Source organism: Nocardia sp. NPDC057272, assembly GCF_042668615.1.
In the GTDB taxonomy this organism is placed as follows: domain Bacteria; phylum Actinomycetota; class Actinomycetes; order Mycobacteriales; family Mycobacteriaceae; genus Nocardia.
Map to the genome: position 1 here is coordinate 288,358 of NZ_JBHUYK010000001.1, position 57,671 is coordinate 346,028.

The window sequence follows — 57,671 nt, forward strand, 5'->3', positions numbered from 1 at the left end:
GGTGAAGGTGCAGTATCCGGGCGCCGACGACGCGCTGCGCGCCGACCTGAAGACGCTGTCCCGGATGACCGGACTGCTCTCGTCGGTGATCCCCGGCGCCGATGTGAAGCCGCTGCTCGCCGAGATCACCGAACGCACCGAGGAAGAACTCGACTACCGCATCGAGGCCGCCAACCAGCGCCGCTTCGCCGCCGCGTTCGAGGGGCACCCCACCATCGCGATCCCCAAGGTGGTGGCGGGCGCCCCGAAGGTGATCGTCACCGAATGGCTCGACGGCACCCCGGTGTCGGCGCTGATCAAGGCAGGCGCGGAGGACCCCGAGGGCACCCGGGCGCAGCGCAACCGGATCGCCGAGCTGATGGGGACCTTCCACTTCAGCTCGCCCGAACTGGTCGGCCTGCTGCACGGCGACCCGCATCCCGGCAATTTCCTGGTGCGGGCCGACGGCACCCTGGCCGTGCTCGACTTCGGCGCGTGCGCGCCGATGCCGGACGGCTTCCCGGAGATCCTGGGCCGCATGCTGGCCCTCGCTGTCGCCGACGAGCACGCGGCCCTCACCGAATTGCTCTACGAGCACGGCTGGGTCATTCCCGGCCGGGTGGTGACCCACGAGGAGATCGAGGCGTACCTGCGTCCGTTCAGCGACCCGATTCGCACCGACACGTTCCACTTCACCCGGTCGTGGATGCAGCGGGTGGCGGGCAAGGCCTCCGAGTTCTCCAGCCCGGAGATGAAAACCGCTCGCGCCCTGCAACTTCCGGCCGAGTACCTCACCGTCTTCCGGGTGCTCGGTGGCTCGGTCGGCATCCTGGCCCAGCTCGACGCGGAACTCGGCTTCATGAACCTGGTCCGCACCTGGGTGCCGGGCTTCCGCGCCGAACAGGCTTCGTAGGGCACCCCTCTCGCCCGGGGCGTCTCAGTCGGCGGATGCCCCGGACGAGCGTCGGCCCACCGTGCACAGCAGGTGCACCAGGATGCCGACCACAGCGGCCATGGTGACTCCGCTGCCGAGTAGCAGCTTCAGATCGGCGGGGAAGCCGCGATAGAGGGCGGGAACCAGAATCGGCAGCAGGCCCGCGGTGAGGGCCGCGGTGGTGGTGAGCAGGGCGGCGTCGTCGTTCAGGTCGACTTCGCGGAACAGGCCGATCGCGGAAGCGATGATCGTGGCGAACACGATGGCCGCCGTCGCGCCGACGACAGAGCCGGGCAGGGAATTCACGATGCGGCCGACCGGGGCCACGAACGCGGCCAGGATCAACATCAGGCCGGTCAGCGCGGTGACGTATCGACTGCGAACACCGGTGAGCCGGATCAGCCCGATGTTCTCACCACTGGTCACCATGGTCGGTCCACCGAACAGCCCGGAGAACAGGGAGGTGACAGCGTCACCGCGGATCGTGCGCCCGACCGTCGGCGCCGTATCGATCTGCTTGCCGACCACCTGCGCGTTGAGCACCGTCTGTCCGGTGGCCTCGGCCATCGAGCCGATGCTGAACACCAGCAGCGGCACGGCCGCCAGCAGGTCGAAATGCGGTGCGCCGAACAGGAACGGCTCCGGCAGTTGCACCAGCGCGTCACCAGGGACGAGCGTGAACCGGCCGAGCGCGGCCGCCACCGCGGTCCCGACCCCCATCCCGATCAGCACCGACACGCGTCGCCAACCGGAAGGCAGGAAGCGATGTGCCAGCACTGTCGCCACGATGGTCGCCCCGGCGATGATCACCGACCTGACCGGTGTCGGGTCGTCGGCGGAGGTGATCAGATTCGCGCCGACCTTCACCAGGTTCACCCCGATCACCAGGATCATGGCGGCGATCACGACCATCGGCAGGAAGCGCACCAGCTTGCGCGCGATCGGTACCAGCGCGATGCCGGCGACCGCGGTGATCAGTACCGCGCCGGTGGCGGTGGCGGGGTCGTAGGTCTGCGCGGTCTGGATGAACAGCACCACCGCCGCGCCACCGGGCAGCATGACGAACGGCAGTCCGGCCCCGAGGCCGTAACGGCCACCGGACTGCAGGATGGTGCCGATACCGCTGAAAAGCAGGGCGCCACAGAGCAGGGCGCGGGCCGCCTCGTCGTCCAGGTGCAGGCTGCGGCTGATCAGCAACACCGAGGTGAGCGGCATCGCGATCATCACCACCAGGTGCTGTAGCGCACCGGCGAAAGCCCGGCCCGCGGGCGGAATCTCGTCGACCGGCGCCACCACCGGCTCGGTCACCGCAGCCATGGGAGTTCCTCGGCGCGGTAACGGTAGGCACGGAAGATCGCGTTGGAGATACCCGGAAACACCTGGGCGGTATCGGGATCGGGGTATTCGGTGAACGAGGGCACCACGTACTCCCAGCAGATCTGCCGTTGCGGGGTCACCTCGAAGATCCGGCCGAACGCGGCCTCGGTGATCAGCGTGTTGCCGTTGGGCAGCCGCTGCGCGCCGCCCATGAAGGGAGTGAAGAACGCCTCACGCGGGGAGTCCTGATAGGTCCACCCGACTTCGCCGGTAGCAGCGTCTATTTCGACGACGCGGCTGTAGGTGACCGACTCTCCGGTGCGGAAGGTGCCGTTGTCGAACACCAGGATCTTGCCGTCGCCGAGCGGGGTGGCGTGATGCTGTTGAGCGACGGTGTCGCGGTCGGCGAGCTCGGTGACCACGCCGGTGCGCCGATCGATCAGGATCACCGCGGAGACGCTGCGCAGACTGGCCACCACCGTGTGCTCGTCGAGCGGGTACACGCTGTTGATCAGCGGCCAGTGCTCACGCCAATAGTGCGGCTGCAGCGCGAATTCCGCGGGATCGAGATGCTCGACCGCACGCCACTCCCAGATCGGCGCGCCGTCCGGGCCGACCTCGCGGATCACATCGGACCAGACGATCCCGTCGGCTTCGGTGCCGGGCACACCGCCCTGGATCCGTGCCGCGTCGGCGCCGGTGAGCGGCTGCACGGCGGCGTAGAGCACGCGCCCGTCGTCGTAGTGGTGGGCGTCGTGGTGGGCCAGATCGTCGCGGACCTCGGACAGCTGAGTACCGGTGTGGTCGTAGCGGGCCATCGAACCACCGGAGTACTTGCGCCACATGGCGAACAGCGGCGCGCGGGCCAGGGTCGCACCGTTGTAGGCGAGCGTGCCGTCGGCGAGGATGCGGGCGTGCCTGCCCGGGCGGTAGGGCAGGTGCCACTGGTGGACGATCTCGCCGTCGAGGTCGACCAGGTCGACTCGACCGTTGCCCGCCAGCGGCGCGTAGAGCGTGAAGCCGGGCGAAGCCAGCTCGGCATTGCTGCCGATCAGCCCGATGCCCCGGCGCTTGAGGGTGTTCTGTTCCATGCCGCCTCTTCCTGAATATTCGATGCCACTGAATATTCAGTAGAATCACGGGAACAGGAACCGTTCCGATCACGGTGCGCGAAACCCGCTCACCCCCTGGTCGGCCGCCGAAACAGCGGACCAGCACCGGTCGCGGGCACTGAAGATTCACTACAGTCACAGACACAGCCAGGACCGAGGACACGGAGGCGATCAGTGGCCAGTGAGCACATCCGGAATCGGCAGCTCGGCACCGTGATCCGCGATCGGCGACTCGCCGCCGAATACACCCTGGCCCGCCTTGCCGGCGAAACCGGCCTGTCCCAGTCATTTCTGAGCCAACTCGAGAACGGCCGGACCAACACCAGCCTGCGCTCGCTACAGCTGATCGCCGACGCGCTCTCGACCACCGCGACAGCTCTGCTGGCCGCGGCCGACGACACCGCGCCCGCGGCCGTGGTCCGCGCCGCCGACGACACCGCCCTGCCCCAAACCGAGCCCGGCGCGGGTACTGTCCGGTCCCTCGTCCACGGTGACCGCGACCTGCGCGCCCTGGAATTCACCGGCGGTACCGATCGCGGTGACCGCGACTTCGTCCACCGATCCGACGAGATCATCCACGTGATCCGCGGCCGGATCACACTGGTCGCCGACGGCACCGAACACGACCTCGGCACCGGTGACACCTATTACTGCCGCGCGGGTGAGAAGCACCGGTGGTGGGCGCACTCCCCGGACACCACCACGTTGGTCCTCGCCGTCGCCGACGGTCGCACCGTCAAACGCGCATCCCGCACAGAACAAAACGAACCGCTCACCATGACGAGGTGAGCGGTTCGCTTGCGGTACAACCCTTTTCCCGGGTTCATGCCACGATCGCGACCTTGCGCGGGCGACCGCGGGGGCGCTTGCGGGCGATCACGACACCCTGGTCGAAGATCTCACCGCCCCACACGCCCCACGGCTCGGCACGATCGATGGCCGCGGTCAGGCAGCCCTTGCGGATCGGGCAGGCCGCGCACAGTTCCTTGGCCTGCTCGAGATCGGTGGGGCTCTCGGCGAACCACAGATCGGGGTTTCCGCCCCTACAGGGCAGAGTCTTGGTGACCTCACGGACGCGAGGGGTCTGCGCCACGGTTCGGCATGTCACGTCAGCAGTGGCCGTCGGCCAGTCCTGGGCGGTGAACACGTCGTTCTCCTTCAGCTCGTTTGCAGCGGTCGAATGTTCGGTGTGCGAACCCGGTGCCAACGGCTGAGGAGCCGACATAAAGATGGCCACGGATTTCGCTTCTCGCGATCCGTGGCCAGGAGGTCTGGGAGGTGTTCCCTACCTAGTTCGACATCTCTGTCGAGACCTGATCACGGTCGCTGGGTGGACGCGGAGGCGGATTGCGCCGATGAACTCCGGTGCGTAACCGGCTTCATCGGCGATTGCTGCCGGTGCCGCAACGGCGGTCGGCTGCCAACCCACGTTGGGCTTGTCCTGGAGACGAATCGGAGTGTGCTGATGGACGACAGTCATCGGCACAGCTTTGGCATCGACGCCGGACAGGCCGGTCCCCTGCAGAGCGAGGACCCCCCGGGAGGCGGACATGACAAATCCGTTCACCAGGACGCGATTGCTCATCGCATCGAACGTGGTGTTCGTGTTCATGTGTCTGCCTCCCTCCTGAACTCGTGTGTGAACAATTACCGCGCACCGGGATCACTCTCGGTGCGTGTTCTCCACCATAGGCAATGATCGAGAACCGAACAACTTATTTTCTACCTGGGGTTTTGTGCTGTTGCCCGCAAACGTGACGCAACGATGGCGAGCACATCGGCACCGTACTGTTCGATCTTCTTCGCGCCGATACCGGCGATGGCCGCCAGCGCGGCGTCGTCGGCGGGCAGCTGTTCGGCGATGGCGGTGAGGGTGGTGTCGGTGAACACCACGAAGTCACGCCGCTGGAGCGCTTCGGCCTTCTCGGCTCGCCATTCCTTCAGCGCCTCGAGCAGCTGGGGGTCGACCTCGCCCGGGCAGCGCCTGCACCGGCCGAGCATGGTGGCGTAGGTGCCGATCAGCGGCTTGAGGCACACCCGGCACAGCGGACGTGGGGTGTCGGCCTTGACCGGGACTTCCACGGCGATCCGCGAGGCCGCCGAACTGTCCGGAATCAACCCGTTGAGGAACCGCGACCGGGTCACCGGCCGATAGTCACCGCCCGCTTGCAGCCGCCGCTGGGTCCACGACAGGCTCAGATGTTCGCGTGCCCGCGTGACACCGACGTAGAGCAGCCGGCGCTCCTCCTCCAGCCCGGCTTCGTCGACGGGCGCGTTCTTCCGGCCGAGCACATGGAAGATCGGCAGCGTGCCGTCGGTGAGCCCGGCCAGGAACACCGCGTCCCATTCCAGGCCCTTCGCCGCGTGCAGCGAGGCCAGGGTGACACCGTCGACGATCGGCGGATGCTTGGCCTCGGCGCGGGTCGCGAGCTCACGCAACAGCGCGGTGAGATCCATGTCGTCGTCGTGGCTGACCAGTTCCTCGGTGAGCTGCACCAGCGCCAGCAGCGCGGACCAGCGTTCCTTCGCCTGCGCACCGGCCGGTTCCTCCGCGGTGAGCCCGACCGGGGCCAGCGCGGCCCGCACCAGCGTGATCAGCGACGACCCACTGCGCGCCTCGTCGGGCAGATCGTCGCGGGCGTCGACCTGACGCAGCGCCGACACCGCCTGACGTACTTCCTGACGCTGGAAGAACCCCTCGCCGCCGCGCACCTGGAACGGAATCGCCCGCGCGCCGAGCACCTGTTCGAACGGTTCCGACAGTGCGTTGGTCCGATAGAGCACCGCGATCTCGGACGCCGGGGTTCCGGCGGCGATCAGCTTCTCGATCCGCCCGGCGACCGCGACGGCCTCGGCCTGCGCGTCGGCGTACTCGGCGAATTCGGGCTCGGGGCCGTCGGGCCGCTGACCGATCAGGGCAAGGCGGGTGCCCGCGATGCGTCCGCGCGCGGCACCGATGACCTGGTTGGCCAGCGACACCACCTGGGGTGTCGACCGGTAGTCGCGTTCGAGCCGCACCACGGTGGCGTCGGGGAAACGCCGGGAGAAATCGAGCAGGTAGGACGGGGTGGCCCCGGTGAACGAGTAGATGGTCTGGTTCGCGTCGCCGACCACGGTCAGATCGTCGCGCTCACCCAGCCACGCGTCGAGCACGCGCTGCTGGAGCGGCGTCACGTCCTGGTATTCGTCGACGACGAAACTGCGATAGCGACCACGGAATTCGTCGGCGACGGCCGGATAGTCCTCGAGTGCGGCCGCGGTGTGCAGGAGCAGGTCGTCGAAGTCGAGCAGCAGGCCGTCGGCGGAGGCTTTCGCGGATTCGTAGCCCTGGTACACCTCGGCGACCTTGGCGACGTCGACCGGCGCGTCACGATGATGTCTGGCGGCAGCGGCCGGATAGTCCTCCGGGGCGATCAGCGACGCCTTGGCCCATTCGATCTCGCTGAGCAGGTCGCGCACCATTTCGGTGGAGGCACGCAGCCCCGCCCGTTGCGCGGCCTGCGAGACGATGGGGAACTTGCTGTCGATCAACCGCCACGGCACATCCCCCACCACCTGCGGCCAGAAATACCGCAACTGCCGCAGCGCCGCGGCGTGGAAGGTCCGCGCCTGCACCTGCCCGGCATCGCCCCCGAGTCCCATCGTGCGCAGCCGATTGCGCATCTCCCCCGCCGCGCGGGCGGTGAACGTCACCGCCAGCACCTGGTCGGCCTTCACATGCCCACCCGCGATCAGGTGCGCGATCCGATGCGTGATCGTCCTGGTCTTACCGGTCCCCGCACCTGCGAGAACACAGACCGGCCCCCTCGGTGCCCGCACCGCGGCGGCCTGTTCCGGGTCGAGGGCGGTGAGATCGAGTGCTGGCACGCGCACCATCATGACAGCGCCCACCGACAACGTGCCGCGACGCCCGCGGATGCAGGGGCAAGGAACACAGCGCCCCCTCGCGACGTTGCACATCGCGTGACTGAAGCAACCCCAGATCTGACGATGTACTCGACCACGTGGTGCGGCTACTGCCGGCGCCTGCGGACCCAGCTCGACGAGGCGGGCATCACCTACTCGGTGATCGATATCGAGGACGATCCCGCTTCGGCCGAGTTCGTCGGCAGCGTCAACAACGGCAACCACGTCGTGCCGACGATCAAGTACCGCGACGGCTCCACCGCGACCAACCCGTCGCTGGCCGCGGTCAAGCAGGCATTGGCCGCCCAGCAGGCCTGATTCGCCGCGTCACTCCGCCCAGGACTCGATGATCGAGCGCGCGATCGAGATGGACCCGGGGACGAGCAGCCGGGCGCCGGGTTCGCGCGCCGACCAGTCGCCGACCCGCAGTGCCGCGCGGACTTCCTCGCGGGTGAACCAATGCGCCTCGGCGATCTCGCCATCGGAGAACACGAGTTCCTGGGCGGGGTCGCCGACCGCGGCGAAGCCGACCATCAGCGAGCGCGGGAACGGCCACGGCTGGCTGCCGAGATAGTCGATATCGCGCAGGTCGACACCGACCTCTTCGCGGACCTCGCGTTCCACGCAGTGTTCCAGCGATTCACCGGCTTCGACGAACCCTGCGAGCAGGGAGAACATCGTCTCCGGCCAGCTCTGCTGACGGGCCAGCAGCACCTGATCGGCGCCGTCGTGGACCAGGCAGATCACGGCGGGGTCGATCCGCGGGAACTCTTCCTCGCCTGCCGCGGTCAGCCGCGACCAACCGCCGCGCGCCGTCGTGGTCGCCGTGCCGTCGCCGCCGTGATACCCGGCCCGATCGTGCCAGTTGAGCAGCGCGTACGCGGTGGACAGCAGTTCCGCGGTGAAATCGTCGACCGCGCCGAGCGTGCGCAGATCCTTCAGGGTGCCGTCCAGATCGTCGGCTCGCACCGCCCACAGGTGACTGCCGTCGACGGCACCGAGGAAGACCGCGCCTTCACCGGGCTCCTCGGCCACCGAGACGGCCGCGTCGAGGACGATCTTGCCGTCCTCCACCCGCACTTTCCCCCGCGCGTCGATACGCAGAATCTTCGCTTTCCCCCACCCTTCGCGCAGGGCGCCGGGATCGAGCCGGGCGTGCTCGGCCCGGTCGATGGTGGAACGTGACAGCAGCGGAACGTTTTTCAGCCGGAACGACACGTTCCGAGCATAGAGCGACGGCGCAGGTGCGGCTCGGGCGGCCGACTACTTTCCGGCGCGACGGATGTAGAGCAGTTTGTCGCCGGTGTCGAGGGCATCGACTTCGGGTTCGCCGACCCTGATCAGCGCGCCGTTGCGCACCACACCGAGCACGATATCGCTGAGGTGGCGCGGCGATCCGCCCACTTCGCTCGCCTCCACCTCGCGTTCGGCGACGGCGAAGCCCTGCTCGGGTGTGAGCAGGTCCTCCATCATCTCCACGACCGTCGGCGTGGTGGTGGCGATACCGAGCAGCCTGCCCGCGGTCTCCGAGGACACCACCACCGAGTCGGCGCCGGATTGACGGACCAGGTGGGTGTTCTCCGCTTCGCGGATGGCCACCGAGATCTTGGCCGTCTTGTTCAGTTCGCGCGCGGTGAGCGTCACCAGCACGGCGGTGTCGTCGCGATTGGTGGCGACGACGACCGCGGCGGCACGCTGTACCCCGGTCAGTCGCAGCACATCGGACTTGGTCGCCGAACCGTGCACGGTCACCAGGCCCGCGGCGGCAGCGGCCTCGAGCGCGATGGGATCGGTGTCGACCACCACGATGTCGGACACCTGGATCCCGTCACCGACCATCGCATCGATCGCGGTCCGGCCCTTGGTGCCGTAGCCGACGACGACGGTGTGATTACGCACGGTGTGCCTCCATCGCTGAATCTTGAATGCCTGCCGCGACCGTTCGGTCAGCACGCCGAGAGTGGTACCGACCAACACGATGAGGAACAGGACGCGCAGGGGGGTGATGACGATGATGTTCACCAACCGCGCCGACGGGGTCACCGGGGCGATATCGCCGTAGCCGGTGGTCGACAGCGACACCGTGGCGTAGTACATCGCGTCCAGGAACGACAGCTCGTCGCCGGTGTTGTCGCTGTAGCCGTGGCGGCCGACGTAGACCACAGTCGCGGCGGTGAACAGCAGTGCGATCGCGAACAACACGCGACGGGTGAGCGAAACCCACGGACTGGACTGCGCCGCCGGGATCCGCAACAGACCGACCAGGGCGTAGTCGGGACTGCTGCTCAACCCGACCGGGTTGCGCGTGTCACCGAACATGCCTGCTCCTGTATTTCTGGCGGCTGGCGCCGCGTGTTCTCGGCCTGGGTACCTTGATCTTCCCGCCCGCCGGGCACTCCTTCGCCGCACCCTCTGGTCAGGCCAGATCAAGGCGGCCGAAAACCCGGCGGCGACCGCAACACTATCGGCTCAGTGGGTCTCGTGTGGATCGGTGTCGGCGTTTTCCGGTGCCGCGTCGCGGATGAGGCGCTCCAGCTCGGCGGGGCCCGCCAGTTGCGCGGGGGCGATGGTGCGGCCGGAGCGGATGTAATGGAATGCGGCGCCGACACGTTGGAGCATCCGGTCCTCGGTCTCGCCGGTGCGGGCGGCCATCAGGCGGGCCCAGGCGAGGCGGTAGACGGCCAGCTGCATGGCGACGGCGGGCTCGTCGGCGGGGCCGGGTTCGGCGCCGGTCTTCCAGTCGACCACGATCCAGCGGCCGCCGGGTTCGGCGAAGACGGCGTCCATGCGGCCGCGAATCACCGTGCCCGCGATGCTGGTTTCGAAGGGCACTTCCACGTCGACCGGGTTGCGGTGCGCCCATGGTGAACGGCGGAAGGCGGACTGCATGGCGGCGAGTTCCTGGTCGGCGCGTCCCATTTCGGTGGTGCTGTCGGCGGCGCCGGGCAGTTCGTCGAGGCCGAGCAGCTGTTCGGTGCCGAACCAGGATTGCACCCAGGCGTGAAAGGCGGTGCCGCGCCGGGCCATCGGGTTCGGGGGGTACGGGAGCGGGCGGCGCAGGCGGGCGGCCAAGCGGGTCGGGTCGGCGCGAAGTTCGACGAGGGCGGTGGCGGGGAGTTGGCCGGGAAGTTCCACCTGCTGTTCGGCGAGTTCGGCGGCGGTGAATTCGGCGAGGAGGGCGTCGACATCGTTGACCCAGCCCTCGGGGTCGTCGATCTCGGCCTGATCCTCGGCGGTGCTGTCGGCAACCGAGGTGCCGCTGCGCAATTCGTCGAGTGCTTCGCGGACGAGCGCGGCGCCCTGTTCGATGGGATCGCGACGGTGGCCCAGTGGGTCGCGTGGCCACGGGGCGGTCGGTGGGTTGTCGGCGAACGGGTTCACCGCGTCCGGTGGTGGCTTGTCGTCCCAGCGGGCGACGGTGGCGACGCCGTAGGCCTCGCTGTCCGGGTTCTCGTTCGCTTCCTTGAGCTCGAGCAGGAAGTCCGACGGGCCCTTCTGGGAGGTCCCCGTCTCGGGCCAGTAGTAGGCCGAAACCAGCAGCACCCGTTCGGTTCTGGTGAGCGCTACGTAGAACAGGCGCCGTTCCTCGTCGAGCCGGCGGCTCTTGAGCGCGTCCTTGTGATCGGCGATCGCGTGTTCGAGTTCGGAGCGGTCGCCCACGGCGCTCAGGTCGAGGACGGGCACGCCCTCGGACGCGTCCGGCTGGGCGCGGTCGCCGCGCAGCGTGGTGGGGAGTTCGGTGAGCGCGCCGAGCCAGGTGCTCAGCGCGGTGGTCGATGGGAACACCGTGGCGCTCACGTGCGGCACCGCGACGACTTCCCATTCCAGGCCCTTGGCGGCGTGCACGGTGAGCACCTGCACCCGGTCACGCGCGACCTCGACTTCGCCTGGCTCCAAACCGTTTTCGACCGATTCCGCCGCGGTGAAGAAGGCCAGCAAGCCGCTCAGTGACGCCCGGGAATCGGCCGCGTACCCGGCGACCACCTCGGCGAAGGCATCGAGGTGCTCGCGTCCGGCGCCGCCACCGGCGATCGCCCGCCTGGCCTGGGTCTCGACCCCGACGCCGATGGTCCGTTCCACATCGGCGACGAGTTCCACCAGCGGCTGCCCACTGCGTTCGCGCAGTGCGGCCAGCTCCTCGCTCAGGGCCGCGATCCGCGCGAACCCGGCCTCCGAATACTGGTCCGCCGCACCGGGGTCGGCGATGGCGTCGGCGAGACCGGCTTTCTCGGTCGGTTCGGGCGCGACCTCGCGCAACGCCGTCGCGAGTCCGGCCGCGTCGGTGATGGCGTCGGTGGCACCCGACCCGCTGCTGATGGACAGCATCTGCGCCCGCCGCGCCAGCGCGGCCAGGTCCGCCACCCCGATCCGCCACCGGGCCCCGGTGAGAATGCGGACCGCCGCGCTCCCGGTCCCCGGCTCGGCGATCAACCGCAGCGTGGCGACGATATCGGCGACCTCCGGCGTCGCCAGCAACCCACCGAGCCCGACGATCTCCACCGGCAATCCCTGCTCGCGCAACGCCTCTGCCAGCGGCGCCGCATCGGCATTGCGCCGGATGAGCACCGCCGAGGTAGGCGGCGGCCCCTCGTTCTCCCGCGCCGTCGCCCACTCGCGCGCGATCCGCTCGGCGATCCAGTCCCGCTCCTGCGCGATGGTTTCGGTCAGCGCGAACTCGACGACCCCCGCATGCGATTGCGGCTTGGCCCGCAACGCGTCCACCGTCGCCCCACCGCCCGCCCGCGCCACCGCCCGCAACGGATCCGCCACCAGGTTCGCCAGCGCCAGCGCTTCGGGCGGGTTCCGCCAGCTGGTCAGCAGCGGCAGCACCGGCGCGGGCACCCCTGGCGCAGCGGGGAAATCGGTGGCGAACCTCGGCAGGTTGGCCGCCGACGCGCCCCGCCATCCGTAGATGGATTGCATGGGATCACCCACCGCCGTCACCGCGAGCGGGGCGGCTTCCTCTGCCGCCGCGTCCGGCGACCGCGTACCCGAGATGCCGTCCTGCTGTCCACGGTCGCGAACCTGCGGGGATGCCGAATCCTGCTCATCCATCGCGAACAAGGTGTCGGCTTCGCGAGTTCGGGCCGGGGACGCCTCACCCCGGATCAGAACGGGCTGTCGCTGCCGATCCCGTTGTACCGCTTCGGCATTGCCGAACAGCGCCGACAACAGCACCCGTTGCGCGTGCCCGGTGTCCTGGTATTCGTCGAGCAGGACCAGTTTGAACCGCGCGCGTTCGGCGGCCGCGACTTCGGGATGGTCGACGGCCAATTGCGCGGCCAGCGACATCTGGGAGCCGAAATCCAGTGCGCCACGGCGGTTCAGGGCTTCGGCGAGCTGGCGAACCAGTGGGAGCAGGGCAACGCGCTCCCGTTGCGCGGTCACCACGCCGACCAGTGCCTGGCTCGGTCCGCCGCGTTGCCGGGGGCCCGCGGGCAGCGTGTAGACGAGTTTCTCCAGCTCCGCGTGTGCCTCGGCCAATTGCTCCGGTTCCACCAGATGTTCGGCGAGCTGCCCGGACAGGGCGAGCACCGCCTCGGTCACCGAGACCGGCGTGCGATCGGTGTCGAGATCGCCGTCCCAGGACCGCACCACCTCGTGCGCGAGCTGCCACAGCTGGGTCTGGGTGAGCAGCGCCGCCGAGGGTTCCACCGGCAACAGCAGTCCGTGCGCGGTGAGCAGCCTGCCCGCGTACGAGTGGTAGGTGCTGATCTCGGGCTCGGCACCGGCGACGATCGTGCGCAACGCGCCGCTGGGATCGATCTCACGCAGCAGCGGCGCGCCCGCCAACCGGGCGAGGCGGGTCCGGATCCGGGAGGTCAACTGCTGGGCGGCTTTTCGGGTGAAGGTCAACCCGAGTACTTCGTCCGGAGCGACCAGCTGGTTGGCCACCATCCACACCACGCGCGCGGCCATCGTCTCGGTCTTGCCCGCGCCCGCGCCCGCGACGACCAGCGTCGGCTCCGGCGGCGCGGCGATGACCGCCGACTGCTCATCGGTCGGGGGCGGCAGGCCGAGCGCGTCGGCCAGCCGTTGCGGGGTGACGCGCACACCGCTCACTCGTCGGTCACCTGCCGTCCGGTGTCCTGCACCGGGCAACTGCCCGCGACCGGGCAGTGCCGGCACCCGTCGTTGCGCACCGCCAGATAGCCGGGCCCGCGCGTCGCGTCGGCCGCGTCGTGAATGGTGGTGCGCCACTGATCGAGACCGTCGCCGTCGAGCGCGCTCTGTGTCCGTTCGGTCGCACCGGTCTTGCGGTTCGGCTTGGCGACATAGACCAACCGCGCGCCACCGGGGTCGGTCACGGGGGCAGGTTCGTCGGACTCGTCCTCGTCCAGCGCCCCGTGCGCGGCCGCCACCTGGTAGGTCGCCAGCTGCGCGTGATCGGCGACCGCCTTCTCGCTGACCGGCGTCTTGCCCGTCTTCACGTCGACGATGACGAAGCGCCCCTGCGCATCTCGTTCGAGCCGATCGATGCGCCCCCGAATGCGCACGGCCCGTGCGCCTTCCGTGCGCGCGGGCAGCACACAGTCCACCGGCACCTCCACCCCGGCCTGGGTGAGTTCGCCGCGCGTGGTGCGCACCCAGGAGAGGAAGGTCTCCAGCATCGTCTCGGTGCGGCGCAGTTCCTGGCGCGAATGCCAGCCGTCGGCCGGGTCGACCGTTTTCCACGCCTGATCCAGCGCCGCCCGCACCTGCGCCTCGGGGACATCGCCCGCCAGCGCCTGCACGAGCGTGTGCACGAGATTGCCCTTCACGGCGTGCGGGTTGTCACCGTCGGTGCCGCCGTGCCGTTCCAGGGCCCACCGCAGCGGACAGGTGCGCAGCAGTTCGACCGTCGACGGTGACAACCCGATCGGGGAGTCGTCGTCGTCCCAGAGTTCGCGCTGCGAACTGAGTTCGGCGGTGCCGTACCAGTCGCCGGGGTCGGTACCGGGCACACCCGCGTCGGCCAGGCGCGCCAGCTGCCGTGCGGCCCGGTCACGACGCTCGGGGTCGGCACCGGGATCACACACCACCCCGCGCAGTTCGGCGACCAGCGCGTGCATCACCAGCGCCCGCCCGGGATCGGCGACCGGCAGCGCGCCGGGTTCGCCGCTGTCGTCGTCGCCGACGAGTTCGGTGAGAAACCGCGAGGGCACCAGATCCTGGTCTCCCGCGGCGGATTCGACGGCGGTCACCAGCAACGACCGCCGCGCGCGGCTGCACGCCACGAGCAGCAGCCTGCGTTCCTCGGCCAGGATCGGCGCGGCCCGGCTCACGGTCGCGCTCGGGTCGACCCCGGCGACCAGGTCGACGAGGTCCTCGGTGTGCAGCAACGTGCCCCGCGAGCGTGGGTTGGGCCAGATGCCCTCCTGCACGGCGGCCACCGCCACCACGTCCCATTCCCGGCCCGCCGCGGCGTGCGCGCTGAGCAGGGTCACCGCCTCGCCCTCCGCGGTCAGCGGCCTGCCCTGTTGTGCGAGTTGCTGGTGCAGCAGATATTCGACGAACCCGTCGATGCTCGCCTTGGGCAACCGGTCGACGTAAGCGGCTGCGGCATCGAACAATTCGACGGCCGCGTCGAGGTCGCGGTCGGCCTGCATGCCCGACGCCCCGCCACGTCGCGACTGCCGGAACCAGCGGCGTTCCAGCCGCGAATTCGTCCACAACGTCCACAGCACGTCTTCGAGCCCCTGCCCTCTGGCCTGGGTCTCCTTCGCCTTCGCCACCGCGCGCAACACGCGACGCAGCGGCGCCGCCTCGACCTCGGTGAGCCCGTCGAGCAGCCGTTCCTCGCCGATACCGACGATCAGGTCACGCAACACTTCGGCCGAGGACTGATCGATCAGCGGCACCGCGGGCGACTCCGGGCGCACGGTTTCCACGACAGTGCGCGCGGCAGGCGGGTTTTCGGCATCGAGGAGGTCGATATCGTCGGGCAGCCGTTCGGCGACATCCCAGTCCGGTTCCGGTTCCGGGCGCAGCGGATCCTCGGGGTCCGGGGGCGGCAACCATTCGTCGTCGATCGGATCCGGTTCGGGTTCGGCGATTTCCGGCGCGGGCACGGCTTCGTCCCAGAGCAGGAACTGGTCGGCACCATCGACGAAGGGTTCGGCGAGCGCACCCGTGCGTTCCAGGTCGAGCACGCTGCGCCGCACACCGCGCCGCAACCGGCGCAGGGCGATCTGGTCGGCCCCGCCGAGCGGCCCGGACAGCAGATCCATCGCGTCGTCCGACGAGAACATCGCATCGATCGCCCGACGCGAACCCGGCCGCGACGCATCCCCCGCCAGCAACACCCGCAGCGCCAGCACCATCCACGCCGCGCCGCGCCGACGTGCCAACGGCTCGGCTACCGCGGGCCTGCGCACCGGCACCCCGGCCGCCAGCAGGGCCCGCCGCAACGGCGCCAGCGACAACGGCACCGACCGCACGATCACCGCCATCGCCGACCACGGCACACCATCGGTGAGGTGCGCGCGGCGCAGGTGGTCGGCGATCAGCGCCGCCTCCTTCGCCGGAGTCGACAACACCCGCACCCGCACACTCGACTCGTCGGTGGGCGGCAGATCGGCCGGGGGCGTCCACTCGTCATCGGGCGGCGGTTCGTCGGCGGGAGGCAGATCCGCCGGGGGCGCCCATTCGTCATCAGGTGGCGGTTCGTCGGCAGGCGGCAGATCCACTGGCACCGGCCGAAGATCTGGTTCCGCGCTCGGGCCGGCGTGCGCGAACAGATCAACGTCAACTTCGATTCCCGGACCCTGGGCGACAGGCTGACCGATGGGCTCGGGTGGTTCGTTCTCCTGCCCCGGGAGTACCCGGTGCCGTGCGCTCCCCGGCAACCTCGCCGCGATGCGCGCATTCGCCAAGCGGATCGGCGCACCACTGCGATGGTTGTGACGCAGGATGATCCGCCGCTGCGCGACGGTGTCGAGGTCGGTGAGGAAGTGCGAATCCGCGCCGCGGAAGGTGAAGACCGCCTGGTCCGGGTCGCCGGTGACGACGGTGCTCGCGCTGCCGCTGCCGATGGCGCGCACGAGTGTCGCGGCCTGCGGGTCGAGGTGCTGTGCGTCGTCGACGAGCAGGTAGCGGATCCGATCCCGTTCGGCGGCAAGCAGATTCCGGTCTCCGGCGAGGGCATCGAGCGCCGCGCCGACCAGTTCCGCGGCGTCGAGCGCGGGCGCGGTGGCCTCCGGCGCGGCGACACCGACCGACCACCGCAGCATCGACGCCTGTTCGTACCGCTGGAAGAAGCGCCCGGCCGCCACCCACGCGTCGTTGTCGTGCTCGCGACCGAGCGCCATCAGGTCTTCCGGGCCGAGCCCGCGCTCGGTCGCGCGCAGCATCAGGTCACGCAGTTGCTCGGCGAACCCGCCCAGTGCCAGTGCGGGCTGTAATCGCGGCGGCCACAAACCGCCCGCCCCCGCTTCGATGTCGGCGAGATCTCCGCGCAGCATCTCCCGCAGCACCGCGTCCTGTTCGGCGCCGGTGAGCAGCCGCGGCGGCGGATTGCCGTGCAGGTCCGCGTGCCGGCGCAGCACCGAGAACGCGTAGGAGTGCAACGTGCGCACCATCGGTTCCCGGCTCGCGCCCGGGATACCACCCGCGGCAGGTCCCAGCTGGTGGGTGATCGCATCCCGCAACGCCGCGGCCGCGTGCTTGGTGTGCGTGAGGACCAGGACCGACGCCGGGTCGGCACCGTCGGCGATCCGCGCGGTCACCAGATCCACCAGCAGCGCGGTCTTGCCCGTCCCCGGCCCGCCCATCACCTGCCACGGTCGCCACCCGGGACGCGGCGGCGCGGGCTGGGCCTGCTCGGCGAACAGCGCGCGAACGGACGCACCCCAGGCCCGCGGCCGGGGCGCCCGCGTTGTCCGGCGCACGAGTCGCACCGAGCTATCCGATCGCACCACATCGGCTATTGCAACAGACCAGTCCGACACACCGGCGCACCCCTACCGGAGGGACACGCTGCGAGACCTCGCGCGACCGGCCAGAATGGCAGTCGTGTCGTCGCTTCATGTGCACCGATTCGGCCCCGCCGACGGTCCCGTCGTCCTCGCCCTGCACGGTCTCACCGGCCATGGCAACCGGTGGGAAACCCTCGCCACCGAGCATCTGCCCCAGGCCAGGATCATCGCCCCCGACCTGCGCGGACACGGTCGTTCCACCTCGCTGCCGCCCTGGGATCTGGAAACGATCGTCGCCGATCTCGCGCAGCTGCTGCACGCCGAGACCGACGGCCCGGTCGTCGTGGTCGGCCACTCCTTCGGCGGCGCCGCCGGCATCCATCTGGCCCGGCAGCACCCCGACCTCGTGCGGGCGCTGGTCCTGCTCGATCCCGCCATCGGCATCGACGCGAAGCTGATCGAGCAGGTCGCCCTCGCCAACCTGGCCTCCCCCGATTACACCGATCTTGCCGAAGCCCGCTCCGACAAGCAGGTCAGCGCGTGGGGACCCGACGAGGTCGATCCCGAGGTGCTGGAACGGGAGTTGGCCGAGCACCTCGTGCCGACCGAGGGCGGCCGGGTCGGCTGGCGCATCTTCCAACCGGCGATCACCTCGTACTGGGGTCAGCTGGCGCGACCGTTCGTGCTGCCGCCCGCCGACCTGCCGACGGTGCTGGTGCGCGCCGCCAAGGTGCAGCCGCCGTATGTCACCGCGGAGTTCCTCGACGCCCTCACCGCCCACCTCGACACGTTCACCGCCGAGGTCTGGGACTGCGACCACATGGTCGCCCAGGCCCGCCCCGCCGACACGGCCGCGCTGATCGCCGCGGTGCTGTAGCCCGATGGCCGTCACGACGGAGGAACAGGTGGAGAAGGTCCGCGAACTGGTCGCCGCGATTCCGCCCGGCCGGGTCGCCACCTACGGCGATATCGCGGCCGCGGCCGGGCTGTCCTCGGCCCGTACGGTCGGCTGGATCATGCGCACCGATTCCGCCGACCTCCCGTGGCACCGCGTCATCGGCGCGTCCGGACGTCCCGCCGCCCACCTGGCCGCTCGTCAGCTCCGGCTTCTCGGCGAGGAGGGCGTCCCGATCGTCGACGGCCGGGTCGTTCTGCGGACGGCGCGACTCTGAGCACGCCGATCGTTGCTCCGCATCCGCCACGGACTTCCCGGCGGGAGCGGCACGCTCGGCTGCGGGGGCTCTAGCATCCGGGCCGCGCCTACTAGCATGACTTTCGTGCCGATCACCCGATTCCGAGTCAGCCGATGACCGCCGATGCGATCGTGCTCGCCGGTGGGCGAGCCAGTCGGATGGGTGGCGTCGACAAACCGGCGATCATGATCGGTGGGCGGTCGATGCTCGATGCCGCGCTGGATGCGGTGCGCGACTGCGCCGAGGTCGTCGTGGTCGGTCCGCATCGTCCCGAACTCGACGCGCGGTTCGGGCAGGTTCGTGAGGTGCCACCGGGTTCCGGCCCGGTCGCGGCGATCGGCACCGGTCTCACCGCACTCGGCTCCACCGCGCCCTTGGTCGTCGTACTCGCGGCCGACATGCCCTTCCTGACCGACGTGACCGTCCACGAACTGCTGCGCAGCGCAACCGAGTCCACCGCTGATGCCGTTTTCGCGATCGATGCTTCCGGTCGCCCGCAGTACCTGGTCGGTGTCTGGCGACGCAGCGCGCTGGTGGCGGCGCTGGCCGAACTGGATTCACTGGTGAACCAGCCGATGAAAGCCATCGTGCCCGCCGAGACCGTCCTGGTCGAGCTGCCCGACATCGCCGACTGCGATACCGAGGAAGAGGTCCGCCGCGCGCGCGAATCCTTGGCCACCGACCGCGCGTCGGCCCGCCTCGATCTCACCGAAGCGCGCGAGCGGATCGGTTCCGGCCTGACACCCCTGATCACCTACGAGGCCGCGCTGGGCGAAGTCTCCGGTGCCGCGCTGGCCGCCGCGATCACCGCCGCGGGGCCACTCCCCCGCTTCGATGTCTCGGCGATGGACGGTTACGCCGTATGTGGCGACGGCCCGTGGCAGTTGCGCCGCGACGTCGGATTCGCGGGTGGTGCGCGACCGGCGGGCCTGCTGCCCGGCGAGGCGGTGCGCATCGCCACCGGCGCCCACGTTCCGGACGGCACCACGTCGGTGGTGCGCGACGAATTCGCCGCCATCACCGGCGACGAGCTGGCCCGCCTGCCCGACAGCCCGATCCGCGGCGACGTCCGAAAGAGCGGTGAGGACAGGAAGATCGGCGACCTCGTCGCACCGGCGGGCACCCGGGTCACCGCCGCCCTGCGCTCGGCAGCGGCCTCGGTGGAGGTCACCACCGGCACGGTTCGCGGACCGGTGCGTGCGCGAATTGTCATGACCGGCGACGAGATTCGCAGCACCGGCCCGCTCCAGACCGGCCAGACCCGCGATTCGATCGGGCCCGTCCTGCCAGATCTGCTCGCGGGCTGCGGCGTTCGCGTCACCGACCGAGTCCATCTGCGCGACACCGCCCACGGATTCGACGACATGCTCACCGGCACCTCGGATTTCGACCTGATGGTCGTGGTCGGCGCCACCGGCGGCGGCGCGGCCGATCAACTCCGTACCGCCATCGCCCGAGCCGAAGCCCGCGTCCTGGTTCCCCGACTCGCCCTGCGCCCAGGCGGTTCCACCGTGGTCGCCGAACTGCCCACCGGCCAGACCGTCCTCGGCCTTCCCGGCAACCCTTTCGCCGCCATCGCCGTCCTCCTCGCCCTCACCCCCGCGATCGTCGCCGCCCGCACCGGCTCCCCCCTCCCCCGAAAAATCCTCGGCCCGCTCCACAACGCCGCCGACATCACCGCCCCGGTCCAGCGCATCACCCCCGCCCGCTACGCCCCCGACGGCGGCTGGCTCGGCGACCCCACAGTCCGCACCGCCCACCTCGCCGGCCTGATCGACCGTGACGGCCTGGTCATCGTCCCCCCGAATGCCACCGACGGATCAATCGTCGAATTCATCCCCCTCCTCTCCTGACAATGATCGAGATCGAATCTCGCGCACTCGCCGCAATTCTCGCATTGTCACAGAACGGCGAAGTCCGGATTAATTGGCCGCAGCACGCCGAAGTGCGCTTGACACGCCGCATTCGCACAGGTCAGAAACCTATTTTCGCCGCAGGTCTACCCTAGTGCCGTAATGGTGCTTATTGTTGGACGGGTCAGGCGTGGGACGCCCCGCACGCGAGGTGGATTGCGTCGGACAGTGCGTTGAAGGCTTAATCACTTATCCCTCGGAAAGGACCGTGTGGAGATGGCTGACAAGTCTAAAAAAGCACCGAAGAAAATGCCCAAGCAGATGCCGCGCCAGCAGCAGGAGCAGCGGCAGGAGCAGGGGCAGGACTCGCAAGGGATGACGCGAGCAGGCCAGGACGATCGGCGTGAACAGCGCCGCCCCGGCCATCACTGAAATACGTGTGTCGACGAGCCGCCGGTATCGCTACCGGCGGCTCGTCCACGTCATGCCCCGATGCTCAGCAGCGCGCCTGCCCCGGATCCGTCCCGCCCACGCCGAGCCGTCGACGGATCGGGAACGGGTACCGCGTCGACCAGGCGGCGGGTGTACTCCTGAGCCGGTGCGGCGAATACCGCGCGCGCCTCGCCGGTTTCGACGATCCGGCCCTGCCGCAGCACCACAACCCGGTCGGCGACCTGGTGCACCACGGCCAGATCGTGACTGATGAACAAGCTGGCGAAGCCGTACTCGGCCCGGAGGTCGGCGAACAGGTCCAGCACCTGCGCCTGCACCGACACATCGAGCGCGCTGGTCGGCTCATCGGCCACCAGCAGGCGCGGCGCCAAGGCCAGCGCGCGAGCCAGCGCCACCCGCTGACGCTGCCCGCCGGACAACTCCCCCGGCCTGCGCTGCGCGTAATCCCTCGGCAGCCGCACCGATTCGAGCAGGTTCTCGACCTTGGCCTGCAACAGAGTCCCCGATGCGGCCCGATGCACCTGCAACGGTTCGCCGATCGAGTCGGCGACAGTGCGTCGCGGATCGAGTGAGGCACTCACGTCCTGATGCACCAGTGCGACATGCTTGCGTAGTCCGCGCAGCTCGCGCCGCGACAACCCCGCCAGCGCGACACCTTGCAGCTCTACTCGTCCCGTGGTGGCGGGCACGAGTCCGAGCGCGGTGCGCCCCAGTGTGCTCTTGCCCGACCCGGATTCACCGACCAGCCCGAGGACCTCACGTGGACCGAGGGTGAGCGAAATGTCCTGCAGGGCGGGGAAGGACGCGCCACCGTGGCGTCCCGGGTACACCACCGACAGGTCGTCGATCCGCAGCACGTCGCGGTACTCGGACTCGCCACGCCCACCGCCCTTCTCGGCGACCACCGCGGGCCCACGCACGACGACCCGCCGCAGAATCCTGCGAACACTGCCCTCCGACGGCGCATCGGCCGGCTCGTCGGCCAGGTCCGCCGGCTCGTCGTCGTGGTCGGACGCACCGACCGCACCGGTTTCGCTGTCGTCGGCCTGCACCGTGGAACTGTCACCACCCGGCGCACCGGCGTCGACCGAAGCCTCGATGATCTCGGCAGCATCCGGGGCGGCACTGTCCGCCGCGGCATCGGTGGCAGGTTCTGGATCTCCACCCCGCGACGACACCGCGGGCAACCGCGGCACCGCCGCCAGCAGCGTCCGCGTGTAGTCCTCGCCCGGTTCGGCGAACAACCCGAACACCGTCTGCTCTTCGACCACCCGCCCCTCGCGCATCACCACGACCCGGTCGGCGATCTCCGCGACCACCCCGAGGTTGTGGGTGATGAACAGGATCGCCGTCCCGCGCTGACGTTGCAGGGTGCGCAGCAGCGCGAGGATCTCGGCCTGCACGGTGACATCGAGTGCGGTGGTCGGTTCGTCGGCGATGAGCAGTGCCGGCTCGCCGGACAGGGCGAGTGCGATGACCACGCGCTGTTTCTGCCCGCCGGAGAGCTGATGCGGATACCAGTCGAGGCGCTTGTCCGGCTCCGGAATGTCCACTGCCGTGAGCAGTTCGATCGCGCGGGTTCGCGCGGTGGCCTTGTCGGTCACGCCGTGCGCGCGCAGCGCCTGCGCGATCTGGGTGCCGATCTTCTGCACCGGGTTCAGCGCGGTCTGCGGTTCTTGGAAGACCATGGCGGCCTTGGTTCCACGCAGGTCCCGCAACGCCGATTCGGCGGCACCGACGACCTGCGTCCCCGCGAGCCGGATCGACCCGCCTGCCCGCGCGGTCTCCGGCAGCAGCCCGAGCACCGATCGCGCGGTGAGCGACTTGCCCGAGCCGGATTCCCCGACGAGGGCGACGACTTCACCCCGGCGAACCCGCAAGCTCACCCGGTCGACGACCGTCCGGTCGCCGAAACTCACCGTCAACTCGTCGATGTCGAGCACGGGGTCGAGCTGGTCGGATGGTGTGCTCATGCCAATCTCCTCGCCCGGCCCAATGCTTGGGCGATCAACAGGAATCCCAGGGTCAACGCGGCCACCACGACCAGCGGTCCGATCGCGATCCACGGGTTGGCGTCGAGGTTGGCGATCGAGCCTGCGATCAGCGAACCCAGCGACGGCTGCGGCGGCAGCACGCCGATCCCGATGAAACTCATCGCGCCTTCGATGAACACCGCCACCGACAGCGACAGCGCGAACTGGACGCCGAGCGGTTCGATCACATTGGGCAGCACATGCTTTCGCAAGGTCCACCAGGTATCGGCGCCGATCACCTCCGAGGCTTCCACGAACGGTTGTTCGCGCACGGCCAGTACCGCCGTGCGGATCTGCCTGCCGAAGATCGGGATCTCGGCGGCGATGATCACGATGACCACCGCGTGCCAGCCGGGCCCGGTGATCGCGGCGAGCGTGATCCCCAAGATCAGTGTGGGGAAGGCCAGGATCAGATCGAACACCCGCTGGACGGTCACGTCCGCGATCGGATGGGCGGTGGCGGCCAGCCCGACCAGCGCACCGACCAGGGCCCCGATCGGCACGGCGAGCAGCGCGATCAGCAGGTCGATCCGGATACCGGCCAGCACCCTGGCGGCCACGTCACGGTTGAGGTGGTCGGTGCCGAGCCAGTGCTGCGCGCTGGGGCCCAGCAGGTTGGCGCCGGGGATCTGGGTGAGCGGATCGTAGGAGCTGAGCAGCCCGGCGAACACCCCGGCCAGTGCCACCACAGCGACCAGCAGTACCCCGGCCAGCCCCTGCCCACGACGCAGCGCGCGCAAGGACCCCTCGTGCCGTGGTGATCGATCCACAGCCACCGTGGTTTTCGCGACAGTCACGAGCGTCCTCCGATGCGAATCCGCGGGTCCAGCCACGCGTGCGCGACATCGGTGATCAGCTGGATCACCACGAACACCGCCACCGACAGCAGCAACAGCACCTGCACGAGCGGATAGTCACGACGACTGATCCCCTGCTCGATGAGCTGCCCGATCCCCGGCCACACGAAGGCCGCCTCCACGAGCACCGCACCACCGAGCAGCTGCCCGGTCTGGATGCCGAGCACGGTGAGCATGGTCGGCAGCGCGTTGCGCAGTGCGCCACGGGTGACGATCTCGCGATATCCGACGCCGAGTGAACGTGCTGTCAGCACATACTGTTTCGCGAGTTCGGTGCGCAGCGCTTCGGTGAGGAACCGGGTGAGCGCCGCCGACACCGGCAACGCGAGGCAGATCGCGGGCAGCAGCAGGTACTGCACGGCGATATCGGGCCGGGCGATGAATCCGTCCGGCGGCACCCCGCCCGCGGGCAGCACCGGAATCGCGACGGCGAACACCAGCACCAGCAGCGGTCCCACCACGAATGTCGGCAGCGCGACCGCGATCGTATTAGCGGCGGCGACCACAGTATTCAGCCAGCGGCTCGGCCACAGCACCGACGCCACCGACACGACCAGGCTCACCACCACGGCCAGCAGCAGTGCGGTCACCGTGAGCACCAGCGTGTTGGTGAGCCCGCGGCCGACCAGGTCGGTGATCTCGCCGCCGATGATGTAGGAGCGACCGAGATCGAGGGTGAACACGTCGCCGAGCCACTGCAGATACTGCACGGGGATCGATCGGTCGAGGCCGAGCTGGTGGCGGATCACCTCGATGGTCTGCGGGGTCGCGTCGTTGCCCGCCAGGATGGTGGCGGGGTCACCCGGAACGAGCCGCAGCAGCAGGAAGATCAGCACCGAGGCGCCGAACAGCACCAGCAGCGCCGAGGGGAGCCGGTGCAGCAGGTAGCGCGTCATGACAGGAAGGTGTCGGTGAGGACGGGCTCGCGCCGCTTGGTCCAGGCGAAACCGTGCACCTTGCTGACGGTGGAGTACTGCTGGAAACGCACACCGATCTCGATCAGGAACAGCCCCTCGAGCAGCTGGTCGGTGACCGCCTGGTAGGCGCGGACCGCTTCGGGCCCGGTGCCCTGCGCCAGCTGCCACGCGGTGTCGGCGGCCGCGGTGTAGGCGGGCGATTCGTAGCGTGAGGCATTGCGGCGGGCGTTGAACGGGTAGGCGCTCACCGTCAGAGTCGACGGGACGAACTGCGCCCACGAATGGTCGGTGACCCACAGACCGCGGAACTGCTGGCCGGTGAGCTGCTTGACGAAGGTGGCGGCGTCGACCGGGTCGAGTTCGACCTCGATGCCCACGTCGGCGAGGTTGGCCTGCACGATCTGGGCGACCTCGCCGTAACCGGGGGCGAAGGTCAGCGGCAGCTTCGGCGGCTTGGCCGTCTGGCCGAGGAGCTGCTTGGCCTTGTCGATGTCACGCTTGTACTTGGTGTTGCGGGATTCGTCGAAGGCGGGCGAGTTCTTCGGCCACGGCACGTTCAGCGGATATCCCGCGCCCCGGAACACCTCGTTGATGATGCGGTCGCGGTCGAGGGAGAAGGCGATGGCCTGGCGGACCCGGACATCGGCCAGCGACGGCTCGGTCACATTGACGCCGACATAGGCTTGCAGCTCGGCGCCTTCGAGATCGTGCACCGTGAATCCGCCGCTCTTGCCGAGATTTTCGGCATCGCGGTAGCCGAGTTCGCGCGCCGCGGCGATCTGACCGGACTTCAACGCGTTGAGCAGCGCGTTCGGGTCGGGGATGATCGAGACCTCGACCCGGTCGAGGTATGGGCGCTCGGGCACCCAGTAGTTCGGGTTCTTCTCGAAGATCAACTGCGAGTTCGGCACCCGCTCGACATATTTGAACGGGCCGGTACCGATGTAGGTGTCGCCGGTGCCGAGTTTGTCCGCGGTTTCGCTGTCCAGGATCGGCACGGTGTCGAGCAGGTCGTAGATGTTGCTCAGCGGATGGGCGAGCTGCAACACGATCCGCGTCGGCGAGACGATGTCGAAACCGGTGACGGCAGCGGCCGAGCTACGCAGCTGCGCCGACCATTTGGCGTCGGCGTAGGTGCGCAGCGAGAACTCCACATCCTTGGCGGTGAAGGGACGCCCGCTGTGGAACTTCACGTCGTCGCGCAGGTCCAGGCTCAGCGAACGACCGTCGGCGGCGAGCTGCCACGACTTGGCCAGTAACGGCTGCGGTTCCAGGGTGTCGTTCGGGTAGCGGATCAGCGATTCGTAGACCAGGCCGATCACGACCGGGGTCGCCGCGGTGTTGGTGAGCAGGTTCGCCGGCACCAGGTCCTCACGGATGCCGACCTTCAGGGTGCCGCCGCGCACCGGTGTCGCGTCGTCCCCGCCCGCCCTCTGTTCCGAGACCGCCGAGGTGCAGGCCGCCAGTGCGGCACCGCCGAAGATGGCCGCGGCGGCGATGCCGCTGGTGCGCAAGAAATTTCGGCGGCCGAAGCCACTCGCCGTTGAACTCATCGTGAAGATCCTCGAAGACGCATCGGCCCGCGCTGCGGGCCGAGGAGGGTGCGCACAGCGCACCGCAGGAAAGGGAACACATCGGCTCGGCCGCGAACGTCGTGGGCGTTCGTCAGCCGCGCAGGACGCGACACGAACAGCAGCAGGGTGGCTGATTCGTGGGCACGGCAGTGACGCTAACAAGTTGCGGCAGACCGGTCACCGATTCCACGCACACTGCACATAACCCTGGCGACCAGCGGATACGTCGCCTTTACTGCCAGAATGCCTGTCCCACCCCATGCTCGCGGTTACGCATCCTTCGGCGGCTCGGCCGGTCGCACGTCGGCGGAGTCGACCCCCGATTGGACGTATCCACCCACCGCGCCTGCCGGTTCGCCGAACATCGTCGTCGTGCTCGTGGACGACATGGGTTACAGCGATATCGGCCCGTTCGGTTCCGAGATCGAGACACCGACCCTGGACCGCCTCGCGGCCCGGGGTGTTCGACTCTCGAACTACCACACGACGCCACTGTGCTCGCCCTCGCGCGCGGCGCTGCTCACCGGCATCAATTCCCACCGAGCGGGTTTCGGCTTCGTGGCCAATGCCGACCCCGGCTACCCCGGCCTGCGCCTGGAACTGGCCGACGATGTGCTCACGCTCCCGGAGATACTGCGCGGCAACGGCTACGCCACCTACGCGGTGGGCAAATGGCATCTGGTGCGCGACGCCACGATGAATCCGTCGGCGCATCGGGACTCCTGGCCGACCCAGCGCGGATTCGACCGCTACTACGGGTCTTTGGAGGGTCTGAACTCCTTCTACTATCCCAACCAGCTGGTCTCGGACAGCTCGGTGGTCGACGTGGAGGAGTACCCGGAGGGTTATTACCTCACCGACGATCTCACCGACAAGGCGCTGTCCTATATCAAGGACCTGCGCGCGCACGACGCGGAGAAGCCGTTCTTCCTGTACTTCGCGCACGTGGCGATGCACGGGCCGTTGCAGGCCAAGGCCGAGGATCAGGCCAAGTACCGGGGTCGCTACGACCAGGGCTGGGACGAACTGCGCAGGCGACGCTTCGCCGAACAGCTGGCCCAGGGCTTGTTCCCGCCGGGCACCGAGCAGAAGCCGCGCAACACCGAGCCGGGTTACGAAGCGGCGGAGTGGGATTCGCTCTCGGCCGACGAGCAGCGGCGCTACGCCAAGTACATGGAGGTGTACGCGGGCATGGTCGACAGCATCGACCAGAGCCTGGGTCGTATCGTCGACCTGCTCGACGACCTCGGCGAACTGGACAACACCATCATCGTGTTCACCTCCGACAACGGCGGCACCGCCGAGGGCGGACCGGAGGGCACGCGCTCCTATTTCGCCGAGTTCGCCCACATCGATGATCCCGACTGGGTGGGCGATGTCCCGCACGACGAGGACCTGATCGGCACCGCGAAGCTGGGCGTGCACTACCCGCGCGGCTGGGGTCAGGCGTCCAACACGCCGTTCCGGTTCTACAAGGGCCAGACCTTCGCCGGCGGCGTGCGAGTGCCGCTAGTGGTGTCGTGGCCGAAGGGGTTGCCGCGCACCGGCACCGATTCCGGTATTCGCCATGAGTACGCCTACGTCACCGATCTCGCGCCGACCCTGCTCGACCTGGCGGGTCTGGACCGTCCTTCTGTGCGTAACGGGCTGCCCGCCAAAGACTTCGACGGAATCTCGGCGGCCGAGCTGCTGCGCGATCCGGCAGCCCCGACCCGCCACACCGAGCAGTACTCGGAGATGACCGGTCATCGTGGCTTCTACCGCGACGGCTGGAAGCTGCTGTCGCTGCACGATGCCGACGCCGACATCGACGCGCCGAACTGGCAACTGTTCGACGTGCGCGCCGACCCCACAGAGCTGCACGATCTTTCGGCGCAGTACCCGGACAAGGCCGCCGAACTCGCCACCGCATGGGACGAATCGGCCTGGGCCAACACCGTTTTCCCGCTGCTGACGCGCGCCGACCTGTTCCGCCGCCGCCCCGAAGAAGCCCGATTCGCCGCGCCGGCCCGCCTCCTCCCCGGCACCCCCACCCTCGAGCGCTACCGCTCCCAGCGCCTCATCGCCTACCGCGACTTCACCATCACCGCCGACCTGACGGGGGCCCGACCGCCCGCCGCCGCGACGGCGCCCGCGACATCGCGTGCTTCGGACGCAGCACCCGATGTCGCGGAGCGGGCCGAGGTGGCCGGATTCCAGCTCGATGACGAGGGTGTGCTCGTGGCGCACGGTGACCCGCTCGGCGGGTACCTGCTCTACATCGAGGACGGCGAAGTAGTGCTCGGCGTGAACAGCTATGGGCGGTATGCGTCGGTGGGCGTGCCGCTGCCCATCGGGACGCGCGAGATCACCGTCCGAGCCACCATCGAGCCGCGTCTGCGCTGGGACTTCACCATCCAGGTCGACGGCACGCCGCTCGCGGAACTCACCGACCAGGTACAACTGGTCGGCATGGCGCCGTGGACCGGGATCTCCGTCGGCGTCGACGCGCGCGGCCCGGTCTCGTGGGATCTGCGCGAACGCCGCGGACCGTTCCGCTACAGCGGGAGCCTGCGCGCGATCACCTACACGCCCGGCCCCGTGCAGGTCCCGCAGCGCACGATCGACGCGGTGGAACGGGAGGCCGAGTACGCCGCGGAATGACGGACCGCCGCTCATTCGACGGGCGCCGCTCAGCGCGGGCCCCGAGGATCGAGTCGCGACCAGGTCGGATACCGTTTACCAGCCGGAAATGCCACGCAGACAGGACGACGGAGATGGACGACAGTTCCCTGATCTGGGACGACGGTGCGCTTGTCACCATCGACCAGCGCGGACTGCCACACGAGGTGCGGGAACTGCGCCTGCGCACCGTCGACGAGATCATCGAGGCGATCACCACGCTCGCCATTCGCGGCGCTCCGGCGATCGGGATCGCGGGCGCGTTCGGCGTGGTCATCGCCACCAGGGCGCACACTCGCGGCGGCTCGGGGGACGCGCCGAGTCACTCGCCCGGCGAGGCAGGTTGTCGAGCCGGTGACGTGGTCGACGTGGCCGCTGTGCAGGCCGAGGCCGACAGGATCGCCGCGGCCCGGCCGACCGCTGTCAACCTGGCATGGGCGGTCGACCGGGTGCGAGCCCGGATCGCCGAGGGCGCCGACGCGGTGCTGGCCGAGACTCTCGACATGCTCGCCGAGGACGGGCGGGTCAACCTGGCCGCCGCCACCCACGCCGCCGATCTGGTGCAACGCCTGTGCGGTGCGCAGCCGCTGCGCCTGCTCACCCACTGCAATACCGGGCGCCTGGCCACCAGCGCGGTGGGGACCGCGATCGGCGCGTTGCGGGTGCTGCACGAGCGCGGCGCCGTCGCGGACGTGATCGTCGACGAGACCCGCCCGCTGCTGCAGGGCGCGCGGCTCACCACGTGGGAACTGGCCGAGGCGGGCATTCCGCATCGCCTGACCATCGACTCCGCCGCCGCCTGGGCGATGGCGACCGGTCAGGTCGACGCCGTGCTGGTCGGCGCCGACCGGATCACCGCCAACGGCGATGTCGCCAACAAGATCGGCACCTTCACCCTGGCTCTGGCCGCCCGCCACCACGGCATTCCGTTCATCGTGGTCGCGCCGGAGTCCACCCGCGATACCGCGATGGCGACCGGCGCGCAGATCGTGGTGGAACAGCGGGCCGCGGCCGAGGTGACCGGGTTCGGCGGGGTCGCGACGGCACCGGTCGACACCGCGGCGTTCAATCCGGCTTTCGACGTGACGCCCACCGACCTCGTCACCGCGGTCGTCACCGAACACGGTGTCGTCTACCGCAATTCGGATTCGTTCGATGACCGGGGCCGGGCGATTCCCGCCGGCGCGGGCAGCGCGCCGGGTCCGGCAGCGGACCCGGCTTTCGCCGACCCAGGTCTGGCGATCGCCACCACCGCGCGTCAGCTCTACCAGCGGGGGTGGATGCCGGGCACGGCGGGCAATATCTCGGTGCGGATCGCCCCGGCCCAACCGGGCGGGGGCGAGGACGCGCTCATCACCGCCAGCGGTTTGTCCAAAGGTGAACTGGGTGCGGACGACACGGTGCTCGTCGCGATCGCCGACACCACCCCGCGCCCTGGCCAGCGCCGGAAACCCTCCGCGGAGACCAGCATTCACACCGCCGTCTACCGCACCCGCGCTGCCGGCGCGGTCGTGCACGTGCACTCCCCGTTCGCCACCGCGCTGGCTACCACCGCCGCACGCCCCGGTGACGCGGTAACCCCTGTCCGGATCAGCGGTTTCGAACTGCTCAAAGGCTTCGGACTGGCAGACCCGTCGACGGTCGTCGTCCCAGTGTTCCCGAACTGGCCGGATGTGGCGCGGATCGGCGCCGACATCGACACCTACCTGCGCGAAAACCCTGCCGCACCACCGATTCTGTTCATCACCGGGCACGGGATCACCACCTGGGGTGACACTCTTGCCCAGGCGCGTGATCGCGCCGAATGCCTGGAAGCCCTGTGCGAGTTGATCGCCCGCACCGGACGAACCGACGCCACGCCCCTCGAGATCGGACCGACATGACCCTGCTGCAAGTGATGGCCGCCGACAACGCCGCCGACGTCCGGGTGCGCACCACCGACCCCACCGAGATCGGCGCCGAGCTGGCCCAGCACGGCATCGCGTACTCACACTGGGAGGTGCTCGCCGACGCCGCCGCGACCGACTCCGACACCCTGCTCGCCCACTACGGCCCGCAGATCGCCGAACTCAACGCCTCGGGCCGCTACGAGCACATCGACGTCGCCCGTATCCACCCCGACGCCGACAACCCGGAGTGGCCCGCCGTCGCCGCCGGTGCGCGCGCGAAGTTCCTCGACGAGCACCGCCACGCCGAGGACGAAGTGCGCTTCTTCGCCGCCGGCCGCGGCTGCTTCTACCTGCACGTGGGCGACGCCGTGCTGGCGACGGTCTGCGAAGCGGGCGACCTGCTCTCCGTCCCCGCGGGCACCCTGCACTGGTTCGACATGGGTACCACCCCCGACTTCATCGCCATCCGCTTCTTCGAGGAGGCCGACGGCTGGGTGGGCGACTTCACCGGCGACAAGATCAGCGCGGGCTTCCCGACGCTCGATGAACTGCTCGCGTGACCCGCGCGATCGTCCTCGACATCGAGGGCACCACCAGCCCCACCGACGCGGTCCGCACCGACCTCTACGGCTACACGTCCGCCCACCTGCCCACCTGGCTGTCCGAGAACACCGATGGCACAGCCGATTCGGTGCTCACCGCGACCCGCGAGCTCGCCGGTGAACCCGATGCGGGACCCGAGCGCGTCGCCGAGATCCTGCGCGGCTGGCTGGAATCCGACGTCAAAGCCGAGCCGCTCAAGACAGCACAGGGCGCGATCTGCGCCCAGGGCTTTCGCACGGGCGCACTGCGCGGCCGCTTCTTCGACGACGTGGCACCCACCTTGAAAGCATGGCACGCCGACGGCTTCCAGCTTTTCGTCTACTCCTCGGGGTCCGAACGCAACCAACGCGATTGGTTCACCTTCGCCGACGCGGGCGACCTGTCCGGCCTCATCACCGACCACTTCGACCTGGTGACCGCGGGCCCCAAACGCGAACCCGCCTCCTACGAATCCATCGCCGACCGCATCGGCGTCTCCCCACCGGACATCCTGTTCCTCTCCGACCACCCGGACGAACTCGACGCTGCCGTCGCCGCGGGCTGGCAAGTCGTCGGCGTACACCGCCCCGACGAACCCAATCCCCCACGCCCACCCCACCGCTGGGTGAGTTCCTTCGCTGACATAGATCCGCAGTTACCGGCCCACTAGTCTGCTTCCATGAACGACCAGGGGGCAAGCCTCGAACCCGCCCCGCAGCAGACAGATCCACCGGCACCAGCGTTCATCCAGACGATGCCGCCGACCGACGTCGACCCGTTCACCCAGCTCGCACCCGAGATCCCGGGACTGGACGCCCCCGACGCCACCTTCGTGCTGACACCCGGCACAGCCGCGCAGCTCGCCCGGCACAATGCGCTGCGGGCGGCGCCACGGTACATCGGGATCCTCCTCGCGATCGCGGTACCGACGAGCACGATCATGCTGCTCTGGCTCGGTCTCCCCTTCGAATCGATACTGGTGTTCCAGGGTGTGATCGTCGCGTATGTGCTGGTCGCCGTGTACTTCTCGCTCCGTCGCCAGTTCCGGAGCTTGTCCCGGTCCGATGTCACGACCGGCAGTTGCGCCATCACCCTCGGTGCCGACGCGCTCGACCTGGCCGAGGGTTCGTCGCGTACCCGGATCGGCTACGACCGTCTTCGCTCGGTCAGCGCCACCCGCCGCATCGTCACGCTGGGTTTCGACAATCGGCACGTCGCCCTGCCCCGAGAGCTGTTCCCCGACCCGCTGTTCACGCGACTGCGCGAGCTCGTCGGCGCCGACCCCACAGCGCGCCTTGCCTCGCTGCCACCGCTTCCTCGGCTCCCACACCCCCAGGTGCACACGGTGATCGCCGCCGATACCGCGCACCGACTCACCGTCGCGCGCCGCCTCGAGCCGTGGCGCCGGCCGGTCTGGGGTCCGCTCGCCATCGTATTCCTGCTGACCGAGGCCTGTGCGTTCGGCGCACTGGGATACGCAGTCCCCGGTGCGCTGTCGGCGCTGATCCTCGCATCACTTCTTGCGCTGACGATTCGGTTCTGGATGCGTCGGCCATCGGAGAACGCCCTGCGCCAGTATCAGGGCATGCTGCCGGTCGCGAGTGGCCTCGCGGCGCAGTTCGGCACCGACGCGGTCGTACTGGCGGGCGCCACCTTCATGCTGCGCGCACCGTTTTCGATCGTCACCGAAGTCATCGTTCGCGCGGACTGCGCGGTCCTGAAATATGGCACCACACCACTGATCCTTCCGAGAGCGCTGTTTGCCCCGGAAGTCCTTCCCCGGTTACGCGAACTCGGCGTCAGGGTCGTAGAGCGCTGACTCCCAGCGCCTCTCAGCCGACCTGAGCCCGGACCGGGCCTAACGACCCCCGCTGCACCGCCCCGAACACCCGTCGCGCGTGAACCGCGACCGGGCTGATCGACCAGGGTGCCAGCGTGGTGGTGAACATCAGTTCGCACCAGGACAGGGCGGGGATCTCACCGGCGGCGAGAGTGGCGATGAGGGAGAGTTCGGTGTCGTGGCCGAGCCAGGCCGCGACCAGCCAGGAGGCGTCGAGGCGGCCGAGGAATTCCTCGGCGTCCTCGGGCGGGCCATGGGGAGTGTCGACGGCGAGGTGGACGACGGCGGCGATCGCGTGGCGCATCTTGGCGTCCATGCCGATAGCGTCGTGCAGCAGCAGACTTTCCAGTGCCGAGCGCAGTTCCATCGAGGGATCGAGTGCTAGTTCGTGCATGACGAGCCTTTCCTGTGGTTCGGTCTGCTGGTCGAGGCCGCCGGTGATCGCCCGGAGTACCGGAATCGTCTGTGGCATTTCCGGATCGACCAGACCGGTCAACGGCCCCGACGACCAGTCGAGCCTGCCGAACGCCTGGCACCAGTCCAGTGCCGGATTGTCGTCGGTGACAACCAGATCCAGTGCGAGCCCGGCCATCGACGCGGTGCAGGCCAGGGTGATGGCGTCGAGCCCCTCTTCGCTGACCGCCAGGTGCAATGTCACCTTCTCGACCCCGGTATCCTCGCGTGCTCGGCCCGCGAGCCAGATCGCGCGGCCCGCGGCCCCCATCGTGGCCGCGAGTTGGTCGCCGCGCGGATGGTCGGCGTCGGCGTCGATGAACGGGCCGTACCAGATCGCCCTGCCCTCCGCGTCGCAGACCGCGAATGTCGCCGAGACACTGTCGCCCGCGGCGGCCAGACTTATATGGGCGTCCAGCCCCTGCTCCGTCACCCTCATCAAAATCCCCATTTTCCGATTCGAGCCGAATATCGGTACGCCCCCTATCCAATCGGTCATGAACACACATGTCCACAGGGCGCGCACAAATATTTGTCCCCGGTGAGGTACATACACTCGCCAGTGAATTCACAGGACCGGCAGTACCCCAGACGGGAGTACCGCATTCAGTCCGCAACCGGGCGAAATCGACCGGATGGCTTGTATGTTTCGACAATGCCCTTCGTACACTCCGATTCTGTGAACGTCCATTTCCGCACCGATGCCGTCCACGGTCCGACGCTGCTGCTGGCCCATGGATTCCTCATGGACGAATCCATGTTCGACCCGATCCGGAAAGTCTTGGCGCACACCGATATCAATGTCGTGGCCTGGGATGCCCGGGGTCACGGCCGCACCGGATACGGCGCCAACCCGCGGTTCGACTACTGGGATCTGGCCACCGACGGCCTGCGGGTTCTCGACGCGCTCGGCATCGAGCACGCGATTGTCGGCGGCATGAGCCAGGGCGGATACACGGCATTGCGAATGGCATTGCTCGCTCCCGAACGCGTGACCGGACTGGCACTGCTCGACACCGAGGCCGACGCGTGCACCAGAGACGAGGAAACCTATTACGAGAACTTCTTCGACGAATGGTGCGGCGCGGGCGCATTGCGGCCGCTGGCCGAAGACCTCGCACCACGATTGATCGGCGGCACCGACCCGCAGATCTGGCAGACCTGGATCACCCGCTGGCTGGCCGGCGATCGCAGCGCCATCCGCCCGGCGGCCGACTGCCTGATCGGCCGCGATTCGGTCGATGGGCGGCTCAACGAGATCACCGTGCCCGCGCTCGTGCTGCGCGGCGAACACGACCACAGCAGCACCGCGGACAAGTGCGCGCGGTTGGCCGCCGGGCTGCCGGGGGCGGGCGAGGTACGCACGGTGGCAGGCGCGGGACACGGCTGCGCGCTGACCCATCCCGAGCAGATCGCCGCGGCGCTGGCCGGACTGGTCACGGCCTGCACCCCGTACGCGGTCGAGCCGGTCGCGGTCGCCGGGATCTAACGGTCGGGACCGCGAACACCCAGGTAGTACTGGATGCGGCCGGGGTAGGCGACGGAGTCGAGCCGGAACAGCTGGACGTCGACGGTGTAGTTCTCGCCGGTGTGCAGATCGCACAGCCGCATGGCGGTGTGCTCGCGGCCGTAGACGGTGTCGCCGTCGTCCCAGATGCGGCGGAAGTCGCGGTACTGCGCCAATTCGTCGAGCAGTTCGGTGGCCCAGTCGCCGCCGCCCTGCTGGCCGATCAGACCGCGCAGCCAGTGCACGGTGAGCGTGGACTCCGTCTCCCATTCGACCATTACTTTGCGCGACAACGGGTTGCCGAAGAACCAGCGCAGAATATTGACGTCCTCGACCAGTCCGGGAAACGCGCGATCATAGGATTCGTTGACCGCCAGCACGTTCCAGCGCGTGTCGACGTAAGCCGCGAGATCGGGTTCCTGGAGCGCCAATGTGCGGCGCATCTCGGTGCTGATCTCGGCTCGCAGATCCTCGACGGTCGGGTTGTCGACCGGGGCGAGCCCGGCAAGATCGAAAAGATGTCTGCGCTCGATATCGGTCACCGGCGCGATCCGGTCGAGGTAGCGCACGAGCGCCTCGATCACCGCGTGCGTGGGCCGGTCGCGGTCCCCACTCTCCAAATGCGTGATGTAACTGGAGCTGACCCCCGCCGCGAAGGCGAGCTTTTCCCTCGAAATCCGTCGATCGTCGCGAAGTCGCCGCAGCAACCCGCCGAGCGTCGGCGGTTTCGGCGGCCCGTCAGGCCCGTCGAACGATGGCTTCGGTATCACCCCAACCCTCCCTGTCTGCACGGGCTCATCCTGGATGACTATTCAACCTCGAGCCAACCGCCGACCGGAAAAGATGCCGTTTCTTTATATTGGCGTCCCGTCATTTGGGTAGTTACCGGTGGGCAACTGTGTGCGTGGTCACGAAATGCGGTGTGCCGAACCAAATTAAAAGGATTCTGATTCGTTCCGTTCAGCAGTGCTATAGGATTCCGCACCGCTCCACCACGACCGTCGCGATCCACAACCCCCGCCGGACATCGCCGCCGACGACCGGTCGGCTCCGGTTCACCGCGGATCGACCCGGAAACGCCTCCCGCCGAGCGCGGCGCCCGTCGGGCACCAGTCGACCCAGCCCGCCACCGTCGACCGCCTCGAGCACCGCGTCGAGGCGGGCCCGACCCGACCATAGTTGTGTGTGGCGTCACATCAGCGCTGTTCAGCGGGCACACCGGGTGTGTAAACAAATGTAAACCGCGGGAGAACCAGTCGTTTCCGAAGCATCACCGCCGACCTGTCGACGCACCCCCCGATCACCGCGTTCGGCCAGCTCGCGGCTCGTTCACCCTGGTGAGCCCCCGATAGCGGGCGGCGTCGCGAACCTCCCCCGTGACCACGACATTGCGCCGACCTCACAGCTCACCGAGGCCCGAATCCGGATGTGAAAAGTTCGTTTTGCCGAAGGAGTCCGCCTCCTTACAGTTTCCCCCAACAGCCCGATTTCACAGCTCGAAGGGGGCGTCGTGGTTAATTCGCGCACGCAAGGTCCGTCGCCCGCCGATTTCGGCGACACATTGCTGAACCTCGGTAAGTATTTCCAGCGGGGCGAGGTATCGCCCGACAACCGGTCCGTCTACAAGGTCGGTGGTCGCGATGCCGACGAGTTCTACCGCGACCGCTGGTCGCACGACAAGGTGGTGCGCTCCACCCACGGCGTGAACTGCACCGGCTCGTGCTCCTGGAAGATCTACGTCAAGGACGGCGTGATCACCTGGGAGTCCCAGCAGACCGACTACCCGTCGGTGGGTTCGGACAAGCCCGAGTACGAGCCGCGCGGCTGCCCCCGTGGCGCGTCCTTCTCCTGGTACACCTACTCCCCGGCCCGCGTGCGCTACCCGTATGTGCGTGGCACGCTGCTCGACCTGTACCGCAAGGCCAAGGCCGAGCTCAAGGACCCGGTGCTGGCGTGGGAGTCCATCGTCGAGGACCCGGCCAAGGCCAAGGCCTACAAGACCGCGCGCGGCAAGGGCGGATTCGTCCGCGCCGAATGGTGGGAAGCCGCCGAAATCGCCGCCGCCGCGCATGTTTACACGATCAAGCAGTACGGCCCCGACCGGGTGGCCGGCTTCTCGCCGATCCCCGCGATGTCGATGGTCAGCCACGCCACCGGCGCCCGCTTCGTCTCGCTGATCGGCGGCTACATGCTGTCGTTCTACGACTGGTACGCCGACCTGCCGGTGGCCTCGCCGCAGGTATTCGGTGACCAGACCGACGTGCCGGAGTCGGCGGACTGGTTCGACGCGGGCTACCTCATCATGTGGGGCTCCAACGTCCCGGTGACCCGTACCCCCGACGCGCACTACATGACCGAGGCGCGCTACCGCGGCCAGAAGGTCGTGGTGGTCTCCCCCGACTACGCCGACAACACCAAGTTCGCCGACGAATGGGTGGCCGCGCGGCCCGGCACCGATGCCGCGCTGGCGATGTCGATGGGGCACGTCGTGCTCAAGGAGTTCTTCATCGAGAAGCAGACTCCGATGTTCACCGATTACATCAAGACCTACACCGATCTGCCGTACCTGATCTGCCTCGACGAGGCGGCAGATCAGGACGGCGCCCTTCCCGGCAAGTTCCTCACCGCCGCCGATCTCGGGCATACCGGCGAAGGCGTCGAACACAAGCCGGTCCTGCTCGACCAGGCGGGCAACCCGGTGGTGCCCAACGGCTCGCTGGGGCACCGCTTCGGCGAGGGCGACGCGGGTAAGTGGAACCTCGACCTCGAGGGTGTCGACCCGCTGCTCACCCTGCTCGGCCACTCCGACGACGCACCGGCCACGATCGCGCTGCCGCGTTTCGACACCGACGTCGCCGGGTCGATCATCCGTGGTGTGCCGACGAAAATCGTCGCGGGCAAGCGGGTCACCACCGTGTTCGACCTGCTGCTGGCCCAGTACGGTGTCGGCCGCGACGGTCTTCCGGGCGAGTGGGCGACGGGGTATGACGACGCCGAGTCGCCGTACACCCCGGCCTGGCAGGAAGCCATCACCGGAGTGCCCGCCGTGCAGGCGGCGCGCATCGGACGCGAATTCGCCGACAACGCGGAACGTTCCGGCGGTCGCTCGATGATCCTGATGGGCGCGGGCACCAACCACTGGTTCCACTCCGATCAGATCTACCGTGCCTTCTTCACCCTCACGCTGCTCACCGGCTGTCAGGGCAAGAACGGTGGTGGCTGGGCCCACTACGTCGGCCAGGAGAAGTGCCGTCCCGTCACCGGTTGGGCCACCTTGGCGTCGGCGAGCGACTGGCAGCGCCCGCCGCGTCAGATGCAGGGCACCGTGTTCTGGTACCTCACCAATGATCAGTGGCGCTACGACCCGTTCACCTCGGACTCGTTCGCCTCGCCGCTGGGCAAGGGCAAGTTCGCCGGGCGCACCGCCGCCGACAACATCGCGCTGGCGAGTCGTCTCGGCTGGATGCCCAGCTACCCGACGTTCAACCGCAACCCCCTGGACCTGGCCGACGAGGCCGCCGAAGCCGGCAAGACCCCCGCCGAGCACGTCGTCGACGGGTTGAAGTCCGGCGACCTGCGCTTCGCCTGCGAGGACCCCGACGCCCCCGAGAACTTCCCGCGCGTGCTCACCGTGTGGCGCGCGAACCTGCTCGGCTCCTCGGGCAAGGGCAACGAGTACTTCCAGAAGCATCTGCTCGGCTGCGGCTCCAACCTCCAGACCACCGACGCGACCGGGGTGCGCCCACAGGAACTGGAATGGCGCGAGGAAGGTGCCGAGGGCAAGCTGGATCTGCTGCTCGCACTGGACTTCCGGATGACGAGCACCACGCTGTTCGCCGACATCGTGCTCCCCGCCGCCACCTGGTACGAGAAGCACGACCTGTCCTCGACCGACATGCACCCGTTCGTGCACGCGTTCTCCCCCGCCATCTCCCCGCCGTGGGAGGCCAAGACCGACTTCGAGGCGTTCCACCGGATCGCACGCGGTTTCTCCTGGCTGGCCGAAAAGCATCTGGGCACCCGCAAGGACATCGTCGCGGTGCCGTTGCAGCACGATTCGCCCGATGCGCTGGCGCAAGCGGGCGGCAAGGTGCTGGACTGGAAAGCCGGTGAGTGCGAGCCGATCCCGGGCAAGACCATGCCCAAGATCGTGGAGATCGAACGCGACTACACCAAGATCGCGGAGAAACTGGCCGCGCTCGGGCCGCTGGTGGAGAAGCTCGGCCTGACGACCAAGGGCGTCACCACCTTCCCCGAGGAAGAAGTGGCGTACCTGGCCGGGCAGAACGGCACCATCGTCTCCGGCATCGCCGCGGGCCGGCCCTCGCTGGCCAAGGACACCCACGCCGCCGAGGCCATCCTGTCGCTGTCGGGCACCACCAACGGCCGCCTGGCGGTCGAGGGGTTCGAGGCGCTCGAGCGGCGTACCGGCACCGAGCTGGTCGACCTCGCGAAAGAGGCCGAGGGCAAGCGGATCACCTTCGCCGACACCCAGGCTCGCCCGGTGCCGGTGATCACCTCGGCGGAATGGTCGGGCTCGGAATCCGGCGGACGCCGGTACTCGCCGTTCACCATCAACGTCGAGCGGCTCAAGCCGTGGCACACCCTCACCGGCCGCCAGCACTTCTACCTCGACCACGACTGGATGATCGAACTCGGCGAGCAACTGCCGATCTTCCGTCCACCGCTCGACATGTCGGCATTGTTCGCGGAGCCGAGCATCGGCAATGTGAGCGGCAACGGTCTCACCGTGCGCTACCTGACCCCGCACTCCAAGTGGTCGATCCACTCGGCGTACCAGGACAACCTGCACATGCTCACGCTCTCGCGCGGCGGTCAGACGATCTGGATGTCGGATGTCGACGCCAAGAAGATCGGGGTGGCGGACAACGACTGGATCGAGGCGATCAACCGCAACGGCGTGGTCGTGGCCCGCGCGATCGTCTCACACCGCATGCCCGAGGGCACGGTCTTCATGTACCACGCCCAGGACCGCGCGGTCGACGTGCCGCGCATCGAAGGCGCCGAGGACACCACCAAGGAAGCCAAGGGCAAGCGCGGCGGTATCCACAATGCGCTCACCCGGGTGCTGATCAAGCCCTCGCACCTGATCGGCGGCTACGCCCAGCAGTCCTTCGCCCTCAACTACCACGGCCCGACCGGTAACCAGCGTGACGAAGTCACCACCATTCGCCGCCGCAACCAGAACGTGGAGTACTGACATGCGCGTAATGGCACAGCTCGCCATGGTCATGAACCTGGACAAGTGCATCGGCTGCCACACCTGCTCGGTCACCTGTAAGCAGGCCTGGACCAACCGTGGCGGCACCGAGTACGTCTGGTTCAACAATGTGGAAACCCGTCCGGGACAGGGTTATCCGCGCCAGTACGAGGACCAGGAGAAGTGGAAGGGTGGCTGGACGCTCAACAAGCGCGGCAAGCTGACCCTGAAGTCGGGCTCGCGATTCAAGCGCCTGATGAACATCTTCGCCAACCCCGACCTGCCCACGGTCGACGACTACTACGAGCCGTGGAGCTACGACTACGACAACCTGCTGTCGTCGCCGCCCATGGACACCACCCCGGTGGCGCGGCCCAAGTCGCTGATCACCGGGGAGGACACCAAGGTCACCTGGGGCGCGAACTGGGACGACGACCTGGGTTCGGGTCCCGAGCAGGTCGGCAAGGACCCCATCCTCGGCAAGCTCGAGACCAAGGTGAAACTGGAGTTCGAAGAGACCTTCATGTTCTACCTGCCGCGCATCTGCGAGCACTGCCTGAACCCCTCGTGCGCCGCGTCGTGCCCCTCCGGCGCGATCTACAAGCGCGAGGAAGACGGCATCGTGCTCGTCGACCAGGACAAGTGCCGTGGTTGGCGCCAGTGCATCACCGGCTGCCCGTACAAGAAGATCTACTTCAACCACAAGACGGGCAAGGCGGAGAAGTGCACCTTCTGCTACCCGCGCGTGGAAGTCGGCATCCCGACCGTGTGCTCGGAAACCTGTGTCGGGCGGCTGCGCTACATCGGCGTGATGCTCTACGACGCCGACGCGGTGCTCGAAGCGGCCCAGGTCACCGATCCACAGGACCTCTACACCTCGCAGCTCGGGGTGTTCCTCAACCCGCATGACGAGCGCGTGATCGCCGAGGCCGAGAAGGCGGGCATCTCGCCGGAATGGATTCAGGCCGCCCAGGATTCGCCGGTCTACAAGCTGATCGTCGACTACCAGCTGGCGCTGCCGCTGCACCCGGAATACCGCACGATGCCGATGGTCTGGTACGTGCCGCCGCTGTCGCCGGTGGTGGATGTACTCGCCGAGACCGGTCACGACGGCGAGGACGTGCGCAACCTGTTCGGCGCCATCGACGCACTGCGCATCCCGCTCGAATACCTCGCCGAGCTGTTCACCGCCGGGGAGATCGGGCCGGTGCGGTCCTCGTTGCAGCGGCTGGCCGGGATGCGGGCGTTCATGCGTTCGGTCAACCTGGGCGAGGAGCCCGAGGCCCACATCGCGCCGTCGATCGGGCTGGAGCCCGAGGAGATCGAGGCCATGTACCGGCTGCTCGCCATCGCCAAGTACGAGCACCGGTACGTGATCCCGATGGGCGCGACGTCCAAGGCGCACGAACTGGATTCGCTGGCCACCGGGTGCAGTCTCGACACCGACGGCGGACCGGGAATGACCGCGTTCGATCAGGTCGTCGAGAAGTTCTCGCTCTCCGATGTCAATCAGGCCGCGCCGGAGGAGAAGTCGGGCCGGATCAACCTGCTCAACTGGGACGGTCGCAGCACCAGCGGACTCCTGCCGAGCGCGAACGGCGGCACCGCTGGTAACGGGAAGACCGGCAACGGCGCCGGTAACGGCAACGGCAGCAACGGCGCTGCCGTCGCCGACAACCCCGTGAGTGGTGTCGCACCATGAGCCTGCTGTCGATTCGTAAACGGCCTCAACCGGTCACCGAGATGGCCGAGCACGACCGCCTGGTCGTGTGGCGGCTGGCGGCGTTGCTGCTCGACTATCCCGGCGAGCAGATGCTGGCCATGCTCGACCAGCTGTCCGAAGCCGCAGCGCAATTGCCCGACGAGGTACAGGCGCACTTCGCCGAGGTATTCGCCTATCTGCGCGATACCCCGGCGATCGAGGTGGCGCAGGGCTACGTCGAGACCTTCGACATGCGCCGCCGCGCCAGCCTGCACCTGACGTTCTACGCCTTCGGCGACACCCGCAAGCGCGGCATGGCACTGCTGCGGTTCAAGCACGCCTACCGGCAGGCCGGGGTGGAACTCGGCGACGAGGAATTGCCCGACCACCTGCCGGTGCTGCTGGAATTCGCCGCGACCATCGACCCGATCGGCGGCGAACGCCTGCTCGGTGAGCACGTACCGGTGATGGAGCTGCTGCGACTGTCGCTGGGCGACAACAACTCTCCCTACAGCGGCGTCCTCGGCGCGGTGCTCACCACGTTGCCGCCGGTGACCACCGCCGACCGCAGGCGCATCGCCGAACTCGCCGCCCAGGGTCCGCCCGAGGAAGAGGTCGGCCTCGAGCCGTACGCCATGGACCCCGCCCTCTTCGAAGCAACAGAAGGCCGCCGATGAACGCAACCATCCCCCTGCCCGAAGGCCTGTGGCTGATCCTGCCCTACATCGCGGCGACGTCCTTTGTGCTGGGCCATGTCTGGCGCTACCGGTTCGACCAGTTCGGCTGGACCACCCGGTCCTCGCAGATCTATGAGTCCAAGCTGCTGCAACTGGGCAGCCCGCTGTTCCACTTCGGCATGCTCGGGGTGTTCGGCGGGCATGTGATGGGTCTGCTGATTCCCGAGTCCTGGACCTCGGCGATCGGCATCTCCGAGCACGCGTACCACATCGTCGCGGTCGGCGCGGGGTCCATCGCGGGCCTGATGGTCGTGGCCGGCGTGGCCATCCTGTGCTATCGCCGCATCGTCATTCCCGCCGTGCGCAAGAACACCAGCCGCAACGACGTCATGATGTACACGCTGCTGACCCTGGCCCTGGTCACCGGTCTGCTCAACACCTGGGGTTCCAACCTGCTGTGGGGCACCTACAACTACCGCACCACAGTGTCGCCGTGGTTCCGCAGTCTGTTCTCGATCAACCCCGAACCCGGCCTGATGGTCGGCGTCCCCTGGACCTTCCAGCTGCACGGTCTGGTCGTTCTCGTTCTGGTGGCCGCCTGGCCCTACACCCGGCTGGTCCACATGTTCAGCGCCCCGATCGGCTACCTCACCCGCCCCTACATCGTCTACCGCCGCAAGGAAGTGGACACCAAGGACAAGACCCGCTTCGCGAAGGCTTGGGACGCCCCGGTCACGCCCGACCGCTGGTAGTTCGCAGTGCCCGTTCGACCGGCCCGCCCGCTCTCCACGCAGGCGGGCCGTTGTCGTTTCGGCCCACTCAGCGGGAGATCCCCCATTGCCCGCAGGACTGTAACGTGTTTCACTTTTGCACATGAGCGATGTCCTCGCACCCGCCACTCTCGGTCCGCTCACCCTGCGTAATCGGGTGATCAAGGCTGCCACGTTCGAGGGGCGCACACCGGACGCACTCGTCACCGACGACCTGGTGGAGTTCCACCGGGAGGTCGCCGAAGGCGGGGTGGGGATGACGACGGTCGCCTACTGCGCGGTCGCGCCGGGCGGGCGCACCGACCGGCATCAGATCTGGATGCGCGACGAGGCGGTACCCGGCCTGCGCAGGCTCACCGACGCGGTGCACGCCGAGGGCGCGGCGGTGAGCGCGCAGCTGGGGCACGCCGGACCGGTCGCGAACGCCAAGTCGAATCAGGCGCCCGCGCTGGCGCCGAGCCGGATGTTCAATCCACTCGGCATGCGCTTCACCAAGGTGCCGGACGCGCTCGGGATCGCCGAAGTCGTCGCGGCGCACGCGCGGGCGGCGCGATTCGCGCGCGAGTCCGGGTTCGACGCCGTCGAGGTGCATCTCGGGCACAACTATCTGGCGAGCTCGTTCCTGAGCCCGATGCTCAATCGGCGCAAGGACGATTACGGAGGGTCGCTGGTCAACCGGGCGCGGGTGGCCAGGGAACTGGTCAAGGCCGTGCGCGACGCCGTCGGCGACACGATGGCCGTGACGGCCAAGCTCACCATGGAAGACGGTGTGCGAGGCGGGTTCTCGATCGAGGAGTCGCTACAGGTGGCGACCTGGTTGCAGGACGACGGCGCGATCGACGCCCTCGAACTCACCGCGGGCAGCTCCCTGCTCAATCCGATGGCGATCTTCCGCGGTGACGCGCCGCGCAAGAACTTCGCGAAGACGCTGCCGGTGCCGACCCGGTGGGGATTCCAGCTCGTCGGCAAGGGCTTCCTGCGCGAATACCCTTACCGCCCGGCCTATCTCGCCGACAAGGCGCGCCGGTTCCGCGAGGAGCTGACGCTGCCGATCATCCTGCTCGGTGGCATCACCGACCGCCCGACCGCACAGCAGGCCATCGACGACGGTTTCGATTTCGTCGCCATGGGCCGCGCTTTGCTGCGCGAACCGGACCTGATCAGCCGCTGGCACACCGACGCGACGACCCGTTCCCTGTGCACGCACTGCAACGAATGCGTGCCGACCATCTACTCACGCACGGAATGCGTGCTCCGCACCTAGCCCACCTGGTCGGCCGATCGCCGACCAGGTGATCACGACGCCGGGTTACCGAGGGCTTTGCGCACCGCGTCGAACCAGGCCTGGGTGCCGACGAGGCCCTTCTCGTTGTCCTTGCGGCCGCCGACGAAGCCGAACAGGTCGGCGGCGTAGCGGCTCAGGACGGTGCTCTCGTTCTCCTCGAGTTCGGCGAGGACTTCGGCGTCGCCCAGCACATAGGCGACCACAGCCACCTGACCGGCGGGCCATTCGGCGCGGTGGTCGGCCCAGCCGTCGCCGCGCACGGCGCGTGCCTTGGCGAGCAGGTCCTCGCGGAGGGCGTCGCGGTCGGCGTCGGTGGGATGACGCGGTTTGCCCCAGGCGATCCGTTTCGCGTCCGACATATCGAGTCCTCTCGCTGATGTGAGGTAGGCCGGCGGCGACGACCGGGTTCGGGTCGACCGCCGCCCGGTCATCAGGTGAGGGTCGCAGATCGGGGCTGGGCCGTCGCGCACCGGGTCAGGGTGCGCGACGACCCAGCAGCGAGTACCCGGACGCGGCGAGCGCCGGGCGGCGGTCCTACTCCGCGCGCAGGAAGGCTCCCACTCGTTCGGTGCCGAGCACGGGATCCGCTTCACCCTCGCCGAAGACGTAGCGGCCGTTGACGAAGACCGCGGTGACGGTGTCGTCGTTGCGGTTGACCATGCGCGACAGGTTGCCGAAGATCGCGAGGGGACTCTCCGCGTAGGCGTCCAGGGTTTCGTCCAGGTGGGCGGGGTCGATCACGACGGCGTCGGCGCGATCACCCACGCGCAGGTGGCCGGTGTCCAGGCCGTACCAGTCGGCCAGTTCGCCGGTGAGGCGGTGCACCGCGTGCTCGACCGTCATGAACGGCTTGTCGCTGGTCGCGGCGTCGTTGACGCGACGAAGCAGGCGCAGACCGAAGTTGTAGAAGGCCATATTGCGCAGGTGCGCGCCCGCGTCGGAGAAGCCGAGCTGGACCGACGGGTCGGCGGCCAGGACGTCGGCCACCTCGGGTCGGTGGTTGGAGATGGTGGTGCGCCAGCGCAGTTTGTCACCGTGTTCGACGACGAGGTCGAGGAACGCGTCGACCGGATGCAGGCCCCCACGGTCGACACCGACCTCACCGAAGGTCTTGCCGATGACGGTCTCGTCGGGGCATTCGACAATGTCAGCGTCGAAGAAGTCGCGGTGCCACGCGCGCGGGCCGTACTTGTTGTCGTAGTCCTTACGGAAGGTGCGGCGATACTGCTCGTCCTGCATGAGGTGACGCTGCTCGTCGATGTGGTCGGACAGGTGCAGAGCCGCCGCGCCGGAACCGAACTCCTCGAACACCGGCAGCGAGATGCCGTCGGAGTACACCTCGAACGGCACCGGCAGATGCTGCCAGCGGAAGTTGCCGTCGAGCCCGTTGATGATCTTGCCGACGGCCGGGAACATCTTGGACGCGCCCGGCACCGCCTTCACATCGGCCGCCGACAGCAGGCTCACCTTGAGCGCGTTACGCCACAGACCGATGCTCGACACCGCCATCGACACCAGGCTCTTGGGGTTGGTGATGTCGGGTCCGCCCTGCAACGCGCGACCGCGCTTGCGCAGGATCGTGTTGAGCCGGTGGCGTTCCTTGCTCTTGGCGTAGGTGGACGGCAGCGTGCGCGAACGGCAGGTCTCGCCGTCGAGCTTGTCGAAAAGCAGCTGCTGCGAGGACATTCCGACGAAGCCGACGTCGAGCGCGTCGGCGAGCATGCGCTCGATCTCGGCCAGCTCCTGCGCGGACGGTTTCACGTCCTTGCGGGTGGAGCGGTCCAGCCCCATCACCGCGGCCCGGATATCGGAGTGGCCGATGAAGCCGGCCAGGTTGGGCCCGAGCGGCAGCTGTTCGAGCGCGTCGACGTATTCGCCTGCGGTACTCCAGGTCTGGACGTCGTTCATCGCGCCGACCACGTACTGACGCGGGATGGCCTCGACCCTGCCGAACAGATCGCCCGCGGTCTCGCCGTCGACGTGCACGGTCGAGAGCGAACACGAACCGAGCAGCACGGTGGTGACGCCGTGCCGCACCGACTCCGACAGCGACGGGTCGAGCAGGACTTCGATGTCGTAGTGGGTGTGGATGTCGATGATGCCGGGGATCACCCATTTGCCGGTCGCGTCCACGACGCGGGAGCAGCCGGTCTCGTCGAGCGGGGTCTCCGAGATCTCGGCGATCCTGCCGTCGGTGATACCGAGGTGACGAACCGCGGACGGGGCGCCGGTGCCGTCGAACCAACGGGCACCCTTGATGATGCTGTCGAACATGGTGTGACCCCTCTTAGATCGCGAGCTCGCGCCTGGTGACTTTACCGGTCGCGTTGCGCGGCAGCGCGTCCGAAGTGATCCGCCACCGGGCGGGCACCTTGAAATAGGCGAGGCGATCGGCGACGAAAGCGCGCAGGTCCTCCGGGTCCACCGCCCCTGGTTCGGCGACGACGATCGCCGCCACTTCCTGGCCGAGATCGGGGTGGGCGACGCCGAAGACCGCGCAGTCGCTGACGGCCGGATGCTGGACGAGCACGTTCTCGATCTCGGTGGGATACACGTTCTCACCGCCGCGCAGGATCAGGTCGGTGCGCCTGCCCGACACGGTGAGCCTGCCGTTGTCCATCGTGCCGAAATCGCCGGAGCGCAACCAGCGTTGGTCGTCGATCGCGGCCGCGGTGGCCGCGTCGTCGTTCCAGTAGCCGAGCATCACGTAGGGACTGCGGATACAGATCTCGCCCTCTTCACCCTCGGCGACCGCGTTGCCCTCGGCGTCGCGGATCTCCACCGCCACCCCGATGATCGGCCTGCCGACCGAGGCGTCGTCCGCGGCCAGGTCCAGCGGGGTGGCGACCGTCGCCGCGGTGCCGCTCTCGGTGAGGCCGTAGCTGGTGGTCAACGAGAACTGCAGGGCCGGGATCTTCTCGCGCAGGCTGGCGAGCAGCGCGGGCGAGGACGGCGCGGAGTTCAGCGAGAGCGCGCTCAGCGACGACAGATCGTGCTGGGCCACATCGTGTTCCAGCAGACGCGAGGCCATGGTCGGCACCGCCGCCCAGTTGGTGACCTTCTCGCGCTCGACCAGGCTCAGTACCCGGCCGACTTCGAAGGCGCCGTGCGGGAACACCGCCGCCGCACCGGTCAGCAGACGCGGGATGACGAGATTGTGCAGGCTGGCGATGTGGAACAGCGGCGCGGTGACCAGGTAGCGGCGATCGCTGGGGGCGTCGCCGGGCTCCTGCCCCATGAACGCGGCCAGCATGGCGTCGGTGAAACGGTGATAGTCACTGATCGCCACCATGTTTCGCTGCGAGTGGACAACCCCCTTCGGCCTGCCGCTGGTCCCGCTGGTGTAGAGGATCACGGCCGGATCGTCCTCGGCGACCGGCGTACCGGGGATCTCGCCGCCGCCGAACTCGGCGATCAGGGCGGGCAGATCCTCGTCCATGGTCAAGACGGGCAGGTCGGTGCCGGTCTCGGCGAGCAGCGCAGCCCTTTTCGCGTCGGCGATGACGACAGTCGGGGTGGTGTGGCCCAGCCCGTAGGCGATCTCCGGCGGCGCCCACCAGGCGTTGTAGCCGACCGGGATCGCGCCGAGGCACTGCGCGGCCCAGAACGCGATCACCCAGTCCGGGCCGTTGGCGGCCAGGATGCCCACGCGATCGCCCTTGCCGACGCCGTACCTGGCGGCCAGCGCGGTGGCCAGCGCACCCGCGGCCGCGGCGTGCTCGGTGAAGGAGATCCGGCGGTCCTCGGTGACGAGGTAGTCGCGCTCGCCCCACTTGCGCGAGTGCTCCAGTAGTTCGCGCAGGTTGGCACGGCGATGGGCGAGGACCGGAATCGGCACGCCGAGAACGGGTTCGACGGTCATCTCGAACGGCGCGCCCGGCGCGGTCAGGCCCGCCGCCACCTTGGCCACGAATTCCTGTGGGTCTACAGCATCGGTCATGTTCTTCTCCATCAGGGAATCAGGACGGCGCGGCCGCGGATCGCGCCGGAGTCGAGTCGGTCGAAGGCGGTGCGGGCGTCGGCCAGGTCGAACCGCTCGACCTGGGCGCGGAGCTTGCCCGCGGCGGCCAGAGCCACGGCATCGATGAGGTCGGACCTGGTGCCGCCGTAGGACTTTCGCACCGTGGCGCCCCAGGGCAGTCCGGGTCCGCCCGCCGGTCCCGCGTCGATGCCGGTGGCGCCGCCGCCGAGACCGACCAGCCGGACAGCGCCGTTGGGGGCGACGGATTCGACGGCGACCTTGACGGTGGGGTCGGCGCCGACGAAGTCGAACACCGCCTCCGCACCGCGTCCGCCGGTGAGCTCCAAGATCGTTGCCGCGGTGTTCTCGTCGGCCTTGAGCACGATGTCGGCGCCGCATTCGGTGGCCAGGGCGAGCTTGTCGGCGTCCACGTCGACCGCGATCACGGTGGTCTGGGTGAGGGTCTTCAACAGCTGGATCGCGACGTGGCCGAGTCCGCCGATGCCGATGGCGACCGCGGTGGCGCCGGGCCACAGCTGGTCCATGGCGCCGCGAATGGCGTGCATCGGGGTCAGGGCGGCGTCAGCGAGCGGCGCGGCGTGGGCGAAGTCGAGTTCGTCGGCGATCGGTACGAACGAGCGCACCGGAATGCGGACGTACTCGGCCATGCCGCCGTCGGGGCCGAGGCCAGGGCACGGTGGCATCGCGGTGCGACCGGCGGCCAGGCAGACATTCTCGTTGCCGCGCAGGCACTCCCGGCATTCGCCGCACGACCAGCACAGGTACACGATCCCGCGTTCGCCGACGCTGCGACCTTGCACCCCCGAGCCGATCGCCTCGATGGTGCCGGCGATCTCGTGGCCCAACGTCAAGGGCTTCTCGCTCATCGGGAACGGCAGGCTCAGCACGAACGAATCCGAATGGCAGATTCCGGCCGCGCCGACCCGCAGCAGCAGATCGCCGGGGCCGAGTTCGGGTACCGGCACCGTACGGAGTTCGAGGGTGCCCGGGGCCGTCAACTGCATCGCGCGCATGGTCATCGGGTGTCTCCTACCGCGTCGAACGTGGCCTTCAGATAGCTGTCGCACCGATCGGAACCGATCAGTCCGGTGGCCATGCGATTCATGGTGTAGGCGAAGGTGATTCGGCGATCCAGGTCGTTGACGACCATCGAGCCGCCGTACCCGGCCCACCAGCAGACCCGCCCGTCGGGGATGTGCGGGAACGTCTCCGGTCGTGGCAGCCCGTAGCCGATGCCGAAACGTAGCGGAGCCAGCAGCGCGAGGTCGATGCCGTCGGCCTGCTCGCGGAAGATCAGCTCGATCGTCGCCGGCGAGAGGAACTGCCTGCCGCTCAGCTCGCCGCCGTTGGCGATCAGCGACTGGATGCGGGCCACCGAGCGCGCGTTGCCGTGCCCGTTGGTGCCGCCGATCTCGGCCTCGCGCCAGGCCGGCGTCGCGGTTTCGGAGACCTCCAGCCAGGGACTGGTGAGCGTCTTGATCAGCACGCTGTCCTGATCGAGGGTCGACAGGTCGAAGTCCGGCATCTCCGGCGGCACCAGGGTGGCGATCCGGTCCGCGTGCTCGGGACCGGTGCCGATGTGGAAATCGGCGCCGAGGGGCCCGGCCAGTTCGCCGGCGAAGAACGTGCCCAGTGAACGACCGGTGATGCGGCGCACGAGTTCGCCGACGAGATGGCCGTAGTTGATGGCGTGATAGCCCGAGGCGGTGCCCGGCTCCCACCAAGGTGCCTGTGTCGCCAGCCGGGCGGCGGCGGCATCGGTGTCGTAGATGTCGGACAGCACGATCGGCTTGTCCCAGCCCGAGACACCCGAGGTGTGTGAGAGCAGGTGCCGAACTTCGATGTCGGCCTTGCCGTTCGCCGCGAATTCGGGCCAGTAGTGGGCAACCCGCTGGTCGACGTCGAGTTCACCACGGTCGACCAGCAGCAGGGCACACAGCGCCGTCATCGTCTTGGTGACCGAGAAGACGTTCACCAGGGTGTCGGCCGCCCACGCGGTGCTCTGCTCCGGGTCGGCGTAGCCACCCCACAGGTCGAGCACCGGGTCGCCGTCGACGGTGACGCACAGGGCGGCGCCCAGTTCGGCGCCGGAGGCGAGGTGCTCGTCGAAGGCCGCACGCACACCGGCGAATTCGTCACGGCAGAAGCCCGAGGAGGTGCTCATCGCGCCACCTCGGCCCTCACCCGAGCGGGCACCGGCAACGTATTGCCGGCGGCGGCGGCACGTTTCGCGCCGCGCTCCAGCTCCTTGGTCATCGAGCGCACGTACGGCTCGAATTCGGTCTGGATGGTGTGGCGGGGCGAATCGTAATAGCGTCCGGCGCGTTTGGCCTCCTGCGCGCCGAGCACCTCGTCGATCTGCTCGCGCGGGGGCAGGTGATAGCGGCCGGTCAGGTAAGCCGCCACCAGCTTGCTCTGCTGCTCGGCGAAGTTCACCAGCGTCGGCATCGGCTGGGCCAGGCCGAGATAGAACAGGTTGTCCACGCCGGGCTTCATCATCATCTGGAACAGCGGGAACCGATTGGCCGCATCGGGCACCAACTCGGCGTCGGCGAAGAACGGGAAGCTGATGTGGTAGCCGGTGGCGCACACGATCACGTCGACCTGCTCGCTGGTGCCGTCGGCGAAATGCACGGTGTCGCCGTCCAATCGGGTGATCGCGGGCTTGCACTCCACGTCACCGCAGCCGGCCCGGTGCAGGAATTCCTCACTCGCCGACGGATGCGCCTCGAACGGCTCGTGATCGGGCGTCGGCAGTCCGTAGGTCGACATCTCGCCGCGGTTCTTGCGCACGAAGCGCTGTTTGAGCTTGAGCGCGATCTTGTCGGGAATCCACGCGGGCATCGACGCCCGGTCGCCCACTTGCCCGTTGACGTACTTGGGCAGCACCCACACGCCGCGACGGGCGGAGACGAACAGCTTCGAGGCGATGAACCGCTGGGACAGTTCCGAGGCGATATCGAGCCCGGAGTTGCCCATGCCCACCACGACGATCCGCTTGCCGCGCATGTCGATCGGGTCGAACGGGTCGTTGTAGGCGTGGCTGTGCATGAGCACGCCGTCGAATTCGCCGGGGTAGTCCGGGAATCGGGGATTCCAGTGGTGGCCGTTGCACACGATCAGCGCGTCGTAGACCTCGGTGTCACCCGCCGCTGTCGTGACCCGCCACAGGCCCGCGTCGTCGCGCTCGGCCGAGGTGACCAGGCTGTTGAACCGAATACTGTCGCGCAGGCCGAAGTGGTCGACGTAGTCCTTGAAGTACTGCAGCAGCTGTGAGTGGTGCGGGAAGTGCGGCCAATCCGCCGGGGCCGGGAAGTCCTCGAACTGCAGGCGGTACTTCGAGGTATCGATGTGCAGGCTCTGATAGCAAGCCGACATGCCGTTGGGGTTCTTGAAGTACCAGTTGCCGCCGACCTCGTCGGACGCCTCGTAACAGTCGAACGGAATTCCGTTCTCGGCAAGCCGTTTGGCGGCGGTGATACCCGAAGGTCCGGCGCCGATGACGCAGACCTTGGGTAATTCGCGTGTATCCATGCACAACTCCTGAGCGGCCTCGGTCATCGATGACCATGCCGGTGACGTGGACCACAGGATAACGTCTCGCTAGACATCGTGTCCAGTGAATGGGCTGATCGTCTAAGATGGCCGCATGACGACCGAACCCGCCCGCCGTGGATCGCTCCGCGAGGAACAGAAGCGCCTGACGAAGGCCCGGATCGTCGAGACCGCACGCACCCTGTTCGAAACGCAGGGCTACTCCGATGTCCGCGTCGACGACATCGCCGCCGCCGTCGGTTGCAGCCGGGCGACCTTCTACCTGCACTTCACGAGCAAAGGCGAGGTGCTGCGCGCCATCGCCCAGGAAGGCACCCTCGCCAGCGTCCGGGATTTCTACGCCGACCTGGACCGGGTACTCACCATCGGCTCCCGAGAGTCGTTCGCGGACTGGATGACTCGCGCGATCGACTGGTTCTTCACGAACAAGGACATGCTCCCGGCATGGGACGAGGCCACCGCGCTCGAACCGGAATTCCGCGCGGTGGCGCGCGAGGGCATCATGACCTTGGCCGACACCATGCCCGCCTATCTCGCCCGCTGGCCCGAGCACCGCCGCGACGAGGCCCGCCTGCGGATCGAACTGCTCGTCGCCCAGCTCGAGCGGTTCTTCACCCGCTGGGCGATGCAGGGCACCATCGACGTCTCGGCCGCTCAGGCCGCGGCGGTGCTCACCGATGTCTGGTTTCCGGCCCTGCAGGCGCCGGACTGAGATCAGAGCAGGCCGAGCACGCGAGCCTGGGCGATCGCTTCGGCGCGCGCGTTCACCGCGAGCTTCTGGTAGATGCCGCGCAGGTGCGTTTTGACGGTGTTCACCGAGACGCCGAGGTCGGTGGCGATATTGCCCGCGGTCATGCCCGAGGGAAGTTGGCGTAGCACCACCAGTTCGGTGTCGGTGAGTTGCGGTGCGCCCGCGGTGGCGCCGCGGTGGGCACGGATACGGTCGACCAGCGCCGCGTACTGGCCGAAGCGCGAGCCGATGCGGGCGAGCAGTTCGGCAGCCTCCGGCACGTCGAGGAACGGGCGCGTCAGCTGTTCGGTCGACGCCTGCGCGAGAGCCTGTTCGCAGGCGTCGTCGACCTTGCGGGGACGATCGAGGCGGTCGGCGGCGACCGCGACCAGCAGCCACGCCGCGACCAGCGAGCGCGAGGAACAGCGCGGGGTGGCGAGCAGCGGTTCCAGCACCGTCAGCACGACGGCCGGGCGATGGGCGTAGAGCGCCAGTCCCGCTTCGGCGACAGCCATCTCGGGGGTCCGGCCGAGCACGCGCGTGGCGTGATCGATCAACTGCTGCGCGTCGGCCCTGGCCTGCACACGCAGCAGCAGCCACAGCACGTCGGTGACCAGTTCACCGGTGCCGTACAGCGTCGGCGATTCGTCGAGCAGGCGGTGCAGCTGCTTGGCGAGTGCGACCGCGGCGGCCGACCGATCCGCGGCGTCGGCGAACATCAGCACCCCGGTCATGATCGCCACCTGACGCACCGGCGCGGGCACCACGGTCTCGTCGGCCGCGACCCAGGGCAGACCCGACGGCGGCCACTCGAAATCCGCGCCCTGCTGATAGGCGCCATAGGCCGCGAGCACCCTGGCCGGAGCGGCTTCGGCCGAGCCGGCCAGTTGGTAGCGTTCGGCGCAGTCGATCGCCTGGACCGCCAGCGCGCGCAACTCACCGAGCCGGCCCGCCATCCCGGCTGCCCCGGCCGTCGCGGTTCTGGCACGGACCGCGACGCGACCCAGTCCGGTCTGCTCGGAGTGCACGATCGCGTGGCGCACAGACGCCGCGCCGCTGTCGATCTCGCCCCCGTAGATCTCGGCGATGCCGCAGTGCAGTGCGGCATAGCAGTCGAGGTCGGGCTGGCCGGTCACCGGCGGCAGTGGCCAGCGCATCGAGGACGAATCACCCACCAGGACAGCCACTCCCGCGCTCACAGCGCGATCGAGAGCGGCCACCCACTCGGCGGGCACCACCGGCGCGGCCGATTCGGGGCCCACATGGGCGGCTTCGAGATAGACCTCTGCGGCGGCGATATCGCCCGACTCCACCGCGACGGCCGCGCGCAGCAGGCGAACGAAAGTGTCGTGTTCGGACAGATTTTCGAGGGCGGCGAGCAGGGCGTGGCCCGTGCCGTCCAGGACCATGCGCAACCCCCAGTCGCGCAGGAAGGGCACCAGCCCGGGGGTGCCGGGCTCGGCCAGAACATGCCCGAGCGCGGGCCCCGGCATCGCGGCCGCGGTGAACCAGGCCGCCACCCGGCGATGACAGTCGGGCAGGTGCTCCGGCCTGGTGTACGCGGCCTCGGCGAGCAGGTAGGCGCGCAGGAGCGGATGGTAGGTGTGCCAGAGTTCGCCCGCGTGGGCGACGGTGTGCAGCGGGAAGTTCGCGCGCAGCAGTTCGTCGAGGATGCGGGCGGCGTCGCCGCCGACCAGATCCTCGGCCATCGGCAGGCAGAATTGCTCGGGAACCGCTGTGGCGAGCAGGAATTCAAGCGTGGGTGCGGGCAGCGCGGCGAGCAGTTCGGCGACCAGGAAGTCGGCGACGGCGTGCGAGGGGCGGGCCAGCGCCGCGAGGGCGGTGTCGCGGTCGGTGCCGCCGGCCGACAGGCAGATCGCCGCGATGCGGACCAGCGCGGCCCAGCCACGGGTCAAATTCTGGACCACGGCGAGTTCGGCGTCGTCGAGTCGGCACCCGTGCTGGGCCAGCAGTTGAGCGACCCGATCCGGCGACAACGCGAGTTCGGGCACTCCGATCCGGGTGAGCCTGCCCGCCAGATCGAGGGCGTGCCAACGCAGCGGCGGGTCGAATCGGCTCGCGATCACCGCGGTGACCTGGCCGGGCAGGTGTGTGAGCAGGTATTCGAGGCCGGCGAGTTGCAGCGGGTCGGTGAGCAGGTGGGCGTTGTCGATCACCAGCACGGTCGGCTCGACGTCGGCCAGCGCGGCGACGAGGTCCACGGCGCGGTCCATCGGCGTGTGCAGCATCCCGGTCGGGACGAAATCCGGGATCGGCTCGAGTGTTCGGGCGATGTCGGCCAGCAGATCGGATCCGTGCTGTTCGGCGACGGTCGACCACGCGACGCGGGCCGAGCACCGGCGGCGCACCCAGTCGACCAGCACGACGGTCTTCCCGCTGCCCGCGGGGCCGCACAGCAGCACCGTCTGCCCGACGCCTGCCTGCGCCCGATCCAGGCGGGCGAACGCCTCGTTGCATCGAACCGGGGCGAAGGACAGCTCGGGAAGACCGGCGGGCCGACCCGCCACAGCTATCACCGAGCCGCCACCGTGAAAGTCCAGAGAACCCGACGACGAAGCCATCTTCACCCTCCTGAACACGCTGTTCACCGCGTGGCGGCCGACCTCCGCCGAGATCGACGGTAGGCGAATCAGCGGCTGTACGGTTGCTGGCGAGGGAAAGTGAGATCGCTCGTTATCAGATCGACGTCGACTCGTCGGCGAATGCTCAGTCGGGCAACTGGGACATACTCAGCAGCGTGAGGCCGAGGGTGTCGATGCGGGCCATCACGCCACGCATGGCCGTACTGTCGGCGACCAGACCGAACAGGGTGGTGGTTCCGGTGGGCGAATGCGAGCTGGGGCGCAGCTCGGGAAAGGCCGCGAGGACACGCTCGGACAGCTCGCCCTCGATGACGAACTGATAGCGCAGCGGGCCGGACGTCGACATGGTTCCAGTGTCGCGGCCGGTCGCCGAGGGTGCCTCATCCGCTCCGGGTGAATTCGCTTGCCACCTGCGACGTCACCGGCCGAAACATTTTTAAACATGGTTATTTCAGTTTCCGGGACGCGGTGGCGCTCCGGTGGCTAATGTCGCGCTCATCATCAGCGCGAACAGGAGAACATCATGAAGATCTACCAGGCGCGGCGTGCCGGTTTCGGACTCACGGCTTTCACCGCGGTGGCCGCGGCCGCCGTGCTGGCAGCACCCCAGGCATCCGCGCTCGTGCAGGGGATCGCGGTGAGCGGCAGCACGCACTACGTGGATACCGCCTACACCGTGACCGCCGATGTCACCGCCACCTCGTTCCTGTTCAAGGTGACCTTCACCGACAACGGCACCCAGATCGGCGAGCCGGTCTCGGTCGCCGACGGCAAGGCCACCATCACCTGGACGCCCAAGACCACCGGCGCGCACGAGATCAAGGCGGTGCAGGAGCTCATCAGCTCGAAGACCGTCACGATCACCGTCGCCCCGAAGCCGACCAACCCCGGCGGTGGCACGAGTACCGGTTCCGCTGATCTGGGTGGGCTGCTGTCGGGCTCGGCCGGCTAGCCCCACCCGCGACGACGGCCGCCGCGAACCTCTCCCCGCGGCGGCCGTTCGCGCGTTCAGGCCTGGTCGTAGGCCTGTTGCAGGGCGGCGATGTCGAGCTTGGACATCGAGCGCAGCGCCGTGCCGACGGCGATGACGCGATCGGTCTCGCCACCCATCAGCTTGGGCAGCACAGCCGGGACGACCTGCCAGGACACCCCGAAGCGGTCGGTGAGCCACCCGCACGGACCGGGCGCGCCGCCGCCACTCGTCAACGCCTCCCACAGCCGATCGATCTCGTCCTGGGTATCCACGATCACCTGCAGCGAGGCGGCATCACTGTGCGGGTGACCCGGGCCGCCGTTCATCAGCGTGACAGCCTGGCCGTCGAGGTCGAGGGTGACGATGAAGGCCGAACCGTCGCCCTGGCGGGTGACCTCGACGACGCGCGAGTTCGGGACGGTCGCGGCATAGAGTTGGCCCGCCGCTTCGGCGTCGGCATCGAACCAGAGGAATGTGTTGACGGACATGATGTGCTCCTTGGGGTGAGTGGCTTGCTTCACCCACTGGTCGGAGCCGCGCACCGCCCTTCGACACATCCACCGAACTTTATTTTCGCGGCAGGGTCTGCGCGAACCCCACCCCGCGTTCGACCCATTCCCGCAGTGCGGTGTCGTCGTCGACCGTTTCGGGGGCCACGCGCAGCCAGCCGTGCAGCTCGCGTCCGCCCATCACCATCGGCGTGATCGTCGATCCGTCGAGCAGGGCATCGCCTTCGGCCGGGGCGACCCGCACCAGCAGCCCGCCCTTGCCACTGGCGGCCACGGCCATGTTGCCGCCGATCAGGAAGGCGAGACCGCCGAACATCTTCCGCTCGTCGAGATCGGGCCGTGGGTAGACGATCTCCCGGATCCGCTCGGCGAGTTCCTCGTCGTATGCCATCGGCTCAGTGTGCGCCGAGCCACCGACAAGAAGGCTCAGATGCCGAGGGCGGCGGCGAACATCGGCCAGGAATCGTGGACGTCGTCCTGCCAGTACGGCCAGGCATGGGTGCCCCCGGCGCGGAAGCGGACGTCCGCGGGGATGCCGAGCTGGGCCAGGCGTCCCGCGAGTGGGCTCGAGCAGCTGCCGACCACGGCTTCCATGGTGCCGCCGACCAGCAGCCGGTCGAGCAGGACGCCGACGTTGCCCGCGATGCTCGGATCGTTGAAGGCCTCGTGCGGGCCGGGAGCGCCGTTGCCCGAGGACAGGTAGATGGC

At 68.7% G+C, this 57,671-nt stretch carries 46 protein-coding genes (2 of these 46 only partly in view); 20 read left to right on the plus strand and 26 right to left on the minus strand.

From position 1 onward, the window contains the following. A protein-coding gene (locus ACFULV_RS01300) for an ABC1 kinase family protein (RefSeq protein ID WP_378633455.1) crosses the window boundary here: on the plus strand, nucleotides 1-892 show its 3' portion. The gene continues 458 nt to the left of window position 1, outside the view; only the last 892 of its 1,350 coding nucleotides appear in the window; the start codon falls outside the window, past its left edge; its stop codon occupies nucleotides 890-892. Between the two features lie 24 nt (nucleotides 893-916). Here ACFULV_RS01300 and ACFULV_RS01305 read toward each other — a convergent pair whose 3' ends face one another. After that, a complete protein-coding gene (locus tag ACFULV_RS01305) occupies nucleotides 917-2,230 on the minus strand; it encodes a uracil-xanthine permease family protein (protein WP_378651885.1) in 1,314 nt (437 codons plus the stop codon). Continuing rightward, complete coding sequence (locus tag ACFULV_RS01310) at nucleotides 2,218-3,321, minus strand: aryl-sulfate sulfotransferase (protein ID WP_378651888.1); 1,104 nt, start codon at nucleotides 3,319-3,321, stop codon at nucleotides 2,218-2,220. The genes ACFULV_RS01305 and ACFULV_RS01310 overlap by 13 nt, the downstream gene beginning before the upstream one ends. Nucleotides 3,322-3,516: 195 nt before the next feature. On the opposite strand from ACFULV_RS01310, the gene ACFULV_RS01315 reads away from it, so the two are divergent. Beyond that, nucleotides 3,517-4,131 carry a helix-turn-helix domain-containing protein gene (locus tag ACFULV_RS01315; RefSeq protein WP_378651889.1) on the plus strand — a complete coding sequence of 205 codons (615 nt, stop codon included), beginning with the start codon at nucleotides 3,517-3,519 and terminating at the stop codon, nucleotides 4,129-4,131. A gap of 34 nt (nucleotides 4,132-4,165) precedes the next feature. Here the strand turns inward: ACFULV_RS01315 and ACFULV_RS01320 are convergent, their stop codons facing one another. The 3 genes from ACFULV_RS01320 to ACFULV_RS01330 form a co-directional block, all read right to left on the minus strand. Continuing rightward, nucleotides 4,166-4,489, minus strand: a complete 324-nt coding sequence (locus tag ACFULV_RS01320; RefSeq protein WP_378651891.1) for a WhiB family transcriptional regulator — start codon at nucleotides 4,487-4,489, stop codon at nucleotides 4,166-4,168. Nucleotides 4,490-4,627: 138 nt separating this feature from the next. Further along, a complete protein-coding gene (locus ACFULV_RS01325) occupies nucleotides 4,628-4,954 on the minus strand; it encodes a hypothetical protein (RefSeq protein WP_378651892.1) in 327 nt (108 codons plus the stop codon). 110 nt (nucleotides 4,955-5,064) lie between these two features. Further along, a complete protein-coding gene (locus ACFULV_RS01330) occupies nucleotides 5,065-7,221 on the minus strand; it encodes an ATP-dependent DNA helicase UvrD2 (RefSeq protein WP_378632849.1) in 2,157 nt (718 codons plus the stop codon). A gap of 111 nt (nucleotides 7,222-7,332) precedes the next feature. On the opposite strand from ACFULV_RS01330, the gene ACFULV_RS01335 reads away from it, so the two are divergent. Next, nucleotides 7,333-7,566 (plus strand): mycoredoxin, encoded by a 234-nt coding sequence (locus tag ACFULV_RS01335; protein WP_143876199.1) that lies wholly within the window; start codon nucleotides 7,333-7,335, stop codon nucleotides 7,564-7,566. A gap of 9 nt (nucleotides 7,567-7,575) precedes the next feature. Here ACFULV_RS01335 and nudC read toward each other — a convergent pair whose 3' ends face one another. From nudC to ACFULV_RS01355, 4 genes are all read right to left on the minus strand, one after another. Then, nucleotides 7,576-8,466 (minus strand): NAD(+) diphosphatase, encoded by an 891-nt coding sequence (gene nudC, locus ACFULV_RS01340; protein ID WP_378651893.1) that lies wholly within the window; start codon nucleotides 8,464-8,466, stop codon nucleotides 7,576-7,578. Between the two features lie 45 nt (nucleotides 8,467-8,511). Then, the gene (locus ACFULV_RS01345; protein ID WP_378632844.1) at nucleotides 8,512-9,567 is read right to left on the minus strand and encodes a potassium channel family protein; all 1,056 of its coding nucleotides are present in this window, start codon (nucleotides 9,565-9,567) and stop codon (nucleotides 8,512-8,514) included. Between the two features lie 150 nt (nucleotides 9,568-9,717). Next, nucleotides 9,718-13,311 (minus strand): ATP-dependent helicase, encoded by a 3,594-nt coding sequence (locus tag ACFULV_RS01350; RefSeq protein WP_378651894.1) that lies wholly within the window; start codon nucleotides 13,309-13,311, stop codon nucleotides 9,718-9,720. Beyond that, a complete protein-coding gene (locus tag ACFULV_RS01355) occupies nucleotides 13,308-17,117 on the minus strand; it encodes an ATP-dependent helicase (RefSeq protein WP_378651895.1) in 3,810 nt (1,269 codons plus the stop codon). Before ACFULV_RS01355 ends, ACFULV_RS01350 begins: the two co-directional genes overlap by 4 nt. A gap of 115 nt (nucleotides 17,118-17,232) precedes the next feature. On the opposite strand from ACFULV_RS01355, the gene ACFULV_RS01360 reads away from it, so the two are divergent. The 4 genes from ACFULV_RS01360 to ACFULV_RS01375 all read left to right on the plus strand — a co-directional run bounded on the left by ACFULV_RS01360 (nucleotide 17,233) and on the right by ACFULV_RS01375 (nucleotide 20,622). Then, the gene (locus ACFULV_RS01360) at nucleotides 17,233-18,021 is read left to right on the plus strand and encodes an alpha/beta fold hydrolase (protein WP_378651897.1); all 789 of its coding nucleotides are present in this window, start codon (nucleotides 17,233-17,235) and stop codon (nucleotides 18,019-18,021) included. Between the two features lie 4 nt (nucleotides 18,022-18,025). Next, nucleotides 18,026-18,316, plus strand: a complete 291-nt coding sequence (locus tag ACFULV_RS01365; RefSeq protein ID WP_378632834.1) for an MGMT family protein — start codon at nucleotides 18,026-18,028, stop codon at nucleotides 18,314-18,316. A gap of 134 nt (nucleotides 18,317-18,450) precedes the next feature. Beyond that, complete coding sequence (locus tag ACFULV_RS01370; RefSeq protein WP_378651898.1) at nucleotides 18,451-20,190, plus strand: NTP transferase domain-containing protein; 1,740 nt, start codon at nucleotides 18,451-18,453, stop codon at nucleotides 20,188-20,190. A gap of 276 nt (nucleotides 20,191-20,466) precedes the next feature. Beyond that, nucleotides 20,467-20,622, plus strand: a complete 156-nt coding sequence (locus ACFULV_RS01375) for a hypothetical protein (RefSeq protein WP_156677410.1) — start codon at nucleotides 20,467-20,469, stop codon at nucleotides 20,620-20,622. A gap of 50 nt (nucleotides 20,623-20,672) precedes the next feature. Here ACFULV_RS01375 and ACFULV_RS01380 read toward each other — a convergent pair whose 3' ends face one another. From ACFULV_RS01380 to ACFULV_RS01395, 4 genes are read right to left on the minus strand one after another with little or no spacing between them, the layout of a single operon-like run. Beyond that, nucleotides 20,673-22,616, minus strand: coding sequence for a dipeptide ABC transporter ATP-binding protein (locus ACFULV_RS01380; protein WP_378651900.1), 1,944 nt, complete (start codon nucleotides 22,614-22,616; stop codon nucleotides 20,673-20,675). After that, nucleotides 22,613-23,473: an ABC transporter permease gene (locus ACFULV_RS01385; protein WP_378651903.1), complete on the minus strand. Its 861-nt coding sequence runs from the start codon at nucleotides 23,471-23,473 to the stop codon at nucleotides 22,613-22,615. Before ACFULV_RS01385 ends, ACFULV_RS01380 begins: the two co-directional genes overlap by 4 nt. Then, entirely contained in the window at nucleotides 23,470-24,429 is a 960-nt protein-coding gene (locus tag ACFULV_RS01390; RefSeq protein WP_378651905.1) for an ABC transporter permease, read from the minus strand. Before ACFULV_RS01390 ends, ACFULV_RS01385 begins: the two co-directional genes overlap by 4 nt. Then, complete coding sequence (locus tag ACFULV_RS01395) at nucleotides 24,426-26,003, minus strand: ABC transporter substrate-binding protein (protein ID WP_378651908.1); 1,578 nt, start codon at nucleotides 26,001-26,003, stop codon at nucleotides 24,426-24,428. Before ACFULV_RS01395 ends, ACFULV_RS01390 begins: the two co-directional genes overlap by 4 nt. Before the next feature lie 264 nt (nucleotides 26,004-26,267). Between ACFULV_RS01395 and ACFULV_RS01400 the strand changes: the two genes are divergently transcribed. The 5 genes from ACFULV_RS01400 to ACFULV_RS01420 all read left to right on the plus strand — a co-directional run bounded on the left by ACFULV_RS01400 (nucleotide 26,268) and on the right by ACFULV_RS01420 (nucleotide 32,975). Beyond that, complete coding sequence (locus tag ACFULV_RS01400; protein ID WP_378651911.1) at nucleotides 26,268-28,667, plus strand: arylsulfatase; 2,400 nt, start codon at nucleotides 26,268-26,270, stop codon at nucleotides 28,665-28,667. Between the two features lie 113 nt (nucleotides 28,668-28,780). Beyond that, nucleotides 28,781-30,568 (plus strand): S-methyl-5-thioribose-1-phosphate isomerase, encoded by a 1,788-nt coding sequence (mtnA, locus tag ACFULV_RS01405; RefSeq protein ID WP_378651914.1) that lies wholly within the window; start codon nucleotides 28,781-28,783, stop codon nucleotides 30,566-30,568. Continuing rightward, nucleotides 30,565-31,134: an acireductone dioxygenase gene (locus ACFULV_RS01410; RefSeq protein ID WP_378632812.1), complete on the plus strand. Its 570-nt coding sequence runs from the start codon at nucleotides 30,565-30,567 to the stop codon at nucleotides 31,132-31,134. Before mtnA ends, ACFULV_RS01410 begins: the two co-directional genes overlap by 4 nt. Continuing rightward, nucleotides 31,131-31,826, plus strand: coding sequence for an acireductone synthase (gene mtnC / locus ACFULV_RS01415; protein ID WP_378651917.1), 696 nt, complete (start codon nucleotides 31,131-31,133; stop codon nucleotides 31,824-31,826). Before ACFULV_RS01410 ends, mtnC begins: the two co-directional genes overlap by 4 nt. Before the next feature lie 9 nt (nucleotides 31,827-31,835). Further along, nucleotides 31,836-32,975: a hypothetical protein gene (locus ACFULV_RS01420; protein WP_378651919.1), complete on the plus strand. Its 1,140-nt coding sequence runs from the start codon at nucleotides 31,836-31,838 to the stop codon at nucleotides 32,973-32,975. A 13-nt stretch (nucleotides 32,976-32,988) separates the two neighbouring features. On the opposite strand, the gene ACFULV_RS01425 is transcribed toward ACFULV_RS01420, so the two are convergent. Then, nucleotides 32,989-33,888 carry a hypothetical protein gene (locus ACFULV_RS01425; protein WP_378651921.1) on the minus strand — a complete coding sequence of 300 codons (900 nt, stop codon included), beginning with the start codon at nucleotides 33,886-33,888 and terminating at the stop codon, nucleotides 32,989-32,991. Between the two features lie 240 nt (nucleotides 33,889-34,128). On the opposite strand from ACFULV_RS01425, the gene ACFULV_RS01430 reads away from it, so the two are divergent. Beyond that, nucleotides 34,129-34,938, plus strand: a complete 810-nt coding sequence (locus ACFULV_RS01430; protein WP_378651924.1) for an alpha/beta fold hydrolase — start codon at nucleotides 34,129-34,131, stop codon at nucleotides 34,936-34,938. Here the strand turns inward: ACFULV_RS01430 and ACFULV_RS01435 are convergent. Further along, nucleotides 34,935-35,747 (minus strand): helix-turn-helix transcriptional regulator, encoded by an 813-nt coding sequence (locus tag ACFULV_RS01435; RefSeq protein WP_378651927.1) that lies wholly within the window; start codon nucleotides 35,745-35,747, stop codon nucleotides 34,935-34,937. The genes ACFULV_RS01430 and ACFULV_RS01435 overlap by 4 nt on opposite strands. A gap of 719 nt (nucleotides 35,748-36,466) precedes the next feature. Between ACFULV_RS01435 and ACFULV_RS01440 the strand changes: the two genes are divergently transcribed. The 5 genes from ACFULV_RS01440 (at nucleotide 36,467) to ACFULV_RS01460 (ending at nucleotide 44,590) form a co-directional block, all read left to right on the plus strand. Then, on the plus strand, nucleotides 36,467-40,177 hold the full coding sequence (locus ACFULV_RS01440; protein ID WP_378651930.1) for a nitrate reductase subunit alpha: 3,711 nt from the start codon (nucleotides 36,467-36,469) through the stop codon (nucleotides 40,175-40,177). A gap of 10 nt (nucleotides 40,178-40,187) precedes the next feature. Then, nucleotides 40,188-41,879, plus strand: a complete 1,692-nt coding sequence (gene narH / locus ACFULV_RS01445; protein WP_378633453.1) for a nitrate reductase subunit beta — start codon at nucleotides 40,188-40,190, stop codon at nucleotides 41,877-41,879. After that, nucleotides 41,876-42,556, plus strand: coding sequence for a nitrate reductase molybdenum cofactor assembly chaperone (gene narJ / locus ACFULV_RS01450; protein WP_378651932.1), 681 nt, complete (start codon nucleotides 41,876-41,878; stop codon nucleotides 42,554-42,556). The genes narH and narJ overlap by 4 nt, the downstream gene beginning before the upstream one ends. Beyond that, nucleotides 42,553-43,308, plus strand: a complete 756-nt coding sequence (gene narI, locus ACFULV_RS01455) for a respiratory nitrate reductase subunit gamma (protein WP_378632791.1) — start codon at nucleotides 42,553-42,555, stop codon at nucleotides 43,306-43,308. The genes narJ and narI overlap by 4 nt, the downstream gene beginning before the upstream one ends. 121 nt (nucleotides 43,309-43,429) lie before the next feature. Beyond that, complete coding sequence (locus ACFULV_RS01460) at nucleotides 43,430-44,590, plus strand: NADH:flavin oxidoreductase (protein WP_378651935.1); 1,161 nt, start codon at nucleotides 43,430-43,432, stop codon at nucleotides 44,588-44,590. 32 nt (nucleotides 44,591-44,622) lie between these two features. Here ACFULV_RS01460 and ACFULV_RS01465 read toward each other — a convergent pair whose 3' ends face one another. From ACFULV_RS01465 to ACFULV_RS01490, 6 genes are all read right to left on the minus strand, one after another. Next, nucleotides 44,623-44,970, minus strand: a complete 348-nt coding sequence (locus ACFULV_RS01465; protein ID WP_378651936.1) for a hypothetical protein — start codon at nucleotides 44,968-44,970, stop codon at nucleotides 44,623-44,625. 175 nt (nucleotides 44,971-45,145) lie between these two features. After that, nucleotides 45,146-46,885 (minus strand): amidohydrolase family protein, encoded by a 1,740-nt coding sequence (locus ACFULV_RS01470; protein ID WP_378651939.1) that lies wholly within the window; start codon nucleotides 46,883-46,885, stop codon nucleotides 45,146-45,148. A 13-nt stretch (nucleotides 46,886-46,898) separates the two neighbouring features. Next, on the minus strand, nucleotides 46,899-48,551 hold the full coding sequence (locus ACFULV_RS01475; RefSeq protein WP_378651942.1) for a class I adenylate-forming enzyme family protein: 1,653 nt from the start codon (nucleotides 48,549-48,551) through the stop codon (nucleotides 46,899-46,901). Between the two features lie 11 nt (nucleotides 48,552-48,562). After that, entirely contained in the window at nucleotides 48,563-49,606 is a 1,044-nt protein-coding gene (locus ACFULV_RS01480; RefSeq protein WP_378652414.1) for an NAD(P)-dependent alcohol dehydrogenase, read from the minus strand. A gap of 2 nt (nucleotides 49,607-49,608) precedes the next feature. Then, nucleotides 49,609-50,757 (minus strand): serine hydrolase domain-containing protein, encoded by a 1,149-nt coding sequence (locus tag ACFULV_RS01485; RefSeq protein ID WP_378651945.1) that lies wholly within the window; start codon nucleotides 50,755-50,757, stop codon nucleotides 49,609-49,611. Beyond that, on the minus strand, nucleotides 50,754-52,127 hold the full coding sequence (locus ACFULV_RS01490) for a flavin-containing monooxygenase (protein ID WP_378651948.1): 1,374 nt from the start codon (nucleotides 52,125-52,127) through the stop codon (nucleotides 50,754-50,756). Before ACFULV_RS01490 ends, ACFULV_RS01485 begins: the two co-directional genes overlap by 4 nt. A gap of 115 nt (nucleotides 52,128-52,242) precedes the next feature. On the opposite strand from ACFULV_RS01490, the gene ACFULV_RS01495 reads away from it, so the two are divergent. Beyond that, complete coding sequence (locus tag ACFULV_RS01495; RefSeq protein WP_378632776.1) at nucleotides 52,243-52,860, plus strand: TetR/AcrR family transcriptional regulator; 618 nt, start codon at nucleotides 52,243-52,245, stop codon at nucleotides 52,858-52,860. A 2-nt stretch (nucleotides 52,861-52,862) separates the two neighbouring features. Here the strand turns inward: ACFULV_RS01495 and ACFULV_RS01500 are convergent, their stop codons facing one another. After that, nucleotides 52,863-55,460 carry a LuxR C-terminal-related transcriptional regulator gene (locus ACFULV_RS01500; protein WP_378651951.1) on the minus strand — a complete coding sequence of 866 codons (2,598 nt, stop codon included), beginning with the start codon at nucleotides 55,458-55,460 and terminating at the stop codon, nucleotides 52,863-52,865. Between the two features lie 145 nt (nucleotides 55,461-55,605). Continuing rightward, nucleotides 55,606-55,827, minus strand: a complete 222-nt coding sequence (locus ACFULV_RS01505) for a hypothetical protein (RefSeq protein WP_378632772.1) — start codon at nucleotides 55,825-55,827, stop codon at nucleotides 55,606-55,608. A 177-nt stretch (nucleotides 55,828-56,004) separates the two neighbouring features. Here ACFULV_RS01505 and ACFULV_RS01510 point away from each other — a divergent pair, with 177 nt between their 5' ends. Beyond that, entirely contained in the window at nucleotides 56,005-56,433 is a 429-nt protein-coding gene (locus ACFULV_RS01510; protein WP_378632770.1) for a hypothetical protein, read from the plus strand. Nucleotides 56,434-56,489: 56 nt separating this feature from the next. Here ACFULV_RS01510 and ACFULV_RS01515 read toward each other — a convergent pair whose 3' ends face one another. The 3 genes from ACFULV_RS01515 to ACFULV_RS01525 form a co-directional block, all read right to left on the minus strand. Further along, nucleotides 56,490-56,942: a VOC family protein gene (locus ACFULV_RS01515; RefSeq protein WP_378651956.1), complete on the minus strand. Its 453-nt coding sequence runs from the start codon at nucleotides 56,940-56,942 to the stop codon at nucleotides 56,490-56,492. A 79-nt stretch (nucleotides 56,943-57,021) separates the two neighbouring features. Then, the gene (locus ACFULV_RS01520; RefSeq protein WP_378632765.1) at nucleotides 57,022-57,354 is read right to left on the minus strand and encodes a TfoX/Sxy family protein; all 333 of its coding nucleotides are present in this window, start codon (nucleotides 57,352-57,354) and stop codon (nucleotides 57,022-57,024) included. A 35-nt stretch (nucleotides 57,355-57,389) separates the two neighbouring features. Then, on the minus strand, nucleotides 57,390-57,671 hold the end of the coding sequence (locus ACFULV_RS01525; RefSeq protein WP_378651958.1) for an alpha/beta hydrolase. It continues 684 nt past the right edge of the window; the window shows 282 of its 966 coding nt (coding positions 685-966); its start codon lies off the right edge, out of view; the stop codon is at nucleotides 57,390-57,392.

What these genes read in the sequence shown, in the direction of transcription:
- ACFULV_RS01480 (WP_378652414.1), bottom strand. Translation starts at nt 49,606, where the DNA reads ATGCGCGCGATGCAGTTGACGGCCCCGGGCACCCTCGAACTCCGTACG.
- narJ (WP_378651932.1), top strand. Translation starts at nt 41,876, where the DNA reads ATGAGCCTGCTGTCGATTCGTAAACGGCCTCAACCGGTCACCGAGATG.
- ACFULV_RS01330 (WP_378632849.1), bottom strand. Translation starts at nt 7,221, where the DNA reads ATGATGGTGCGCGTGCCAGCACTCGATCTCACCGCCCTCGACCCGGAA.
- narH (WP_378633453.1), top strand. Translation starts at nt 40,188, where the DNA reads ATGGCACAGCTCGCCATGGTCATGAACCTGGACAAGTGCATCGGCTGC.
- ACFULV_RS01510 (WP_378632770.1), top strand. Translation starts at nt 56,005, where the DNA reads ATGAAGATCTACCAGGCGCGGCGTGCCGGTTTCGGACTCACGGCTTTC.
- ACFULV_RS01505 (WP_378632772.1), bottom strand. Translation starts at nt 55,827, where the DNA reads ATGTCGACGTCCGGCCCGCTGCGCTATCAGTTCGTCATCGAGGGCGAG.
- ACFULV_RS01360 (WP_378651897.1), top strand. Translation starts at nt 17,233, where the DNA reads ATGGCAGTCGTGTCGTCGCTTCATGTGCACCGATTCGGCCCCGCCGAC.
- ACFULV_RS01500 (WP_378651951.1), bottom strand. Translation starts at nt 55,460, where the DNA reads ATGGCTTCGTCGTCGGGTTCTCTGGACTTTCACGGTGGCGGCTCGGTG.
- ACFULV_RS01490 (WP_378651948.1), bottom strand. Translation starts at nt 52,127, where the DNA reads ATGGATACACGCGAATTACCCAAGGTCTGCGTCATCGGCGCCGGACCT.
- ACFULV_RS01485 (WP_378651945.1), bottom strand. Translation starts at nt 50,757, where the DNA reads ATGAGCACCTCCTCGGGCTTCTGCCGTGACGAATTCGCCGGTGTGCGT.
- ACFULV_RS01460 (WP_378651935.1), top strand. Translation starts at nt 43,430, where the DNA reads ATGAGCGATGTCCTCGCACCCGCCACTCTCGGTCCGCTCACCCTGCGT.
- ACFULV_RS01365 (WP_378632834.1), top strand. Translation starts at nt 18,026, where the DNA reads ATGGCCGTCACGACGGAGGAACAGGTGGAGAAGGTCCGCGAACTGGTC.
- ACFULV_RS01375 (WP_156677410.1), top strand. Translation starts at nt 20,467, where the DNA reads ATGGCTGACAAGTCTAAAAAAGCACCGAAGAAAATGCCCAAGCAGATG.
- ACFULV_RS01305 (WP_378651885.1), bottom strand. Translation starts at nt 2,230, where the DNA reads ATGGCTGCGGTGACCGAGCCGGTGGTGGCGCCGGTCGACGAGATTCCG.
- ACFULV_RS01400 (WP_378651911.1), top strand. Translation starts at nt 26,268, where the DNA reads ATGCCTGTCCCACCCCATGCTCGCGGTTACGCATCCTTCGGCGGCTCG.
- ACFULV_RS01410 (WP_378632812.1), top strand. Translation starts at nt 30,565, where the DNA reads ATGACCCTGCTGCAAGTGATGGCCGCCGACAACGCCGCCGACGTCCGG.
- ACFULV_RS01475 (WP_378651942.1), bottom strand. Translation starts at nt 48,551, where the DNA reads ATGACCGATGCTGTAGACCCACAGGAATTCGTGGCCAAGGTGGCGGCG.
- ACFULV_RS01465 (WP_378651936.1), bottom strand. Translation starts at nt 44,970, where the DNA reads ATGTCGGACGCGAAACGGATCGCCTGGGGCAAACCGCGTCATCCCACC.
- ACFULV_RS01310 (WP_378651888.1), bottom strand. Translation starts at nt 3,321, where the DNA reads ATGGAACAGAACACCCTCAAGCGCCGGGGCATCGGGCTGATCGGCAGC.
- ACFULV_RS01470 (WP_378651939.1), bottom strand. Translation starts at nt 46,885, where the DNA reads ATGTTCGACAGCATCATCAAGGGTGCCCGTTGGTTCGACGGCACCGGC.
- narI (WP_378632791.1), top strand. Translation starts at nt 42,553, where the DNA reads ATGAACGCAACCATCCCCCTGCCCGAAGGCCTGTGGCTGATCCTGCCC.
- ACFULV_RS01420 (WP_378651919.1), top strand. Translation starts at nt 31,836, where the DNA reads ATGAACGACCAGGGGGCAAGCCTCGAACCCGCCCCGCAGCAGACAGAT.
- ACFULV_RS01395 (WP_378651908.1), bottom strand. Translation starts at nt 26,003, where the DNA reads ATGAGTTCAACGGCGAGTGGCTTCGGCCGCCGAAATTTCTTGCGCACC.
- mtnA (WP_378651914.1), top strand. Translation starts at nt 28,781, where the DNA reads ATGGACGACAGTTCCCTGATCTGGGACGACGGTGCGCTTGTCACCATC.
- ACFULV_RS01515 (WP_378651956.1), bottom strand. Translation starts at nt 56,942, where the DNA reads ATGTCCGTCAACACATTCCTCTGGTTCGATGCCGACGCCGAAGCGGCG.
- ACFULV_RS01520 (WP_378632765.1), bottom strand. Translation starts at nt 57,354, where the DNA reads ATGGCATACGACGAGGAACTCGCCGAGCGGATCCGGGAGATCGTCTAC.
- ACFULV_RS01425 (WP_378651921.1), bottom strand. Translation starts at nt 33,888, where the DNA reads ATGAGGGTGACGGAGCAGGGGCTGGACGCCCATATAAGTCTGGCCGCC.
- ACFULV_RS01380 (WP_378651900.1), bottom strand. Translation starts at nt 22,616, where the DNA reads ATGAGCACACCATCCGACCAGCTCGACCCCGTGCTCGACATCGACGAG.
- ACFULV_RS01335 (WP_143876199.1), top strand. Translation starts at nt 7,333, where the DNA reads ATGTACTCGACCACGTGGTGCGGCTACTGCCGGCGCCTGCGGACCCAG.
- ACFULV_RS01495 (WP_378632776.1), top strand. Translation starts at nt 52,243, where the DNA reads ATGACGACCGAACCCGCCCGCCGTGGATCGCTCCGCGAGGAACAGAAG.
- ACFULV_RS01390 (WP_378651905.1), bottom strand. Translation starts at nt 24,429, where the DNA reads ATGACGCGCTACCTGCTGCACCGGCTCCCCTCGGCGCTGCTGGTGCTG.
- ACFULV_RS01345 (WP_378632844.1), bottom strand. Translation starts at nt 9,567, where the DNA reads ATGTTCGGTGACACGCGCAACCCGGTCGGGTTGAGCAGCAGTCCCGAC.
- ACFULV_RS01370 (WP_378651898.1), top strand. Translation starts at nt 18,451, where the DNA reads ATGACCGCCGATGCGATCGTGCTCGCCGGTGGGCGAGCCAGTCGGATG.
- ACFULV_RS01325 (WP_378651892.1), bottom strand. Translation starts at nt 4,954, where the DNA reads ATGAACACGAACACCACGTTCGATGCGATGAGCAATCGCGTCCTGGTG.